A 56,584-nucleotide genomic window follows, 5' to 3' on the forward strand; every position below is an offset into this window, starting at 1 on the left:
GGGGAGCGGGCGGTGGCGACGCGTTGATGCGCCGCAGGCTGCCCGGAGGCAAATGACATTCGCTGTGCCGGACGCGCAATGCCCGGAGCAGGTCGGGTACGCCCGGCAACAGAGATATCGCCGATTGACTGCCCGCCGGTGAAGCTCGGCACCGGTTCGTTCCTTGCGGCGGTCGTCGGGTCGCCCTTCAGCAATACGGCGCGCGAAACGCCGGTCGCCGACGCCCGGCTTGATGCAAGCGGCGACGGAACGCGGGCGCCGGGCGGCATGACGAGCATCGTGCACTGACCGGGCGAGGCGGCGGACCGACGCAACGCGTGCCCGCGTACATCCCCGTTTCCCGATCTGCACGACCGCGCGATCGCGGCTCCACGTCGACCAAAGCGCGTTCTCCGGTTCTGTGCAAGAATCCGCGCGACCCGCGTCTCAACCAACAACGACACGCGCGGGCGTCCCTGTCAGGAAACGAGGAGCACACCTTGATTCAACGAATTTCCCGCTTTTTCACGCAGGTGGTCCACCGCGTGCTGCCCGACCCGTTGATTTTCGCAATCCTGCTGACGATCGTCACGTTTGCGCTCGCGTTCGGCCTCACGCCGAATACGCCGGTGCAACTCACGACGATGTGGGGTTCGGGCTTCTGGAACCTGCTCGCGTTCTCGATGCAGATGGTGATGATCCTCGTCACCGGCCACGCGCTCGCCAGCTCGCCGCCCGTCAAGCGCATGCTCGTCGCGCTGGCAAGCACCGCGCGCACGCCGGGCCAGGGCGTGATGCTCGTCGCGTTCGTCGGCGCGCTCGCGTGCGCGATCAACTGGGGCTTCGGCCTCGTGCTCGGTGCGATGCTCGCACGCGAGGTGGCGCGCCGCGTGGCCGGCAGCGACTACCGGCTGCTCGTCGCGTCCGCGTACATGGGCTTCCTGAGCTGGCACGGCGGGCTGTCGGGTTCGGTCCCGCTCGTCGCGGCCACGAAGGGCAACCCGATGGAGAAGACCATCGGGCTGATTCCCGTGTCGCACACGATCTTCACCGGCTACAACGCGTTCATCACGATCGGGCTGATCGTGATGCTGCCGTTTCTCGCGCGGATGATGATGCCGAAGCCCGGCGACGTCGTCAGCGTCGATCCGGCGCTGCTCGCCGAGCCGCCGAGCGTCGAGCGCACGCTCGGGCCCGACGCGACGTTCGCGGAGCGGCTCGAGGAGAGCCGCGCGCTGTCGGTCCTCGTGGCGGCGCTGTGCGCGGCGTTCCTCGTGCTGAAGTTCGTGCAGAAGGGTTTCGCGCTCGACATCGACACGGTGAACCTCGCGTTCCTCGCGGCCGGCATCCTGCTGCACCGCACGCCGATGGCGTATGCGCGCGCGGTGGCCGGCGCGGCGCGCGGCGCGTCGGGGATCATGATCCAGTTCCCGTTCTACGCGGGCATCCAGGCGCTGATGGATCACTCGGGGCTCGCGGGCGTGATCACGAAGTGGTTCGTCGATATCGCGAACGTACATACCTTCCCGCTGCTCGCGTTCCTGAGCTCGGCCGTGATCAATTTCGCGGTGCCGTCGGGCGGCGGTCACTGGGTCGTGCAGGGGCCGTTCGTGATGCCGGCCGCGCAGGCGCTCGGCGCCGATCTCGGCAAGGCCGCGATGGCGATCGCGTACGGCGAGGCGTGGACCAACATGGCGCAGCCGTTCTGGGCGCTGCCCGCGCTCGCGATCGCCGGGCTCGGCGTGCGCGACATCATGGGGTACTGCGTGACGACGCTGCTGTTCTCGGGCGTCGTGTTCGTCGCGGGGATGTATCTGTTCTGATGAAGCGGGGCGCGAATTACGCCGGTTGTGAATCGTGCGACCGCAGGCCGGCCTCCTCGTGCCCGTGACGCAATGCGAGACTCGCGAACGCCGCGATGACCAGCGCGGCCGCGAGCAGCGCCAACCCGTTCTTCGCGTTGCCGGTCGTCGGTCCGATCGCACCGACGACGGTCGGCCCGACGAAGCCGCCGAGCAACCCGCACGTATTCACGAGCCCGAGCCCGCCGGCCAGCGCGTTGCCGGCGAGCCGCGACGCGGGAAACGTGAACACGATCGATTGCACGACGAAGAACATCGACGCGGCCACGCATACACAGGCGAGGCCGGCGACCGGCGACGCATGCGCGGCGCCCGCCATCCCCGCCGCCATCACGATCAGCCCCGCGCACGGCATCCGGCGCGAATGATGCGACTCGCGCGCGAAGCGTGGCAGCGTCGCGACGCCGAGCGCGGCGGCGAGCCACGGCAGCGCGGTCAGCAAGCCGACCGCGAACGGAGACACGCGGCCCGACGCGCCGATGATGCCCGGCAGGAAGAAGATCACGGTGTAGATCGTCAGCTGGTGGCAGAAGTACACGAAGATCGCGAGCCAGATCTGCGGATCGCGCAGCGCGGCGCCGAATGCTCGGCCGCCGTGCGCGGTGACACCCTCATCCTGTTCGGCGCCGAGCAGCAGGCGCATCACGTAGAACGACGTCTCGCCGCTGACGAACGCCAGCTCGTGTCGCACCCGAACCGGACTTGTCGGAGCGAGACTTTGCGGAAGCCGCAGTAGCGATCGACCGCCGTTGCGCACGGTCTCCCGCCTCGCGAACACTACTCGAGCGTCCGGATCGGGCATGAAGGCCGTATCGGAGCGGCTCCATGCGGAGCTGCCAATGGCGCCTGCCTTCCAGTGCATCCGTGCGCGCCGCTGACCAACACGGCGCGCACCGCAACGATAGCCCGCCCCTCAGTGCGCCGGCTCGTCGTTCAGCGTGCCGAGAAACGCTTCGATATCCTTGATATCCTGCGCCGTCATCGCGGGCGTGTCGCCCTGCTTGCGATCGAACGGCGCATCGGTCACGTCGACGTTCGCGCGATACTTCGGCGGAATATCGTCGTACTCGTCAACCTTGCCGTCCGCGCCGCGCGAATAGAACTTCTGCGGCGAGATGCTGCGCTCGTTGTAGAACGCCATCACCTGGTCGAGCGTGTGGAACACGCCGTTGTGGAAGAACACGTGGCGCGTCGCCGAGTTGCGCAGCGTCGGCGTCAGGAACATCGCGCAATACTGCGTCTGGTCCTTCAGGTCGTCGCGGAACGGCCCGCACACGCCGAGATCGTAGAACGCCGGGTTGTGGTTCTGCGCCAGCGCCCGGTTGCGCGGCGCGCCGAGCGCCTCGTACTGGTAGTCGGTAAACATCGGCGGCAGCCCGTCCTTGCCGGGCTTCGACAGGTGGCAGCCCGCGCAATTCGCCTTGTCCGGATCGTTGAACAGGCGAAGCCCGCGCAGTTCGGCCCGCGACAGACGCGCACGGCCTTCGAGCCAGCGGTCGTACTTGCTGTTGTACGGGTGGAACGACGGGTCCTCGACCTGATACCGCGCGATCGCGAACATCGCCTCCGACACCGCGAGCTGCGGGCTGTCGAACACGCGCGCGCCGAACAGCTGCTCGAGCTGCGCGCGGTGCGACGACTGCGCGAGCTTGCGCGCGACGTCGTCGATGCTCGTGTTCGCCATCTCGACCGGATTCAGCAGCGGGCCGAACGCCTGCTGCTGCAGCGTGTCGGCGCGGCCGTCCCAGAACATCCCGCCCTGCGGCACGAGTTGCGGCGCGGCCGACGTGCCGGCCACCTTCTGCGCCTTGACGACGCCGGCCGCCGACGCGGCCTGCTGCGCAACGGTCGGCGCGGCATCGTTTTCCCCGGCGTCGGGGCCGATGCTGAAGTTCGGCTGGCGATACAGGTACATCAGCGACGGCGGCGGGCGATATCCCTGCTGCGTCATCGCGAGGCCGCCGGGCTGCACGTCGAGCCCGTTCGGCGGGCCGTACGCGTGATCGGGGCTGTGGCACGACGCGCACGACTGCTTGCCCGACGCGGACAGCGACGGATCGACGAACAGCGCGCGCCCGAGCTGCGCGACCGCCGACAGCGGCTGCGCGGCGGGCCGCTGCAGCACGACCGGATGCGGGTTCGCGCCCGTCCAGTCGGCGACGACGGTGCCGATCGCCGCGGGCACCTGCGCGGGGAACGCGATCGCGAACGCGCCGTAGCCGAGCACGGCGGCGCCGAGCACGCACGCCGCGCGGCGCAGCGGGCGGGAAGGGGCGCGCGGCGCGGGCGTGCCGGAGGTGTCGGGAGACGGAAACGCAGGGCGAGCTGTCATGCTGTCGGTCGGAAATCGGGGCCGCACGAAACGGCGCGTTAAACGGAAACGGCCGGCGCGTGATGCGCCGGCCATGCGGTCATGAAGTACCGGTCAGATCGACGGCGCGGCGCTCAATGCGGTGCCGAGCGTCGGGTCGAGATACAGCGGCGTCGTGTTCGGCTTCGACGTGAAGTCGAACAGCGCGCGCAGGTCGCCCGCCGTCGCATCGAACGAACCGCCGCCGATGCGCTGGCCGCCGAGCCAGTTGTCCTCGATGAAGCGCACCACGGACGACTGGTCGATCATCGTGTGGTCGACGTAGTTCTGCTTCGCATACGGCGAGATCACCATCAGCGGAATGCGCACGCCCGGGCCGCAGCGGCCGTTCACGGTCGAGCCGCTCACGCCGGTGGTGCCGCCCGTGCCGCACTTGCCGTTGCCGCTCACCTGGTCGACCGGATCGGACGAGCCGCGCGTCGGCGGCGTATACACGTGGTCGTACCAGCCGTCCGAGTCGTCATAGGTGACGATCACGGCCGTGTTCTGCCAGTCCGGCTGCTGCTGCAGGAAGTTCACGACCTTCGTCACGAACGCCTGCTCGTCGAGCGGATCCGAATAGCCCGCGTGCCCGTCCTGCGCGGCCGGGGCCTTCAGGTAGCTGACCGACGGGAAGTTGCCGGCCTTCACGGCGGCGAAGAAGTCGTCCGTGTCGTACTGGTGGTTCGCGGGCTCGGCGGTCTTGCCGTCGGTCTGCAGGCTCGAGCCGATCGCCGCGACCGAGCTCGGGCGCGTGTGCTGCGGGTTCGACGTCGACGCGTAGTACTGGAACCAGTTGTGGTGCGGGATGTAGTCGGACGTCGCCGCGTTCACGGCGGTGGCGACCGTGCTGCGGGAGCAGCCCGTCGTGCCGTTGCCGTTCGTCGTCGACAGGTTGAAGCCGCCCATGAAGCCGCCCCACGTGATCTTCGCGCCGTTCAGCAGGTCGCCGATGTTCTTGCCGGACATCATCGCCTGGTCGGTCGTGCTCGAGCACACGTCGTAGCCCGGGTCGACGTCGTTGATCATCGTGTAGCCGCTCTGGCCGTCATTGATGTAGTACGAGCTTTTCGCGAGCGTCGACGGCTGCGCGGACGTCTTGACGATCTGCATCCCGTTGGTCTGGCCCGACACGACGTTCAGCGCGCCCGGCGTCGACGGGCCGTACGACGTCGTGTACATGTTGTCGCTCATCGCGAAGCGCTGCGCGTAGTTCCACAGGGCGGTCACGGTGTTGCCGTCGAAGTAGCCCATCACCTGGCCCTTCGTGCCGAACGCGCCGGCGCCGCCGGACGAGCCCTTGCCGGTGTATTTCGGGAACAGGTCGGCGCCGCCGAGATCTTCTGCCTGCTGCTCGGCCGTGTACGCGTGGTTCTGGTCGGCGGTCGCGGCCTGCGTGCGGTCGAGGCGGAACGGGTTCGCCGCGTCGGTGCCGTTGGCCGTGTTCGTGAAGTTCGGGTTCGCGGTGAGCAGCGTGCCCGTCAGGCCGTTCGGCGTCGGCGTGCCGGCCTTCGCGGTGAAGGCCGGTTCGCCCGACGGGTTCGTCGCGTTCGGGTAGGTGCCGAAGTAGTGGTCGAACGAGATGTTTTCGCCATAGATCACGACGACGTGCTTGATCGGCGTGGTGGTCTGCAGCGCATCCTGCGACGACACGACGGGTGCCGCCGGCGTCGAGGTGGGATCGCTGCCGCCGCAGGCGAACAGTGCCAGCGCCGCGGCAGCGCAGGCGGTGACAAGCAAGGCTTGACGGAACATCGGGAAACTCCGGTTAAGGTCTTCGATGGTGGGGAGCGGCCCCGTCGCCGTGTGGGTTCGGCGCGGAGCTCGCGAGAGAGCAGGCGCATTGAAACAGTTCCATATGAAGATATGGGGACGGAGTGATTTCGCATCGATTGCGCTCCGGTATCGATTTCATTACGGGGTAATGCGGCGCGAAAGAGAACGGAAAGGGACGGACCGGATGCCCCGTCCGTGACACATTTCGCGGCCTGCCGGGGTAGCGGCGCGGATCCCGCGCGGGGCGGGCGAAGGCGCGCGGTCGCCCGGTTCGCGCGGGGTGTCGCGCGCCGCTGCTTTTTGACAATCGGATGACATATTCATACGATGAGCGCCTTCCGGCGACGAGGTCACGTTGCCGACCGTCAGGGAGCTTTCAGCGTGCCGATTCCCGTTTTGTTTGCCGTTCTGTGCGCGGCGTTCCTGCACGCGTCATGGAACGCGCTCGTACGCAGCAGCGGCGACCGGCTGCGATCGGCCACCGTGCTGCAGATCGCGATCGGCCTGTTCGCGCTGCTGTTCCTGCCGGCAGCCCCGCCGATCGCGCCCGCGAGCTGGCTCTGCGTGGTCGCGTCGGCCGTGCTCCACGTCGTCTATACGCTGCTGCTCGTGCGCGCGTACGAGCACGGCGACCTGACCGTCGCGTATCCGGTCGCGCGCGGCACCGCGCCGCTGCTCGTCACGCTCGGCGCGGCCGCGTTCGCGGGCGAGCACCTGAATACCGGCGCGCAATGCGGGCTCGTGCTGATTTGCGCGGGCATCCTGGCGATCGGCCTGGAACGCGGGCGCGGCGCGGGGCACCGGATGGCGCTGGTGCTGCCGACCGCGTTCGCGACCGGCGTGTCGATCGCGGCCTACAGCGTGGTCGACGGGATCGGCGTGCGGGAAAGCGGCAGCACGGTGGGCTATACCGCGTGGATGTTCGTGCTGACCGCCGCGATGATGGCCGCGTACTACCGGCTGCGCGCGGGGCCGCTGCGGCTGACGCGGGACGTCGGCGAAACGGCGAAGGCGGCATGTGGCGGCGTATTCGCGGCGCTCGCGTACGGCATCGTGATCTGGGCGATGGATCGCGCGCCGATGGGGCCGGTGTCGGCGCTGCGCGAGACGAGCGTGGTGTTCGCGGCGCTGATCGCGCGCGTGTATCTCGGCGAACGGCTGACGCCGCGCCGGGCGGCCGGTTGCGTGGTGATCGCCGCGGGGGCGCTGCTGATCAGCGCGTTCGAAGCGGTGCGGTGAACTTGCCTCGGGCCGGGCGGGCGGCCCGCCGCATCATCCTTCCACCGGCATCGCGCTCGTGCATTTGATTTCGTCGAGACAGACGCTCGAATGCACGCCGCTCACGCCCGGAATCCGCATCAGCGTCTCGAGCAGGAACCGCGACAACCCCTTCAGATCGTGCGCGACGACCTTCAGCACGTAGTCGATGTCGCCCGTCACCGAAAAACACTCCTGGATCTGCGCGAGATCGGACACCAGTTTCTGGAACTTCGACAGGTCGCGGATATGCCCGCGCTCCATCGTCACGTGCACGAACGCGGTGACGCCGAAGCCGAGCGTGTCGGGGCAGAGACGGGTTTCGTAGCGGCGGATCGCGCCGATTTCCTCGAGCCGCCGGTGGCGGCGCAGCGTCTGCGCGGGCGACAGGCCGACGGCCTTCGCCAGATCGAGGTTCGACGCACGGCCGTTCTCCTGCAGGATCGAAAGCAAGTGCCGGTCGATGCGGTCGAGAACCAGGTCAGGCATTTTTGTTTCCTCGTTTGTCTCCTGGATGCAATCTTATCTCATAATGTAGGGTTTGCATGAACGGGTTACGAAACCCGATTTCGCCGTCGCGACGCTAAACTGACGCCGGATTTTCGTGCGCGATCACAGCAATGCGGGCGCGGCGACGGTCGGCGGCCGGTCTGGCGGGCACGCCGACGCGAATCGGGCGCCGCCACACGAAGATTGCAGTCCCCAACCCGGCGGCTCCACGAACGGCCCCGGCACAGCAAAACAGCGCCCGGCACACCGAGGCGCGCCGCACCGCTTCAGGCGGAGGCGGACAAAGTGGAGAAGACATGGTTTCTGGAAACGAGAGCGACGGCCTGAAGCGCGGGCTGAAGAACCGGCACATCCAGCTGATTGCGCTCGGCGGCGCGCTCGGCACGGGGCTGTTCCTCGGCATCGCGCAGACGATCAAGATGGCGGGCCCGTCCGTGCTGCTCGGCTATGCGGTAGCCGGCATCGTTGCGTTCTTCATCATGCGCCAGCTCGGCGAGATGGTGGTCGACGAGCCCGTCGCGGGCTCGTTCAGCTACTTCGCCAACAAGTATTTCGGCCATTTCACGGGCTTCCTGTCCGGCTGGAACTACTGGGTGCTGTACATCCTCGTCAGCATGGCCGAGCTGTCGGCCGTCGGGATCTACGTGCAGTACTGGTGGCCGGGCGTGCCGACCTGGGTCTCGGCGCTGGTGTTCTTCGTCGTCATCAACCTGATCAACCTGACCAGCGTGAAGTCGTACGGCGAGACGGAATTCTGGTTCTCGATCATCAAGGTCGCGGCGATCGTCGGCATGATCGGCTTCGGCGGCTGGCTGCTCGCGAGCGGCCACGCGGGGCCGGAAGCCTCCGTGCGCAACCTGTGGCAGCACGGCGGGTTCTTCCCGAACGGCGTGTCGGGCCTCGTGATGTCGATGGCCGCGATCATGTTCTCGTTCGGCGGGCTCGAGCTCGTCGGCATCACGGCGGCCGAGGCGGACGATCCGAAGCGCAGCATCCCGCGCGCGACCAACCAGGTCATCTACCGCATCCTGATTTTCTACATCGGCGCGCTCGCCGTGCTGCTGTCGCTGTATCCGTGGGAAAAGGTCGTCAGCGGCGGCAGCCCGTTCGTGCTGATCTTCCATGCGCTGAGCAGCAACCTGGTCGCGAACGTGTTGAACGTGGTCGTGCTGACGGCCGCGCTGTCGGTCTACAACAGCGGCGTGTACTGCAACAGCCGGATGCTGTTCGGCCTCGCGCAGCAGGGCAACGCGCCGAAGGTGCTGTGCTCGGTGAACAAGCGCGGCATTCCGCTCGCCGCCCTCGGCGCATCGGCGCTCGCGACCGGCCTGTGCGTGCTGGTGAACTACTTCATGCCGGGCAAGGCGTTCGAGGTGCTCATGGGCCTCGTCGTGTCGGCGCTGATCATCAACTGGGCGATGATCAGCCTGATCCACCTGAAGTTCCGCGCGGCGAAGCGCGCGGCCGGGGAGGAGACTTCCTTCCGCAGTCTGGGCTATCCTTTCACGAATTACCTGTGCCTGGCATTCATGGCCGGCATTCTCGTCGTGATGTACCTGACGCCGGATCTGCGCCTGTCGGTGTACCTGATCCCGGTTTGGCTCGCGGTGCTCGCGATCGGGTATCGCTTCCGTCAGAAGAATGCAGGCTATGCGATGCACGACCGCGCGTCCGCACGCTGACCCAGGGCACGACCGATCATTCTTCCAAACGAGACCGACATAGCCATGTTCGAACACATCGACGCGTACCCGGGCGATCCGATCCTGACGCTCAACGAGAACTTCCAGAAGGATCCGCGCGACCAGAAGGTCAACCTGAGCATCGGCATCTACTTCGACGCCGAAGGCCGGATTCCGGTGATGGGCGCCGTACGCGAGGCCGAAACCGCGCTGCAGCGCGAGAGCGGCGCGAAGCCATACCTGCCGATGGTCGGCCTGGCCGCGTATCGCGACGCGGTGCAGGCGCTCGTGTTCGGCGCGGATCATCCGGCGCGCGCGGCCGGCCGCATCGCCACCCTGCAGACGCTCGGCGGCTCGGGCGCGCTGAAGGTCGGCGCCGATTTCCTGAAGCGCTACTTCCCGGACGCGCAGGTCTGGCTCAGCGATCCGAGCTGGGAAAACCACCGCTTCATCTTCGAGCGCGCCGGCTTCACGGTGAACACGTATCCGTACTACGACGCAGCGACGGGCGGCTTGAAATTCGACGCGATGCTCGCGGCGATCGACGCGCTGCCGGCGCGCAGCATCGTGCTGCTGCATGCGTGCTGCCATAACCCGACCGGCGTCGACCTCGACGAAGGCCAGTGGGAGAAGCTGATCGACGTGATCGAGGCGCGCGGGCTGCTGCCGTTCGTCGACATGGCGTACCAGGGCTTCGGCGCGGGCCTCGACGCGGACGCGTTCGCGGTGCGCGAGCTGGCCCGCCGCGGCGTGCCGGCGCTGGTCGCGAACTCGTTCTCGAAGAACTTCTCGCTGTACGGCGAGCGCGTGGGCGGCCTGAGCGTCGTCTGCGAGGATGCGGCCGCGGCCGACCGCGTGCTCGGCCAGCTGGCCGGCGCCGTGCGCTCGAACTACAGCAACCCGCAAACCTACGGCGCGAAGGTCGTGGCGGCCGTGCTCGGCACGCCCGCGCTGCGCAAGCAGTGGGAAGAGGAACTGTCGGCGATGTGCCGCCGCATTGCGCGGATGCGCCAGTCGATCCACGACGGCCTGCGCGACCACGTCAGCGGCGAAGCGCTCACGCGCTACGTGAAGCAGCGCGGGATGTTCACGTACACGGGCCTGACCGAATCCCAGGTCGACGCGCTGCGCGAAGTGCACGGGGTGTATATCCTGCGCTCGGGCCGGATGTGCGTGGCGGGCCTGAACGACTCGAACGTCGCCATCGTTGCGGACGCGATCGGCAAGGTGCTGAAGAGCGGCGTCTGAGCGTCGCACGCCCGGGCGCGCCACGTGGCGTGACGAACCGGCTGTCGCCCTTCGGGGTGGCAGCCGGTTTTTCATTGCGCGGCCGCTGTGTACGCCATCCGGCAGACACGGGGGCGGGCGCGGCGGTAGGATCACGGAATCGGACGACGGAAAGGAGCGGCATGGGTATCCGGATCATCCAGCTCGGCACGCCGCGCGCGGCCGGCGAGGGCCTGCGGATCGGGACGGTGCGGCGGCCGCCGCGCGGCGTGCCGAAGGCGGAATTCGCGTCGCGCAACTACTATGATGTATGGTTGCCGACGCTGTCTCCGAGCCCCGAGCTCGTCGCCCGGGCGCATGCCGCCGGGAGCGACGCCGAATGGCGCGCGTTCAAGCGCAGCTTCCGCGCGGAGATGGCGCACGGCGATGCGGCGAAGGTGCTGGACCTGCTGGCGGCGCTGTCGGCGACCACCGCGTTCTCGATCGGCTGCTACTGCGACGACGAGCGCCATTGCCACCGCAGCGTGCTGCGCGAGCTGCTCGCGGAGCGCGGCGCGGCGATCGAGCCCGGCGCGGACTGACGCAGGGCGACGCGCGTCGCCCGGCCGCGACGGCCCGTTGCCGCGCGGCCGTCATGCAGTGCAGCGAACCGGTTGACGTGGGTCAAGCGTGCGGGCGCGCGCGCCACTATGCTCTCGTCATGGAGGCATCACGATGATCACGGGCGGACAGATGCAGATCGCCTTCCCGCCGGATCCGGCCGAATATTGCGCACGCGATCTGGTCGTGGCGTTTTCGGCGCTGGTCGACGGGCGTTGCGTACAGTGCGCGGTCACGGCCGAGGCGCTGGAGGATCATTTCGGTGCGCGGTCGCTGCTCGAGCGCGATCTGCTGAGTGCGTTCGATGCGCACCGGCCGGCGATCGAGACGATGGCGCGCCGGATGCTCGAGGAAATCGGCGGCCGGCCGGTGCTGCTGCACAGCGGCCACTTCCGGCTCGAAGACTGATATCGCAGGAGGGGGCATGACACTGCAGGGCAACATTCACGAACGCGACTGGTCCGTCGAGGTGGAGACGCGCCCGTGCGAATCGGGCGAGTTCCGCTGCCGCGTGTCGGTCGAGCACGGCGCCGGCGCCGCGCGCTTTCATCACACGTTCGAGCACAGCCATGCGTATCCGACCGAGCGCGAAGCGATGATCGAAGGGCTGCGGGCGGGCATGACGTGGATCGAGATGAAGGCGTCGCAGACCTTCAACGTATGAACGGTTCCGCGCCTGCGAAGGCGCGGGTGAACGACCGGCCGGGCAGGGATCGAAGCATCCGCGCCGCGCCGGGGGAAACACGTGCCGCCGCATTCCGGTGCGGCGGGCGCAGGCAAGGCGGTCGACGAGCGGGCGGCCCCGTCAGGAGACACGACATGGGCGTGGGCATGCAGATCGCCTGCCTCGGATTCGCGGGTTCCGCCGCGGTCGAAGCCGAAGCCGGCGCGCAGCTGGTGCGGCTCGAACGGTTTCGCGCGCTGATCGGCGGTTGCCACCTCGCGATCGAATTGCGTGCCGCTGCCGATGGCGCACGGCTGTACGACGTGCGGCTCGACCTCGTGATGCACGATGCGGCGCTCGTGCCGCTGCCGCCGTGCGTCGGCGGCGAGGTGGATGATGCGCTGCACCGCGCGTTCGCGCAGGCCGAACGGGCGCTGATCGCGTGGCAGGCGGGCAGTGCAAGGGTGGCGTTGCGCGACGCGGCGGCCGGCGGCGCGGTGCGGTGATGCAACGCGGGCCGGGCCCCCGGGCGGTGGCGTGGCGCGCGTCAGACCCGCGCGAGTGCTTGCGAATCGATGATGCGCACGCGCTTGCCGCGCGTTTCGACCAGTGCGTCGCGATGGAACCGCGAGAACATCCGGCTGACGGTTTCGAGCTTCATCCCGAGATAGCAGCCGATCTCCTCGCGCGTCATCCGCAGGTTGAACTCCGTCGCCGAATAGCCGCGCGCCTCGAAGCGCGACGACAGGTTCAGCAGGAAATGCGCGACGCGCTGTTCGGCCGACATCGTGCCCAGCAACAGCATCTGGCTCGATTCGCGGACGATCTCGCTGCTCAGCATCTGGTAGAGGAAATGCTGCATCGGCTTGATCTCTCGGCAGGCCGCCTCGAGCGCGCCGAACGGGATGATGCACACGACGCTGTCCTCGAGCGCGATCGCATCGCAGCAGTGCTGGCCGCTGCCGATGCCGTCCATCCCGAGCGTCTCGCCGGCGATCTGGAAGCCCGTCACGTGCTCGCGTCCGTCGCGATGCATCATCACCGTCTTGAACGAACCCGCGCGCACCGCGTAGATGCTCTGGAACGGATCGTCGATGCGGAACAGCGCGTCGCCCTGGCGCACCTGCCGGGTCGAGCAGATGATCGCGTCGAGGCGGCTGTATTCGGCGGCCGTCAGGTGCGGCGGCAGGCACATCGAGCGCATTGCGCAGATCGAGCAGCGCGCGGCGGGGTGTTTGGCGGCGTCGGCGCGCGTGACCGCGCGAAGCGGAATCGTCGGCCGGGACACGGCAGGTACGGCGGGTACGGCAGGTACAGCGGGTACGGTGGCGGCGCAGGCGGTGGCTGTGGACATGAGTCACTCCGGCTCGTCAGGGTTGGTGCGCTTGAGCGTGCACCAGGGATTCGATGACATGGCATGCGGCGTCGAATTCGACGGTCTTGTCGAAGAAGTAGTCGGCTCCGGCCGTCGCGCATGCCTCCCTGAATGCCGGCGCCGAGTGGTTCGTCAGTACGATCGTGACGATGCGCGGCGCCGCCTTCGACAGCGTCCCGATCAGGTCGAGGCCGCTGCCGTCCGCGAGCCGCAGGTCGACGATCACCACGTCCGCGTGGCTGCTGCGGATATGTACCCACGCTTCCTGGCCGTCTTCCGCTTCGCCCACGACGACGACGCCGCGAATCGCGCCGACGAGCAGCGCGATCCGGCGCCGGACGGTGACGGCGTGATCGACGAGAAACACCCTGAGCGCGGCGGGTGACAGGCTGGCATTCATGGCGGCAGTATCGTGTTGCGTCGCCAAAAATGAAATCGGCCGAATTGGAACTTCGTGTAGGCCGCGGCGACGCGTTGTAGGGGAATTCCTACAACGCGTCCGGGAAACCGCCGGCGCGGCCCTGGCGGGCCGATGCCGCGTGCGTGGCCGGAGGGCGGCGGGGCCGGATCAGCCGGCCCGGCGCGCGGCCAGCGCGTCGCGCGCGGCGCGGCACGCGGCCAGATCCCATGCGGCGCAGCCGACGCTCTTGAACAGCAGCGGCCCGCCCGCGGCGAACGTGCCGTCCAGCACGTCGGCGAGCGACGCCACCTGCCGCCAGTCCACCTGCGCGACGATCAGGTCGCCGGCCTCGTGGCGCGCGCCGGCGAGATCGTCGACCACCAGCCGGCTGCCGCGCACCGTGTGCGCGTCGATTTCCGCCGCGTCCGCGGTGAACGCGCCGACGCCGACCACCAGCCGGCCCTCGCGCGCGGCTTCGCGATAGACGGGAGTGCGGCTCGTCGTCAGCGTGACGACCACGTCGATCGCGTCGGGAATCGCGTCCCCCTCGAGCGGCGCGAGCCGCGGCGCATGCGCGCGGTGCGCGGCGCAGAACGCGGCGGCGCTGTCGGCGCGGTTGCCGCGCACGTGAAGGCGTGCATCGGGAAAGATCGCGGCCAGCGCTTCCGCGTGATTGGCCGCCTGCTTGCCGGTGCCGATCAGCAGGATGTCGCGCGGCGCGGCGCCCTGCAGCGCCTGGATGCCGAGCGCGGTGACGGCCGCCGTGCGGCGGCCGGTGACGGTCGGGCCGTCGAGCGCGAAGCGCAGCTCGCCGGTGGTCGCGTCGTACGCGCTCACCTGGCCGACGATCGTCGGCAGCCCGCGCGCGCCGTTGCCCGGACACACGTTCACGAGCTTGTGGGTCGCGAGGTCGCGTGCGCTCGACGGCATCGACAGCATCACGCCGCCGCCCTGCAGCGGCACGACCAGGCGTTCGGGGCTGACGATCTCGCCGGCCGCATAGTCGGCGACGGCCTGCCTGAGCGCGGCGAGCAGCGCCGGGTAATCCAGCAGCGCGGCCGTGTCGGCCGCATCGAAAACGGGAATCGGGGAAGGAGCGGTCATCGTGTACGTCGCATGCATCGGTGAGCGTGGACGACGGGCGCATGCCGCGCCCGCCACGGGGCTGCCGGATACCGTGACACAGGGCAGTGTGGATCGAATCTATACCAGCTGCTGGTGCGCCTGCAAGCCGGAAAATAAAGCGCACCGCCGATTTTGGTTCTAATATCTGTCCAGAAGGGGCGCCGTAGCCTCGATGCCGGCCCGCTCCGGTATAGTGCGAACCCATTCCCGATTCACGCCCGCGACCGGGCAGGAGCCACACGATGATGTCCGCGCGTCCCGACTCACTCGAAGGCGGTTTCAGGCCGCTGCAGATCTACGAGCAGGTGGCCGAGAAGATCCGCGACGAGATTCGCGCCGGGCGCTACGCGGCCGAGTCGCGGCTGCCGTCCGAGCGCGAGCTCGCGGGGCTGTTCCAGGTCGGCCGGCCGGCCGTGCGCGAGGCGCTGGGCGCGTTGCAGAACGAAGGGCTCGTGTTCACGAAGCGCAATTCGGGGACTTACGTCGTGGCATCGCCGCTCGACGTGCTCGCGCAGCGCGGCGACACGCGCGCCGCGTCCGAAGCCGACTTCAGCCCGACGTCGACGCTCGACGTGCGGCTGATCCTCGAACCCGCGATCGCGCGCCTGGCGGCCGCGCATGGCCGCGCCGACCCCGGCGCCGAACGCTATCTGGCGCAGATGGAGACCATCACCGACGTCGACGATCCGCATCAGCGCGCGCTGTGGAACGAGAGCGACCGGCTGTTCCACCGGCAGCTCGCGCTGATGACCGGCGACGCGCTGATCGTGAAGATCGCGGACGAGGTCGCGAAGACGATGGACCAGCCGCTGTGGAAGCGCCTGAAGGACGACGGCATCTACGACGCGGGCCGGATCCGGCTGTACGTGTCGGAACACCGGCTGATCTACGAGGCGATCGTGTCCGGCGACGCCGATGCGGCGGCGTTCTACGTCGAGCAGCACATCCGCCGCGTGCGGCGCGACATCACGCCCCGGTGACGGCGTCGGCGTCGTTCTGGTCTGAAAAATGACCAGAACGGCAGAATTTATTTTGATATTGCTTGCGCGGTGACCACGCGTGTCCTACATTGGTTTCACACAAAACCAGTCAGGAGACATCATGCGACACCTCGTTACCGTGCTTTCGGTGGCCGTCGCCGCCGGCGCGCTGACTTCCGCGCATGCGCAGGAAGTCGTGATGATCGGTCATTCGGCGCCGCTCACCGGCCCGCAGGCCGCCAACGGCAAGGACAATGAAAACGGCGCGCGCCTCGCCGTGGACGAGCTCAACAAGGCCGGCGTGAAGGTCGCCGGCAAGACCGTCACGTTCAAACTGGTTTCCGAAGACGACCAGGCCGACCCGAAAGCCGGCGTGCAGGTCGCGCAGAACCTGGTCGACAAGGGCGTCGTCGCGGTGCTCGGGCCGTACAACTCGGGCGTCGCGATTCCCGCGTCGCGCGTGTATTCGAATGCCGGCGTGCCGATCCTGCCGGTCGCGTCGAACCCGGCGCTGACGAAACAGGGTTTCAGGAACATCTTCCGGATCGGCGCGAGCGACGAGCAGCTCGGCGGCACGATGGCCACCTTCGCCGCGAAAACGCTGAACGCGAAGACCGCCGCCGTGATCGACGATCGCACCGCATACGGGCAGGGTGTCGCCGAACAGTTCATGAACGTCGCGAAGGCGAACGGGATCAGGATCGTCGACCAGGAATACACGAATTCGTCGGCCACCGATTTCCTCGGCATTCTCACCAAGATCAAGGCCGGCAACCCCGACGTGATCTTCTTCGGCGGCTATGCGGCGCAGGGCGCGCCGATGGCCAAGCAGATGAAGCAGCGCGGGCTGCGCGCGAAGCTGCTCGGCGGCGACGGCATCTGTTCGGCCGACATGGGCAAGGTCGCGGGCGATGCGGCGTCGATCGTCTACTGCGCGCAGGGCGGCGTCGCGCTCGAAAAGACGGCGGCCGGCCGCGAATTCCTGAAGAAATACCACGACACGTATCACACCGATACGCAGGTCTACGGCGTCAACTACTACGACGGCATGAAGCTGCTCGCCGACGCGATGGTCAAGGCCGGCACGACCACCGACAAGGCGAAGCTGGCCGCCCAGCTCGCGAAGTCGGATTACGCGGGCGTCGCGGGCACCTATTCGTTCGACGCGAACGGCGACCTGAAGGGCGCACCGACGACCGTCTACGTGATCCGCAACGGCCTGCCCGAGCCGTACGCGAAGTAACGTCCCGCCGCCCGTCACCGGACGGCGGCCCGGCCGCCGTCCTTCGCTTCAACGCATCCGATTCGTCATGAAAATTTCCCGATCCCTTTCCACCGTCGAAGTCCATACGGGCGGCGAAGCGTTCCGCATCGTCACGAGCGGGCTGCCGCGCCTGCCCGGCGATACGATCGTCCAGCGCCGCGCGTGGCTCAAGGAGAACGCCGACGAGATTCGCCGCGCGCTGATGTTCGAACCGCGCGGCCACGCCGACATGTACGGCGGCTACCTGACCGAGCCCGTGTCGCCGACGGCCGATTTCGGCGTGATCTTCGTGCACAACGAAGGCTACAGCGACCATTGCGGGCACGGCGTGATCGCGCTGTCGACCGCGGCGGTCGAACTCGGCTGGGTGCAGCGCACGGTACCCGAGACGCGGGTCGGCATCGATGCGCCGTGCGGCTTCATCGAGGCCTTCGTCCGGTGGGACGGCGAGCACGCGGGGCCGGTGCGGTTCGTCAACGTGCCGTCGTTCATCTGGCGGCGCGACGTGTCGGTCGAGACGCCGTCGTTCGGCACCGTGACCGGCGATATCGCGTACGGCGGCGCGTTCTACTTCTATGTCGACGGCGCGCCGTTCGACCTGCCGGTGCGTGAGGCGGCGGTGGAAAGGCTGATCCGTTTCGGCGCGGAGGTGAAGGCCGCCGCGAACGCGAAGTATCCGGTCGTGCATCCGGAGATTCCGGAAATCAACCATATCTACGGCACGATCATCGCGAATGCGCCGCGCCATCCGGGCTCGACCCAGGCGAACTGCTGCGTGTTCGCCGATCGCGAGGTCGACCGCTCGCCGACGGGTTCCGGCACCGGCGGCCGCGTCGCGCAGCTCCATCAGCGCGGGTTGCTCGCGGCCGGCGATACGCTCGTCAACGAATCGATCGTCGGCACGGTCTTCAAGGGCCGCGTGCTGCGCGAGACGATGGTCGGCGACATCCCGGCCGTGATCCCGGAAGTGGAGGGCAGCGCGCATATCTGCGGGTTCGCGAACTGGATCGTCGACGAGCGCGATCCGCTGACCTACGGTTTTCTCGTGCGCTGAGCCCCGGCGCCGTCAGGCCGCCCTCGCGCGGCTTACCGTTGTCGTACCAGGTTTGGCGCGTCGTTCCCGTTGCGGGGCACGCGCCTTTTTTGCGTGCGAGCCGCCGCGCGGCCGCCCGGTGTCGCCGGCGCGGTGCCGCAGCGGGCCGGCAGGCCGCGCGAGTTTGGTACGATGCACCCTTTTCAGCCGAGCTCCACCCGCGTGAATCGCCGAAACGTGTCGTCAGTGCGTGACTTCTGTGCCAGATGGGTCGCGCGCGCCCAACCCGTCGCGGCCGCCGCCGTCGCGAGGGTCAAGCCTCTCGCCGCCGCCGCGTGGCGCCATCTCCGTCATCCGACGCGCCGCGGCGTGCTGCTCGCCGCCGCCGCCGTGCCGGCGCTGTTCGCGGTGTACGTCGTCGTGCTCATCCCGTTCACGCCGGGCATCGGCGACATCCGCAAGGCGCGCGTCGACCAGCCGGCGCAGGTGCTGTCCGCCGACGGCAAGCTGCTGGCCGAATTCAAGCCGTCGAATCGCGAGTGGGTGCCGCTCGGGCAGATTTCGCCGCACATGGTCGACGCGCTGATCGCCACCGAGGATCACCGTTTCTACGAACACCACGGCCTCGACTGGAAGCGCACGGCGTCGGCCGCGCTCCATACGTTTTCGGGCAGCCGCCAGGGCGGCTCGACGATCACCCAGCAGCTCGCGCGCAACCTGTATCCGGACGAGATCGGCCGCGCGCCGACGCTCACGCGCAAGGTCAAGGAGGCGATCACCGCGCTGAAGATCGAGGCCGTCTACAGCAAGGACCAGATCCTCGAGACCTACCTGAACACGGTGCCGTTCCTGTACAACGCGTACGGCGTCGAGATGGCCGCGCGCACCTATTTCGACAAGTCGGCCGACGAGCTCGACGTGCTCGACAGCGCGACGCTCGTCGGGATGCTGAAGGGCAACAGCTACTACAACCCGGTGCTGAATCCCGAGCGCGCGCTGCAGCGCCGCAACACGGTGCTCGGCCAGATGGTGAAGTACGGCAAGCTGTCGCCCGCCCAGTTCGCGCAATTGCAGCGCCGGCCGTTGCGGATCGATTTCGAGCGGCAGAAGGAGCCGCCGGGGCCGGCACCGCATTTCGCGCAGCAGTTGCGCAAGTGGCTGATCGCTTGGGCTGACCGCAACGACTACAACATCTATTCGGACGGGCTGATCGTGCGCACGACGATCGACTCGCGGCTGCAGCAGATGGCGACGCAGGCGCTCATGCTGCAGGGCAATCAGCTGCAGGGCATCGCGAACGGCGCATGGAGCGGCCGCGACGGTTGCGGCACCGACAACGAGGTATTCCGCGCCTTCATGCGCGAGTCGCCCGAATACAAGGCCGCGCAGGACGCAGGCAAGGACGATGCGGCGGCGATGAAGCTGCTCGCGGCCGACCGCGGCTTCATGCGCGCGCTGTGCCGGACGAAGACCGACGTGCAGGCCGGCTTCCTCGCGATCGATCCGCGCAACGGGCAGATTCGCGCGTGGGTCGGCAGCCGCGATTTCGCCAGCGAGCCGTTCGATCACGTCGCGCAGGCGCGGCGCCAGCCGGGGTCGACGTTCAAGCCGTTCGTCTATGGCGTTGCCTTCGCGAACGGGATGAAGCCGGACGACACGTTCATCGACCAGCCGGTCGAGATCCCGCTGAAGGGCGGCGAGATCTGGCGCCCGAACGACGACGTGCCGCCGAGCGGCAAACCGATGACGCTGCGCGACGCGCTCGCGCTGTCGCGCAACCGGATCACCGCGCAGGTGATGGACAAGGTCGGGCCGGCCGCCGTCGCACGGCTCGCGCGCGACATGGGCGTACGCGAAAGCCCGCTCGAGCGCGTGCCGTCGCTCGCGCTCGGCACGAGCCCGGTCACGCTGAAGGAAATGGTCGCGTCGTACGCGACGATCGCGAACGGCGGGCTGTACGTCGAGCCGCAGATGGTCACGCGCATCGAGAACCGTCAGGGCGAGGTGCTCGCCGAGTACGCGCCGGCGCCGCCCGAGCGCGCGCTCGACGCGGAAACCGACAAGACGCTGCTCGGCGTGATGCGCGATGTCGTGACGCGCGGCACGGGCGGCAGCATCCGCACGCGCTTCGGCATTCGCGGCGACGTGGCCGGCAAGACCGGCACGACGCAGGACAACGCGGACGGCTGGTTCATCCTGATGCAGCCGGGGCTCGTCGCCGGCGCGTGGGTCGGTTTCGACGACGGCCGCGTGACGCTGCGCAGCGATTACTGGGGGCAGGGCGCACACAGCGCGCTGCCGATCGTCGGCGATTTCTTTCAGCGCGCGCAGCGCGCGCGGATCGTCGATACGAAGGCGAAATTCGACACCGAGCCGTCGCCCGGCTGGTTCGCGTCGCTGCGCGAGCGCGTGACGGACCTGTTCGACACCTGGTTCCCGCCCGAGTCGAAGAAGGCGCCCGCGCCGGTCAGGACGCAGCGGGTGGAACGCCAGCCCGACGGCGGCCCGGACGCGGCGTCGGCCGCCTCTGCCGCCTCGGCACCCGAGGCGGCGTCCGACGGGTTCGTCGAGGAATGGGTGCCGGCGTCCGAGGTGGCCGCATCGGCCGCCGCGCTCGCCACAGGCGCATCGCAACCGCAGCCCGCGCCGCCGCCGGCCACGGGCGCGACGGCGACGGGCGGGGGCGGCGCAGGCGCCGGCACCGCGCCGGTCGCCCCGCCGTCCATGCCGGCGCAGCCGCCCGCGCAGGCTGCGCCGGACGCGACGGGCGGGTCGCAATAACCCAGCCGTTCAGAATTCGCGCGATGCTGCCGTAATCATGTTGTCATGACAGTTCGCGCGGTCGCTCCGCGCCTTACCGATGCGGCTTCCCACCGACTACGTCGCGCTCGCGCGCGACGACCTCTCCGCCGGCGTTCCGCTCGGCTTCGATCTCTACGATGCCGATGGCGCCGCGCTGCTGCCGGCCGGCACGACGCTGCGCGACGACGCGCAGCATGCTTTCCTGTTCGACCATTTCCGGCCGGTGCGCTTGCGCGACGACGCCGAAGCCGGGGCGCACGCATCCGGTGCGATGCCGCGTGTCACGCGCATGGGGCTGTCGGCCGGCGCGGCGATCGGGATTCGCCGCCGGGTCGGCACGGCGCGTGCGCTGCAGCGCTGCCGGCTGATCGGCGTCGCCGCGTCCGGCGCGCTGTTCGTCGAACCGCAGCCGGCGGCCGGACTCGACTTCGCGCGCGGCGACGACATCGAGGCCGTGGCGATCGGCCGTGCCGCCGTGTCGCGGTTCGGCGCGACGGTCGAATCGGTGCAGACGTCGGGTGCCGCGCCGTTCATGATCCTGTCGCCGCCGGGCTTCGTCGACCGGCTGCGCACGCGCGGGGAGCCGCGCGTGCCGGTGCGGATCGCGGCCTGCTACGCGGGCGGCGCGGGCGCGACGGAAGGGATCGGGATGGTGCACGACATCAGCCTGAGCGGGCTGTCGATCGCGGCCGACCGGACGATCGCCGCGACCGGCGAGCCGTTGCGTGTGCTGTTGCCGTACGTGGCGGACGGCCGCATCGAGTCGCTGGCGCTCGACGGCACGGTGCGCGCCACGCACGCGGATCCGGCGGCGCCCGCGCTGACGCTGCATCACGCGGCATTCGGCGAGACCGGCGCCGACGCCCTGGTGCGCCTCAAGGCGCTGCTGTTCGACAGGCTGATGGCGGCGGACAGCGCTCGCGGGCGCTGACGTGCGGCGGCGGGGCGCCGGGTGCCGGCTGGCGGCATTCGGTGCGCATGCGCCGATAATCATCTGACGATTCGATCGATTCGACGGCGATTGTATGTAATCCGTCAACAGTGAATTTGCGATTTAAGTATTTACCCTGATAGCCGTGCCTCCTAGACTTTCACTCATGCGCAACGACCTCGAGTCCGAAGCGCCTGACAAAACAATCCTGGAGGTAACGCATCATGAAATCGCTGATCAAGGCAGTTGCACTGGCCGCCCTGGTGGCCGCACCGGTCGTCTCGTTCGCCCAATCGAACCAGCAGCCGCTGACGCGCGCGCAAGTGCGTGCCGAACTCGTCCAGCTCGAAAAGGCCGGCTACAACCCGAACGACTGGATGAACTACCCGGACAACATCCAGGCCGCCCAGGCGAAGATCGCCGCTGCGCAGAACACCGGCGCGCAAGCCGACACGACGGGCTACGGCGCGAACGCCGCCGCGACGTCGCAGTCGGGCCAGCGCGTGGCCGTGCCGGCCGCCGCCGATCGTACGTCGGTGTACTTCGGCCACTAAGCCGGCCGGCGCCTGTGACGGCGCCCGGTTTGCCGACACCCCCGAAACCCGTGCACGGCAGTCGTGCGCGGGTTTTTCTTTTGTACCGGCAGCCATGAACGCGCGGCGGCGCGCCCGCCCGGCTCACCGTGCGGCACCCGCGTGCCGGGCGCGCGTCGCGAGCACGGCCGCGACGCCGCCGAGGATGGCGGCCGATGCAAGCGCGAGCCGCCAGGTCGGCTGTTCCGACAGGAACAGCGCCGCGCCGCACGCGGCGACCGGCGGCACGGACAACTGGACGGCCGCGGCGCGCATGGCCGTGAGGTGCGGCAGCGCGGCATACCAGACGACGTAGCCGAGCCCCGACGTCAGCGCGCCGGACAGCACGGCGAGCGCGGCGCCGGCAGGCGTCACGTGCAGGCGGGCGGCAAGCGCGACGCTCAGGGCGAGCGCCAGCGGCGCGGCACGCCGGAAGTTGCCGGCGGTCGCGGCCACCGGATCGGCGGGCTTGCGGCCGCGGATCGAATAGAGGCCCCACGCGACGCCGGCGGCCGTCATCAGCGCGGCGCCTTGCGGCGTCGGCGCCGCGAGCCCCGGCGACACGAGGTACAGCAGCCCGCCGGATGCGACGCCGAAGCCGGCCCAGCCCGCCGGCGCGAACCGTTCGCCGGCGCGCCATCCCGCCGCGAACATCGTCAGTTGCACCGCGCCGAACAGGATCAGCGCGCCGGTGGCGGCACTGACGGTGAGGTACGCGAACGAAAAGCACGCGACATAGGCAAACAGCATCGCCGCCGCCGGCCAGTCCGCGGGCGGGGCAGGCCGGCGCGCCCCCGCCCGCGCCACGATCGCGAGCATCAGCGCACCCGACACGAGGCGCAGGCTGCCGAAGCTGGCCGCGTCGATCCGCCCGGCCTGCAGCGCGAGCCGGCACAGCAGCGAATTCGACGCGAATGCGAGCATCGCGACCGACGTCAGCGCAGCGGCCCGCATGCCGGGCCGCACGTGCGGCGCGCGGGTGGGGACGGGCGGATGCATCGCGGGCCTCACGCGTGGTTCGCGACGATCAGCACGGCCACGCCGAACAGCGCGGTGCCGAGCGGCGCGGTGAGTTGCCGTCCCCACGTGACGTTCTTTTCGACGGCCATCAGCACGGCGAGCGACAGCATCCAGCCGAGACTGCCGGCGCCGACGACGAACATCAGCAGCATCAGCGCCCAGCAGCACCCGACGCAGAAGAGCCCGTGGCTTGCGCCCAGGGCGAACGCGTGCCGCGACGGCGCGCGGCCGCGCCAGCGGCTGATTACGAAACTGAAAGGGGTGCGGCAACGGTCCAGGCAGCGCTCCTTCAGCCCGCTGAACTGGAATGCGCCGGCGAGCGCGAACACGGCCGCGCCGATCAGCCAGCCGCGCCATGCGAGCGCCGGCACATGCGCGACGCCGGTCAGTACCAGCGCATGCAGGCCGTGCGCGACGAGCCCGAATCCGCTCCATACGACGACGTAGCCGGCGCCGACGAGTGCAAGCAGGCGCGTCTGGTCGGGGCGGCTCGCGACGACGCGCGCGAACGCGCCGAACAGCGACAGGGTCGTCGGCAGCATCATCGCGAGGATCATCAACGTCCACGCGGCCGCGTCGAGCACGGCCGGCAGCCATAGCGTCCCGCCCGGCAGCGCGCGGCAGAGCGTGCCGAACGGTTCGGCCCCGCCGCTGTGCTCGAGAAAACGCCCGTAAGGACTGCGCGTCCACGCCCACAGCGTGATCCACGCGAATGCAGCGAGGCTCGCGAGCACGAACGGAAACAGGCGCCGATGCAGCGACGCGGCCATGGCACGGCTCCGTGCGGCGGCGCGTCACGCGTCGAACTGGAACGTGCTCTGCAACGCGTTGTGATTCTTCAGATCGACGTCGATGCCGATCGCCGCGTTCTTCGACCGGTAGACCGGCGCCTTGCCGACGTACACCGGCGCGCCGGGCACCGTCGAGAACACGGTATCGGCCAGCGTCGTCTGCCCGCCGCTCGGGCCCAGGCACGGTTCGAGTTCCGCGTAATAGTCGGTGCCGATCGACAGCGTGCCGCGCGCGCCGACGACGTCGAACCGGATCGGTGCGCGCTCGACCGACACGACGGTGCCGATCAGTTTCGCGAGTTCGGCGATCGGGCCGCCGGCCTGTCCCGTGTACACCTTGAGCAGCGCCTTCTCCTGTTCGTCGGACGCCGTGTCGCTGACGTAGATCGCGGCCGTCCAGTGACCCTGCAGGATATTGCCCGGCACGCGGCACACCGCGGCGATGGTGTTGCCGCCGACGTCGACGCCGTCGACCGTGCCCTTGTCGACATGCCACGCGACGATGGTGTCGCACACGTCGAAATCCGGATCCTCGCCGATCCAGCACGGGCACAGCACGCGGCAATTGCAGACTTCGAGCAGGCGTCCTTCGAGGTGATAGCTCATGATTTCCTCCAGAGAGCGGCAGCGATGGCGCGTGCGCGGGGCTGGGGAAACCGGCTGACGAAAGGTCGGGCCCGCTCGGCGGCGCGAACGCGAAATGCGCTGATGATTGCGCGAAAGCGGAGACGGGATGGGGGCGATAGCGCGGGCCTGAAGCGGCGTATCAGTTTTTCAGTGTAGGTGCATGCGGACGATATGCAAGACCGCGCGCGGCGACGGTGCAGGCTGACAATTACACGGGTGTGCGCTAGCATCGCGGACGGTATTGCCGCGCGCCGAGGGGCGGCCGGGGCGTCAGGCTCCGCCCCGGCTTCCACGATTGCAACGAACGACAAGGAGCTTCCATGCGTGTCTTGACCGGTCTGCTGTGTGCGCTGGCGCTGACGGCGAACGTCGCCCATGCACAGGCGAATTGTGCGGATGCGACGGATCAGGCGACGATGACGGCATGCGCCGATCGCGCATACAGGAAATCCGACGCCGAACTGAACCGCACGTACCAGGCCGTCACCGCGCGCCTGCACGACGCCCGGCCGCTCGCCGACAAGCTCGTGAACGCGCAGCGCGCGTGGATTGCCTACCGCGACGCCGAATGCGGTTTCTCCAGCGCGAATGCCGAAGGCGGCAGCGTATTCCCGATGGTCATGTCGACCTGCCTCGACGATCTGACGAAAGCGCGCACCGAGACGCTGAAGGGCTACCTGTCCTGCGAGGAAGGCGATCTCGCGTGCCCGGTGCCCGCCCGGTAAAACCCGTGCGCCGGCGCGACCGGCGCGACATGCCGTCCGTTACACGTCGTCCGTTTCGTCGAGCAGCTTGTGCCGCATTGCGTAACGCACCAGCGCCGCTTCGTGCGGCATCTGCATCTTTTCCAGGATCCGCGTCTTGTACGTGCTGACCGTCTTCGCGCTCACGCACAGCGCGTTCGCGATCTCGGTCAGCGTCTGGCCGGCCGCGATCCGACGGAACACGTCGAATTCCCGGTCGGACAGCCGCTGGTGCGGCAGCGTCTCGGCCGGCTCGTTCAGGCTCTGCGCGAACTGTTCGGCCATCGCGAGGCTCACGTATACGCCGCCCGACGCCACCTTCGTGACCGCGCCGACGAGTTCGGCGCTCGCGCTTTCCTTCGTCAGATAGCCGGACGCGCCCGCGCGGAACGCGCGCACCGCGTACTGCTGCTCCGCGTGCATGGTCAGCACGAGGACGCGCAGCGCGGGCTTCTCGTCCTTGATCTGCTTGATCAGTTCGACGCCGTTGCGGCCCGGCATCGACAGGTCGAGCACGAGCACCTGCGCGGGCGTGGCCCGCACGAGCGCGATCGTCGACGGTCCGTCGCAGGCTTCGCCGGCCACCTCGAATCCGGTGGCGTTCTGGAGAATGTGCCGCAGACCGTCGCGCACGAGCGTATGGTCGTCGGCAATGAGCACCTTGATCATGTGATGAGCGTTTCCTGTTGAACGGTGGCGAGCGGGAGCGCGACGGTAATCGAGAAACCGCGCGCGAGCGCGGTGTCGATCGTCACGGTGCCGCCCAGCATGTGCGCGCGTTCGCGAATCCCGATCAGGCCGAACGATTTGTCCTCGTGGGCCGTGCCGCCGGGCATCGAGCCGCGGCCGTTGTCCGCGACCCGCAACACGCAGAAGCCATCCTCGACATCGAGCCGGAGCGCGACGCGCGTGGCGTCCGCATGGCGCGCCACGTTCGTCAGCGCTTCCTGGACGATGCGGAACAGCGTGGTCGCACCCGCGCTGGTGAAGGTGAGGCCGCCCGTTTCGATGTGACGCTCGACATCGATTCCGTAGCGGTTCGTGAAATCGTTCGCGAGCCATTCGATCGCGGGCACGAGGCCGAGATCGTCGAGCATCACGGGTCGCAGGTCGGCCGCGATGCGCCGCACCGACGCGACCGTCGCATCGATCAGCCGGCGCATGCCCCGCAGATGCCCGAGCACGCCCTCGTCGGGCGGAGCGTGGTCGGGCCCGCGCAGTTGCTGCTCGATGACCGACAGATCCATCTTCAGCGCGGTGAGCTGCTGGCCGAGGTCGTCGTGCAGTTCGCGCGCGATCCGGGTCTTTTCCTCTTCGCGCACGTTCTGCAGGTTCGCCGACAGTTCGCGCAATTCCTCGCGCGACTGCTTCAGCGCGTTCTCGGCGCGCAGCCGCTCGGTGATGTCGCGCAGCATCACCGTATAGAGCTTGCCCGATGCATCGCGGATCTGCGAGATCGATGCCTCGATCGGGAACTCGTCGCCGTTCGCGCGCAGCCCGAACAGCACCCGCTGGCGGCCCATCTGCCGCTCGGACACGCCCGTCACGCCAAACTGGTCGACGTGCTTCGCGTGCGCGGCGCGAAAGCGTTCGGGGATGAAGCGTGACAGCGGCGCACCGATCGCCTCCATCGCGGACACGCCGAACACCTGCTCGGCCATCGGATTGAAGATCACGACCGTCTGCTTTTCGTCGATCGTGATGATCGCCTCCATCGACGAACGGATGATGCCCATCATCCTCGCCTCGTTGAGGATGCCGCGGCTGCTCGCACCGGAATCGGCCGCGCCGGACCGGCCGCGCAGCAGCGCATGGACGAGCGCCGCGAACACGAACGACGCGAGCAGCCCCGCCGCGAGCACGGTGCCGGCCGCGCGTTGCGCGCCGGTCGCGCTCGGGCGGCCGTCCGCGGAATAGGCGAGCGTCAGCACGGTGCCGCCGAAATTCAGCTCGTCGGTGCGCCGCATCAGGTCGGGCGATGCGGACGCCTCGTCGGTCGTCGTCTCGACCCCGACGATCGTGCGCCGATCGCCGCCGGCGGTCAGCCACACGTCGATCCCGCGTTCCGCGTCGAGCGCGCGCTCGACCAGGCGCCGCGGGCTCAGCGCCGCGAACAGCATCCCGTCGGCGCCGGCTTCGCGCGTGCCGGACGGTGTGGCGGCCGCGTGCGGCGAGGCGGTCACGGGCAGGAACAGCGTGAGGGTGCGGGCGTCGCGGGACGCGTCGTCGTCGGCCGGATGCACGCCGAGCGCGATGTCGCCGGTCTGCAGCGCGCGCGCCAGCGGCGCCGCATCGGACACGCCGAAGCGGACCACGGGCGAACTCGACGCCGGTGCGCTGCGCGTCGCGGACGCGAGCGTGCCGGCCGGCATCGGCTTCGTGCCGGCGAGGGCGCCGCGCGTCGCGGGCGGCAGCGGCGCGTAGCCGATCTGGCGAACCGGCGAGCGGCCGCTGTCGAGGTCGAGCGACTCCGCATAGCGGCGCCACTGCTCGGGCGTCATGTCCGGGACGAGGCCGAACGCGCCGCGCGCGCCTTCGAGCACGGCGACGCCGGACTGCAGCTCATGGCGAAGCATCGCCGTCACGTGCGTCGTGCGGCGTTCGAAGCGCGTATGGACGGCGCCTTGCCACTGCTCGCGCACCAGCAGCGCGACGCCGAGCGACAGCGTCGCGCCGGCGCACAGCGCAACGACGCCGGCCGCGAGCGGCTGGCGTAACATGGTCTGGAGGTGCGTGGGCCCTCGGGCGTCACGCGTCGGGGTTCCACTTGCGGTCATTCAATGGCCATTCGGGTGTCGGGGGCCGCCCCACGGCACCGGGGGCGGCGCGGCAAAACCGGGCAAAACTCGCACCGGCTGCACGCAACGTCTATTTTCAAGATGAAATTGTGCGCGTTTTACACGTTTTTTGTAATGGGGTCACCTGAAAATGCGCGAAACGGCGCGCGCAGCGGGCACGCCGGCCGCGCTTGACGCGCATCAACCGGCGCGCCGGCGCGTGGGGCAGACTGTTCGACAGGCTGGCCGGCGCGGTGCCGGACGGCGATCACGGGCCACCGTCGCGCAAGGCGCGACGTGTGCCCGGTCGGAGGAACGGACCATGTACAAGCGGATTTTCGTGGGGCTCGACGGCAGCCCGAGTGCGCGTCTCGCGCTGAACGAGGCGATCCGGATCGCGGCGGCGTCGGGCGGCGAAGTCACCTGCGCATACGTCGTCGAGCATCGGCCGCAGCTCGTCGACGTCGACGCCGGTTTCGCGGGCGAGCGCGACGCCGACGCGGCCGCGACCGATGCCGCGACGCCGGTGCTCGACGATGCAAAGGCGGCGCTCGCGCGGGAGCACGTGCAGGGCACCGTACGCGCGCTCGACGCGTACGGCGAGGAGGTCGCCGCGGTGCTGATGCGCACGGCGGCCGAAGCCGATGCCGACCTGATCGTGATGGGCACGAGCGGGCGGCACGGGCTGCGCCGGCTGCTGCTCGGCAGCGTCGCCGAATCGCTGCTGCGCGCGGCCGACCGGCCCGTGCTGCTGGTGCGGCACGGCGAGCCGGGGGCGCCGGCGGCCGCGTGAAGCGTGCGGCGCGGTGCTGACGCGTGTGCGGCAGAGGGCTGGCGATTGCCGCGCGCATGTGCCGGGTAACGGTCCGACGAAACGGCGGCGCTCATTGCGCATGAGCACATGACCGACGCTTGCGCTGCCGTCGTGTCGGCCGGGTGACAGCCACGCCGGATACGCGCCAAGGGTGCGATGGCAGGCCTGCCGTTGCATCCTGTCACGCAGGTCTGGCAGCATCGGACGGTGTCCGCTTTGTCGCCGTGCGCATGGCCGCGGCGATCGGCGTGTCGGCATCCGGCGGTACGCAGTCGCCTCCGCGAGGGACGGCGCTGCATGCCGGACGCCCGGTTTCTCCCTTGCCGAAGCTACCCGCCATGCCGATATCCGCCGCCGACCTGATTCACCGGTTCGACCTGCAGCCGCATCCCGAAGGCGGCTATTTCCGCGAAACCTACCGCTCGACCGATTCGGTCGTGCGTTCGGCCGATGGCGCCCCTCGCGCCGCGTCGACGGCGATCTACTACCTGTTGTGCGACGGCGCGTGTTCGTCGTGGCACCGGAGCCGCTCGGACGAGGTGTGGCATTTCTATGCCGGCGATCCGCTCGAAGTCTGGGTGTTGGACGAGCGCGACGGGCTGACGATCCATCGGCTCGGCAACCCGCTCACGCATCCGGGCAGCGTGTTCCAGGCGACCGTGCGGGCCGGGGGCTGGCTCGGCGCGCGTTGCGCGTCGCCGGAGCACGTCGCGTTCGTCGGCTGCACGGTTGCGCCGGGGTTCGAGTTTGCCGAATTCGATCTGGCGGACGCCGCCGCGCTGGCGGCCGCGTTTCCCGACTACGCGGACCACGTCGCGCAACTCGCGCGACGTCGCCGCGCTTGAGCGCGCAGGCGCTGCGGGGCAGGGCTCGCGACGTGCGCCGACGGCATGTGTTCCGCGCGAGCGCGGCCAAACCCGTTTAGAATGCGCGTGATGCACTCGTCGGCTGCGGGACGTGCCGCGGCGGTCGTTGCACAGCCGTACCGACGGCCCCCGTCGCCCGGCCCGCATGTCTTCCAGGAGCGCCGCCGTGTGGCACTTTCCCATCGCTATTCCCTCGTCGCTCGGCCCATGGGCCGTGTTCGCGAGCGTGTTGATCACGCAGCTCGGCGTGCCGGTGCCGGCCGTGCCGATGCTGATCCTCGGCGGCACGATGGCGGCCATGGGGCAGGCGTCATGGGTCAGCATGTTCGCGGCGGCGATCGGCGCGACGATGCTTGCCGATTCGCTGTGGTTCTTCATGGGCCGCACGCGCGGCCGGCGGCTGCTGAACGGCCTCGTGCGCTTCTCGCTGTCGCTCGACACGACGCTGCGTTTCGCGCGTAACGTATTCGAAAGATACGGCGCGCCGCTGCTCGTGCTGTCCAAATTCCTTCCCGGCCTCGGGCTCGTGTCGGCGCCGCTGCTCGGCACGACTGCGATTGGCGTCGGCGTGTTCCTGTTCTGGGATCTGGCCGGCGCGTCGCTGTGGGCCGCGTTCTGGCTGATCGGCGGGGCGGCCATTCACGACCAGATCGTCCAGTTCGTGCTGTGGGTGCGGGCGAGCGGCGGCACGATCCTCGATGCGTTCCTCGCGATCTTCATCACGTTCCTGCTGTACCGCTGGGTACGCCGCGTGCAGTTCCGCCGCTATCTCGCCCAGGTGCGCATCTCGCCGCCCCAGCTCGTCGAGATGATGACGTCGGACGAGCCGCCGCTGATCTTCGACGCGCGGCCGAAAGCGATTCGCGAGCGCGAGCCGTACCGGATCGCCGGCGCGGTGCCGGTCGATCTCGATTCGCCGGACCTGCTCGACCCGGAAATGCTGAAACGGCCGATCGTCGTCTATTGCGTGTGCCCGAACGAGGCTACCGCGAAGCGTCTGATCGCGAAGATGCAGCGCAAGAAGATGATCCACAACATCCGCGCGCTGAAGGGCGGGCTCGATGCATGGGAAAAGCATGGCTTCCCGGTCGAACCGCTGCCAAGCGATCTCGATTCGTCGCGGTATTTCGTGCGGCCGGAACATGGCGCGCTCGCGGGTGAATATACGGTGCGGGCGACGTTGTCGAAGTGAGGTTTGGAGGGGCGGTGCTGGCGGGAAGGGGCTGGATAGCGTACCAAATTTGGGGTGCGCGGTAGTCTGCAAGATCGTGACAGCATCGGATCTTGTCACGCTTTGACGGAAGTCGGGCATTGGCGTCGATGCAGATGCTCGGAACTCATCTCACGGTGCGTTGCCGACGCAGCAGCCAAACGGGCTGTAGGGGCTCCGGCGACAGGATCACATTCCGGGCCACCGACACAAATTCCGCCACTTTCTGATGCTGTCCCAGTGCGGCCCGGGTGCTTGCAAATCGGAGCGCCACAACGCTGGCAAACAGTGGTTGCGATGTCGTTCAAAATCCAAGTGTCTCCGAGTCAAAGAATCCTGATCATCTGGTGAATGGTTGAGCTTGTGAAAAGGATGCGCCATCTACCGGATGGCAAGGGACGATCAGGATAGTGGCATTGTCGTGAGCTTGATTGATGGTTCGACCACACCCTCTGCATTTTGAAATGTAAATTAATGCTTATCCGATTTCCTGCCTTGGGTATGCGATGGTGGTCGAAAAGTCTGGAAAGGCGATTCATTTTCCGATAAAGGGATGGTAAGTGACTATCGATGTGTTTTGTTATCTTTGAATTGATTCAGAGGATTGTAACGTTGCGCGGCTGGAGTTGATTGATGATCATCCGGATTGTTTGGAGGGGATTTTATGATCTCCTTTGCAATGAATGCAGGCCCGGTGCATGTGGAAATCGCTGCGGAGCATGATTTTTTTGCCGAAGGTATTTTCCTGGAGCGCTGAATTCAAAATATTTGTCGGACCAGATGGGTCTGGTTTCCGAAGTTTTGAAAAAAATTTATCCGGAAAAGTCTGATCATTCGTGAAGATGGGCGCGGGATATGAATATTTTCATGAGATTGATAATGTTCATCTCTGGGTATGAATTGTCGGTTGGTTATTTTTGTGCCATATTTTATTTGACGCGATGATTTTGATTTGTTCAGAAAATCAGTATTGAAGATCGATCGGCAAAAAGACAACGTTTAAATTAGAGAATGCGCCGCCGCCGAAAGATGGCCAGCATGGAGATGTTGAGTTCTCGGGGGATGGAACTGTGCCCTTCGACTCTGGAAATATGATTGCAGGCAGCGGCTCGAAGCCGATCACGTTCCGCATGACGGGCTTCGACCATCAAATGTCATACAATAATGAGCCGGTGCGTGAGTGTGTATTATGGTGTATCGGGAAGATCGTGCAACTAGCGCCGCCGGTCCAGCAATCAGGTGCGTCTGTAGAAGGGGATGTATGAACGTGAGGCGATTGCTAGTATTAATATTAATTTTATTTTCCGTAACTTGCTTGGCTGGTGAGCCGAATACGAGTGATTCAAAGACATATTGCGTCGGCCGATATCTTGTCGATGTGCCGGCACGTGCCGAACTATACGCCCAATTGGGCGAATATATTTTCGGTCCGGTTCAAACGAACACTCGCTACGCAAGCCTCTCTGCTTTCAAAAAGCGAATGCAAGAAAGGGAGGCTGGCCTGAAGAAACCCAAGGGGAAAAGTGATCTCGTTCTGGATCGCACAATTGATTTACGAGGTAGTGAGACGGTTTTTCTTAAATCTACTGTCCTCTATGGTCGGAAAATAGAGGGATTTGAGGCGTACAAGTGGATCAATGGGCGTACGTTTTTTATCGATATCGACGGATTTGATTCGGATAAATATGCGGCTATGACAAAGAAGCTGCAGAGCAAGTTTTTGCCGAGCCTTCGCGCCCGAACTCCGGATGAAATTCCTTCGCAAGCAGGGTTTTGCTTAAAAGACGGATTCATTGCAGATGACGGGCAATCGGCGCAACACGAAATCGCTTCTGTCACGTTTAAGCTTCCGAATACGCCGGGGCTGCTCATACACGTAACAACGATGACAGCAAAACCGGACGAAAAAACATTGCTACAACGTGTGGACAGCGGTGCTGTGCCGGGACAGCTGCAATCGATTGCATCAGGTATTCGCACTTTGCGCCGTGGCGAACATGACGTGAATGGGCGCAAGGGGGAAGAAGGGCTATGGTCATTGCCGACCGACGCTGGGTTTCGTGCATATCAGTTCCATTGGGAAGCGCAAGGGGAGCATCTGCAACCTCTGAATTCGACGCTTTCGGTCGAATTGACGACTCGAGACGATCAACGTCCGAACTTGACCGAAGAACAAGCAACGAAGATTTTCGAGTCGATTGTGAACTCTGTACGGCTGCGCCCGACATCAGGCGCGGCAAATGTAAGCGATGCGAATGTGCCCCCGGTTCCGCTCAATACGATTGTTCGAACGGGGGCTCTTTGTCCGCGTGCCGGATGGTGGACATGCCCGGAAGCGAACGGACTGCCAGTGGTCGGTGGTAGCCGACAATACTTCGAACTTGGGGTGGTAATGCCGTCGGTTGACGTGTTGGGCCAACCTGGAGTGCTGGATCGCGTGTTAGGGCGGGAATTGAAACATAGTGTGCCGACTACGTGGACACTTGTAGCAGTCGACGAAGTTGCATCACCGGAAGCGGACGATGAAACGCCGAAGGTATGATGGAGAATGACGACCAATGCGTAACGTTATTCGAGTAGGTGACGCAACTGACCATGGCGGGCAAGTTGTCGGCGGCGCTTCGAAATTTGAGGTGGACGGGCGAGCGGTCGCCCGCAAAGGAGATTCGTGTATCTGCCCGATTGAAGGGCATCAAGCCTGCCTGATCGCGGAAGGCGACCCGAACTTTGTGGTTGAGGGTCGCCCGGTTGCGTTTGACGGCCACAAGACGACGTGTGGCGCGACGCTGTGTTCGAGTGTGCGGGGATTCGGTATCGGCTAGCCGAAAAACTGATCACGCGACCAAAATACGATGCCGCTCGCGCTCGACGTCAGGCACATCACGCATGACGATGTGCTCTGCCCGGTGTGCAAGACGATTGACAAGGTTCAATGTGTCGGCCCGGGAATTGCGATGGCCGGGCCTGATGATGCGCGGTGTAGCGCCGATTGACGACCTGTGCGTTTGCAAGTGTCCGGTACCGTAGCCACGCCTCTGCTTCATAAATCGACCGTCGTCTCGTCAATGTGGCCAATTTATGCTGCGCCGTCTTGTGATAACCTCATCTTTCCCTCATTGCGGCTATATCACTAGTCGGTCGAATCCAGCAATCCAATGAATGTCCCGACACCTCGCGACGAAAACCCCAGTTCTCCGGAGGAACTGTATCTCCAAGGTAAATTCGAGGCTGCGATCCAGGTCGGGGAGTGGCTCATGGAGCGCAATGGAGCGAGTTCCGAGCTGTTGAATTTGCTTGGCGCTTGTCATTTGAATCTGGGTGACACGCATAAAGCGGAATCTCGCTTAAGGCAAGCCGCCATGCTGGGGCCGCTGACGGCGGACAATTGCAACAATCTGGGTGTTCTGTATCAATCGACCGGTCGACTGGATGAAGCCGAACATTGGTTTCGGCTTGCCGTTTCGATTGCTCCCGAACATTACCGCGCACTGTTGAATCTCGGCCTGCTATTGCGGTCGAGACTGCGCTTGAAAGATGCCGAATCGACGGTACGGCGGGCAATCGACATCGCGCGTGACAGCCACGAAGCGCTCAACGTGCTTGGGCTGGTTTTAAGGGATTTGCGCCGTCATGGTGAAGCCGAAGCGGCTTATCGGCAGGCACTTTCACTCAACCCGCATAGTGCCCTCTACAAAGTTAATCTCGGCATATTGCTGTTGTCGCAGAATATGTGGGGCGAGGGCTTGCCGCTCTTCGAGGCACGGCACGATTCGGGGCTAGGGGCCGTCTTCTCAAGTGCGGCGCCAGTCCCATTCCCCAGGTGGTCGGGGGAATCGCTGGAGGGTGCGTCGTTGCTGATCTGGCCGGAGCAAGGTCATGGCGACCAGATTCAACTTGTACGCTACGTAAATAAAATAAAAGAGCTTGGGGCAAGCTACGTTACGTTGGTTTGCTCCGACGCGACGCACTCGTTGTTTTCAACTTTGCGTGAAGTCGATTTGGTCATCGCTCAAAGTCAATTCGACTCGTCGATGTGCCCGCCACACGATTATTGGACGCATATATGGAGTATTCCGCTCAATTTGAATGAGGACGTGGACGCAATTCCGTCCCGTGTACCGTACCTGTACGCGCCGAGGAATTCGATATCGAGCTGGGAGCGGCTCATACCCAAAGGGCGTTTTCGAATCGGGTTGGTGTGGAAGGGAAACCCGGGAAATCCGAACGATGTTGTCCGATCCCTCCCCGATCTGAAAACGCTCGAATCGCTGTGGCAGACAAGTGGCGTTACTTTCGTCAGCCTGCAAAGGGAGGCGAGCGCCGCCAGTCTCCAGGCAGAACTGGGCGATCGATTCATTGTGAACCTGGGAAGCCGTGCCGCCGACTTCTCGGATGTCGCAGCAATTATTTCGCGACTCGATCTGGTGATCGGCGTGGATACAGCAGTAACGCATCTGGCAGCCGCACTCGGCAAGCCCACATGGATCATGCTGTCCAGCGTGGCGACTGACTGGCGCTGGAAGTGCTCGGGCTCGACCTCGGAGTGGTATCCCGATACCGTGACGCTCTTTCGGCAGGAAGTCGATGAGCTTGACTGGACAGGCGTCGTCAGGCGAGTGGCCGATGCATTGTCGATGAAGGCGCTTCGAGCGTAACTTGAAAAAAGGGGCGATATCGCCCCTCTTTCCATAGACGCTCCGGTTCAGACCGGCCCGCCGCTGCTGGGAGTGGTGCAGTCGATTGTTATCGTTGCAGAGCCTTCGGCCGTCGCGGGATTAAACTGAACGCCCGATACAGGTGCGCTATAGGCGGTTAACGTTCCTGATTGATTTGTTAAACATTGAACCGAGACGGTTGTTCCGGTCAGATTGGATAGGGAAATATTTTGCCCTCGCCAAATAAAACTGAAAACTCTCGTCGAAGTATTGAGCGGAAGCGTGTCCCCTGTCGCGGTGCATGTCCCGCCTGAAGGGCTCGAACACTGAAGTACGATCGTGGAGCCGTCGGCATAGGCACCTCCTGCCGATGCCATTAACGAAAGCGCGAAAACAATCGAGCCAATTTTTCTCATAATGCCTCTCCAATGAACATCAATCGATTTTAATTGGCGACACCTTTCGGTACTGCGATGTGAGTGTATCAAAATACTAAATATCGGAATCGAATTTGGACGGCCGGCGTTAAAAAAATCAGCAGCCGATTCCGTATTTTCCGGGCGTTGTCGTGGCCGGTCGGTCTGATTTCATCGAACGGGCGAAAACAGTTCACAGCATGACTTCCGCTAGTCTTGCCCCCTCGTTAAGGGGGCGAGTCACGTCCGGGCTTGATCGCAAAACGACGAACGGATAACTCGCCAAGCAGTCGCACGGCAGGTTGCGCCCGGTGTTGCATCACTCCTCTGACAACCATCCTCTCGCGCGAACGGGGTTCGGCGGCCGGTTGCGACAGGATTGCGGTGCGTGGCGAACCGATCGGCATGCGAGTTTGCGCAGAAGGGTATGCAAACAGTTCGTTGCCTGGTTGCTCGTGCATGCGACGTTGTCCAGATAAATCGCGCTCGAGCGCCACGCCCTCGATTTCGCTGCCGATTTCCCAGTCGACCTTCACGAAAATCGTCTGGCGCGATGCGTCCGATTATCTCTATAATCCCGCCTGCATATTGCGTGCGCATGATCCCGCACATTCGACGCGTGTTCGTTCACGCCGAAAACGATTGATCCCGCAGTTGCCCGCCTCGCGCACAGCCGCGCCACACGGGCCGCTCGGGCGTATTCCGTGAAAGGCCCGATCCGTTTTCCGGATTGTTCCGGAAAATACGGATAATTCGCGGCGATTCCCATCGAATTGACGCAGTATCCGTGTCGTTTTCCATTCGGAAAACGACGGCGTGGATTATTTCGTTTTCGGCTGCCGGAATCGGCATGAACGGGCGCGCATTGACTTCGACAATGACGGCGGCCCGCTCGCGGCCGCCAGGAGACAGACTTGAAACAACCAGAAGACCAGTTGCACCGCGGGCTGGAAGAGCGACACATCAACCTGATGGCGCTCGGCGCGACGATCGGCGTCGGCCTGTTCCTCGGCTCGGCCAGCGCGATCCGCGTGGCCGGCCCGGCCATCCTGCTGACCTACCTGCTGGGCGGCATCGCGATTTTCCTGATCATGCGCGCACTCGGCGAGATGGCGATCGCCAACCCGGTCGCCGGCGCATTCAGCCGCTACGCACGCGACTATCTCGGGCCGCTCGCCGGCTACCTGACCGGCTGGACCTACTGGTTCGTGTGGATCGTCACCTGCATGGCGGAAATCACGGCGGTCGGCGTCTACATGCATATGTGGTTTCCCGGCGTGCCGAACTGGATCTGGGCGCTCGCGGCACTGATGGCGATGGGCTCGGTGAACTTCGTCGCGGTCAAGCTGTACGGCGAATTCGAGTTCTGGTTCGCGCTGATCAAGATCGTCACGATCGTGCTGATGATCATCGGCGGCGGGCTGATGATCGCGTTCGGCATCGGCAACGGCGGGGTCGCGATCGGCCTGTCCAACCTGTGGGCGCACGGCGGCTTCATGCCGAACGGGATCGACGGCGTGATCGGCGCACTGCCGATCGTGATGTTCGCGTACCTCGGCGTCGAGATGCTCGGCCTCACGGCCGGCGAGGCGCGCAACCCGGAGAAGTCGCTGACGAAGGCGGTGAACTCGGTGTTCTGGCGCGTGCTGATTTTCTATATCGGCGCGCTGTTCGTGATCATGTCGCTCTATCCGTGGGACCAGATCGGCACGCAGGGCAGCCCGTTCGTGATGACGTTCTCGCGGCTCGGCATCCCGGCGGCCGCGGGCATCATCAACTTCGTCGTGCTCACGGCGGCGCTGTCGTCGTGCAACAGCGGCCTGTTCAGTACCGCGCGGATGCTCTACAACCTCGCGCAGCAGGGCCAGGCGCCGCGCAAGCTCGGCCGGCTCAACCGCAACGGCGTGCCGGTGTACGGCGTGATCGTGTCGGTCGCGCTGCTGCTGATCGGCGTGCTGCTCAACTATCTCGCGCCGCAGCACGTGTTCACGTGGCTCACGTCGGTGTCGACGTTCGGCGCGATCTGGACGTGGTGCGTGATCCTGATCGCGCAGATGCGTTTTCGCCGCACGCTGTCGGCCGACCGGATCGCGCGCTTGCCGATCCGCGTGCCGTTCTATCCGCTCGGTTCGTTCGTTGCGCTCGGGTTTCTCGTGCTGGTCGTCGTGCTGATGGCGTTCACGCCCGACACGCGCGTCGCGCTCGTGATCGGGCCGGTATGGATCGTGCTGCTCGGCATCGCGTACGCGGTGTTCTACGCGAACCGTCCGGCCGCCTCGGTGCCGACGAAATCGTAACCGGCACGGGCAGGGGGCCGCGCGACCGTTGATCGCGATCATGCACGTACGGGCCGGACGTCCTATGCTGAACGCATCGATTGTCCGCGTTTCGCGCGTCACCCCGCCGATCCCCGCGACCGCGGCGGCCATCCGGCCGCTGCGCGTCGCCTGCGCGCGAAGCGCCCGTCGTCTTTCGCACGGAGGCCTTCGCCATGCAGCCTGCCCAGTCCATCCCGACGCTCGAGCGAATCGCGCTGGCCGTCGATTCGACGCCCGAATCGCTGTCCGCCGCGCGCTACGCACGCACGCTGCTGCGTCCCGGCATGCGGTTGCGCATCGTCTGCGCAATCGACAACCCGCGCCTCGCGCTCCCCGACATCCCGCGCATCGACGCGCTGCTGACGTCCGCGCGCGACGACATGCTGCGCGAAGCGCACGCCACCTGCGCGCGGATCGCGGCGCTGTTCGACGGTGCGGGCATCGAGGTCGAGCAGGTCATCGTCGATACGTCGACGACAGGCGGCACGGTTGCCGATGCACTGGTGGGCGACACGTCGGCGTGGCGCGCGGATGTGCTGGTGGTCGGCGCGAATCCGCATCACGGGCTGCTGCGGCTCGTCGAAGGCGCGACGTCCGACTCGCTGACGACGCGCGCACGCTGCGCGCTGCTGATCGTGCCGGCCGCCTATGCACGGCCGTCGGACGGCGATCTGCAACGGCTGATGTTCGCGGTGGACGGCAGCGAGCCGTCGCTGCACGCGGCGCATGTCGGGCTCGGCTTCGCGGCGCCGACGACGTTGCTGTACGCGGCGTACGTGATCGATCGCGCGGTTCGTCTGACGGATATCGTCCCCGTGCGCGCACTCGAGGATGCGTACCGCGCGGAGGGCGAGGAAGCGCTCGCGAAGATCGGGCCGCTGTTCCACGCAACCGGGAATCCGACCAAGCGCGGCATCGTCGAGACCCGTCCGACCAGCGACGACGTGGCCCATGCGCTGATGCGCGACGCCGTGCACTGGCGCGCGGAATTGCTGGTGGTCGGCACGCATGGCCGGCGCGGCATTGCCGCGTGGCTGGTCGGCAGCGTCGCGCGCCGCGTGGCGCACCTTGCACAGGTCCCGGTGCTGCTCGTGCGCGCTACCGAATGAGGCGCGCGTTGTCACGATCAAAGCGGGTTTGGATTGACCTGCATCAGAAACGGCGCACATATCGCGTGAGACATTGACGGAACATCCGGTCATGCATGCGGTCTGTCATGCGTGCCCGGACGGGTCGAAGCCGCTCGTCCAGGGCGACGCCCGACGGTGCACTCCCCGCCGTCGCATCATTTCAGGATCGTCACCGCTGCACGGCACGGTGCGCGATCCGGTCAGAAACTCTCTGGCACGAGGGTAGGCAGCCACGGCTGCCTTGGAGGACGGGCGGGGTGCATGTCACCCCGTCCGCTTTCCGCTTGTGTGTCGTTGGCCCCGTCTGGATTTCCATCCCCGCAGGAAGCATTGTCGATGCCGCCGTTCGTGCGCGACATGCGCTGCCGCGGTTGTGTGTGGCGTGCAGCCTTGGCGCGGCCCCGTACCGCGCCGGCTGCCCGCGCGCTCAAGGCGTGCGAGGCATCGAGCGCGACTCATGCCGGCGCACCGCGCCGCGGCGTACCTGCGGGCGCTGCCGCGCGACATGCAACGGCGCGCAGATGCTGCACGTGCGGTTGCGCAGACGGTTCGCGTGCGGCCAGCCCGGGCGTGCCTTGCGGCGAGGCTCCGACGTGGCCGGCGCGTCGGGCGCGGTACGGGCGCAGAGCGCCGCGGCGAACCGTTGCAGCGCGAGCACCGAGCCCGCGACGCTCTGGTATTTCTCGCGGCCGATCTGCCCGTCGAGCGTCACCAGCAGCCCGGCCTCCCGTGCAAGGGCGAGCAAGGCGTCGAGGTTGTCCGACGGGCCGTTGCCGGCCGTTACGACCCGGACGGGCAGGGCGCGCGCGTTGTCCGCCGCGCGCCGCTGGCCGTCCCGGGCCGGGAAGTTGCGATGTGCCATGATGGTCTCCTGCGCCAGACCCCGCATGCCGGCTCGGCGGCCGGCTGGGCGATGGCCTGTATGAACGTTACGTCCATGGCACCAGTATCGTGTGGCGATCGCGCGCCGCCAAGCAGCGCGCGCTGAAGTCGCTGTCAGGTATTGCGCGGTGCGTATCGGAATTCGCTGACACGCGCCGCGGCCGATCGGCCGGTTCGGCGACGGTTGCGCCCGTTCGTTCGGACGAATGCGCCGCGCGCGGCAAGCGTCCCTTGACGCATGATTTCGGCCGGTCTAAGTTGCCGACTGCATCGACGTCGCGCGGCGTTCCATCGTCTGCCCGGCGGCCGGTGCCGCGCCCCCGGGGTGGCGTGGCAGGGTTTCCAGGCCCGTTCGCGGGCTTTGCGCGGCCGGTTCGGCGACGAACCGGAAAGCGGCATGCAATGTGCCGTTGATCGCGCGCAAACACGCGCCGGCGCATCGCACGCCGCGCGTCCGTCCAGTCTTTAAGCTTCCGGTAACGTCTTCTTTTCGTTCCTCGACCGTCAGGAGTCTGTCGATGTCCAAGGACAGTTTGCTCGATTCACTCAAGGAAGCCGCCGCGCAGCGCGCGATCGGTTCGGATCAGTTGCGTGCGATGCTCGACGACGAAGTGCGCGTGCTGTCGTCCGGTGCGCGCGTGCACGACTACATCCACGTGTTCGCGATTCGCCACCTGCGCGAGCGGATGCGGCAGCAGGACGATCTCGGCGGCGATACGCGGGCCGGTACGCCGCCTTCGGAATCCGATCCGCGCCCGAGCCATCGCCTGTAACGCTCGCGCGCTGCGGCTGACGCCGCGAGTCACGTAATCCCTCGCAGCGCTCCGGCCGGCTCCCGGTCGCGCGGCACGCATCCTCCCGGGGCGACCGGCCGGCGTGGCTCGGCCCTTGATTCCCGTGCGCGAGACCGCCACCGTGGTCGCCGCGCGCGGCGGCCTGCGCAGACGGCGCCGGGCGGGTACGGCCATCCCGTCAATCCTGCGATCCGCGACCATGCGTTTCGTCATACCTTTCACATAAATGTCACAGCGGCCTCAAGTAAGCGACGCGATTGCCGTTTACCCGTGGAATTCGTCCACCGGGCGTTCGCGCTCCCTTACCGAGTCGTTGCCATGCTCTCGTCCATCCGCGCTCGCATTCTTGCCGCCAGCGTTGCCATCGTTGTATTCGCGCTTGTCGCCACCACGCTGATCAACTACTTCATCGCGCGCTCGTACAACGACGACGCGATCGACCGCAACCTGACCTCAGTCGCAAGCGGCCATGTGGTCGGGATCGCCGACTGGGTCGCCACCCGGAGCCGGATGATCGCGTCGCTGCAGGATGCGGCGCTGACGCCCGATCCGCTGCCGGTGTTCAAGCAGATGGCCGCGGCCGGCGGTTTCACGAACGTCTACGCGGGTTATGCCGACAAGACGTTCCACTTCTCCGACCCGACCGGGATTCCGCCCGATTACGACCCGACCGGCCGGCCGTGGTACAAGCAGGCCGCGCAGGCCGGCAAGCCGGTCGTCACGCCGCCGTACGTCGATGCCGGCACGGGCAACCTCGTTGTCACCTTCGCCGTGCCGATCCTGCGTGACGGCGGGCTGAAGGGCGTGGTCGCCGCCGACGTCGCGATGGACACCGTGATCGCGAACGTGAAATCGATCCACCCGACGCCCGCGAGCTTCGGGATGTTGATCGACAGCAACGGCCACGTGGTCGCGCATCCGGACCCGAAACTCACGCTGAAGGCAGTCGCCGACGTGTCGCCCGAACTCGGTGCGACGAACGGTGCGACGATCGCGGCCGCCACCGCGCCCGTCGAGGTGAGCGTGGGCGGCGACGCGAAGCTGGTCCGCGCGCGGCCGGTGCCGGGCACCGACTGGTACGCGCTGGTCCTGCTCGACAAGTCCGACGCGACGGCGGGGATGCACTCGCTGCTGACCGCGTCGCTGATCACGCTGGTCGTGATCGTCGGCGTCGCGTCGCTGATCATCGGCGCGATTACCGCGACCGCGTTCCGCCGCCTGTCGCAGGTGCGCCAGGCGATGTCCGCGATCGGCTCGGGCGCCGGCGACCTGACGCAGCGCCTGCCGGCCGACGGCAGCGACGAAGTCTCGGACATCGCGCGTTCGTTCAACAGTTTCGTCGACAAGCTGAACGATGTGATGCGCCAGATCCGCGATGCAAGCGAATCGGTGCGCACGGCCGCGAACGAAATCGCGGCGGGCAACCAGGATCTGTCGTCGCGCACCGAATCGGCGGCGGCGAGCCTCGAGGAAACGGCCGCATCGATGGAAGAAATCACCGCGACCGTCGGCCAGTCGGCCGCGGCGGCCGGCCAGGCCGACGAACGGGCGGCGGCCGCATCGCGGATCGCTTCGCACGGCGGCGTGGTCGTGTCGGACGTGGTCGCGACGATGGAGAAGATCGAGGAAGCATCGGGCCGGATCGGCGACATCATCGGCGTGATCGACGGGATCGCGTTCCAGACCAACATCCTCGCGCTGAACGCGGCTGTCGAGGCGGCGCGCGCGGGCGAGCAGGGCCGCGGCTTCGCGGTCGTCGCACAGGAAGTGCGCAGCCTCGCGCAACGCAGCGCGCAGGCCGCGCGCGAAGTGAAGGTGCTGGTCGAATCGACGGTCGCGAGCGTGTCGGCCGGCTCCGGGCAGGTGCGTCAGGCCGGCGACACGATGCGCGAGATCGTCTCCAACGTGTCGAACGTGACGACGATCATCTCCGAGATCACGCACGCGGCAAACGAGCAGACCCGCGGCATCCAGGAAGTGAATCGCGCGGTCACGCAGCTCGACGAGATGGTGCAGCAGAACGCGGCGCTGGTCGAACAGTCGACCGCCGCCGCGACCGCGCTGCAGTCGCAGGCGAATGCGCTGGCGACGACGGTCGGGCGGTTCAAGGTCGCGTAACGCGTCACCCGGCGGTCGCCCCCGGTAACGGCCGCGTCGCGCGGCGCGACACCGGGGGCCGCCGTCAGCCGCGCTCGGGGGGCGGCGAGGGCGTGTGCGGCGCCCGATGCCCGGTCTCGCCGGTCGGCTTCGCCGGGTCGATACGGGTCGCGCCGCCGACGGCCGGCGGGTCGCTGGCCGGAAACGTCTCTTCGAGCCCCTCGTCGATGCGCTCCTCCGTCCTGTCGTCGGACGGCGGGCGTGACGTGCCGAACCGGAACGGTCCGGCAGCCGGCGGTACGGCGTCGTGGCGGCCGGTGGCGTGAACGGTCATGGTCGAACCTCCTGGGTCGTGGGTCCGGGCGCACGCGACATGGCTGCGTACCCGGCGGCTGCGCGGGGCGGCGGCGGTACGCCGTCGTCGTGCAGGCCGCCCGGACAGGATACGTGACGACGCGCGTGTCTGCTGCGACGGCGATTGGCGTCGCAGCCCGCACCTCGCCGGCTCGTCGACGCATGCGGCAAGGTGCCCGCGCGCAGCAGGCGCTTTGCGTCCGCGTGCACGTCGCGTAGGATGTCCGTTAATTCAGCGCACACTACGTTCGCGTCGCAGGCCCGCCGAGGCGGCCGATGCGATGCGCTTTTCTTCGGGTTCGTTACTCGCAACCGACAGGGGCCGCCTTGATGATTGATGCTCGTCCGTTGCTCTCTCCCGGCGCACGCCGGTTCTTCTCCGGCCTGTCGGCATGCGCGGCGCTCGCCGCGGCCGGCGCCCGCGACGCGGCGGCCCAGACGCCTTCGCCGCTCGGCGAATGGCAATATTCGGCGGGCGTGCCGCTCGAGAAACTGTACGATCCGAACGTCCCCGTCTGGGATGTCAGCCTGGGCGCCGCGATGACCCTGCAGCCGCGCTATCCCGGCTCCGATCGCTACCGCGTGATGGGCGGCCCGAATGTCGACATCCGCTACCGCGACCTGTTCTTCCTGTCGACCGGCGAGGGGCTCGGCGCGAACGTGCTGCGCGGGCCGAACTGGCGCGTGAGCCTGTCCGTCGGCTACGACCTCGGGCGCCGCTCGGCCGACGATGCCGAGCACCTGAACGGGCTCGACAACATCAATGCGGCGCCGGTGATGAAACTGTCGGCCGACTACGTGATCTCGAAGGAGTTTCCGCTGGTGCTGCGCGCGGATGTCCGGCGCAGCGTCGGCGGCTCGAACGGCTGGGTCGGCGATTTCTCCGCCTACATGCCGCTGCCGGGCAGCAACGAGCACTTCTTCTGGTTCGCGGGGCCGACCGTGTCGTTCGCCGACTCGCGCTACATGAACAGCTGGTTCGGCGTGAACGCGGACGCCGCCGCGCGCTCCGGGCTGCCGGCCTATTCGTCCGGCGCGGGGCTCAAGTCGGTCGGTGCGGGCGTGACGATGGCGTGGTTCGTGAACAAGCACTGGTTCGTCACGATCGACGGCGCGCTCGAACAGCTCGTCGGCCGCGCCGCGCGCAGCCCGATCACGCAGCAATCGACCAACGGCGTGTTCGACATGTCGGTGAACTACGAGTTCTGACGGCGGCCGGGCAGGCGGGAGGCCGCACGGCGTGCGGCATGTCGCGTCATATTTGCTATGATTCCGACCTGTACAAACGTACAGTGATCAAATCCCGTGACGCCTGCTTCGCCGACACCCCCGGCGTTTTACTACCTGACCAATTTCGAACGCGCGCTGGCCTGGCTCGGCGAGCGTTACGACGACCTGTTCGACGCGCACGAGCGCGCGTTCGTCCGGCAGTTCGCCACGTTGCCGCAGGCGTCGCGCGCGCTGCTCGTGCGGATGCTGATGCGCAACGGGTCCGACTTCCGCGCCAGCAAGCTCGTGTACGACGAAATTGGCTGCGCGCTCGACGCGGCCGCGCCGCTCGTCGATCTCGGCTGGGTCGACCCGGCGCCCGCGCTGACGCTCGACGACCTGTTCACGCTGTCGACCAAGGCCGATCTGCTGCGCATCTTCCCGTCGCTCGCCGCGCATGCCGGCGAGCGCAAGCCCGAATGGCTCGAACGGCTGCGGCCCGCGCACGACGCCGCGAAGCCGCTCGACGCGTGGTGCGCGCAGGCCGTCGACCGCGTGTTGCGCGTGACGATCGGCCCGCTGTGCGAGCGGCTGCGCCTGATGTTCTTCGGCAATCTCCATCAGGACTGGAGCGAGTTCGTGCTCGCCGATCTCGGCGTGTTCCAGTACGAGAGCGTGCCGATCGCGCCGTCGTCACGGGCGTTCCAGCAGCGCGGCGACGTCGACGCGTATCTCGCGCTGCAGGTGTGCCGCGATGCACTCGACGCGTGGCCCGACGACCTGCCGTTCGACGACCTGCTGCGAGCGGTCGACGCGGTCGGCTGCGCGCAGCCGTGGCTCGCGACGCGCCGCGCGAAGCTGCTGTTCGCGCTGGGGCAGGCGGCCGAACGCCGCGCCGACTGGGCCGCCGCGCTCGACGCATATGCGCGCAGCGCGTGGCCCGGCAGCCGGCACCGGCGCATCCGCGTGCTCGAACGCTGCGGGCGCGACGACGATGCACTCGCGCTGGCGCTCGATGCGCGCGGCGGCTTCGAGAGCGACGAGGAGCGGCAGCGCGTCGAGCGCATGCTGCCGCGCCTGCAGCGCCGCCTCGGCCGGCGCGTCGAACGGGCGGCGGCCGCGGCCGACGTGCCGCGCGAGACGCTGGTGCTCGCGCGTCCCGATGCGTTCGTCAGCGTCGAATTCGCGGTGCGCGACCATCTCGCGCAGCCGGCCTCGCCGGTGCATTACGTCGAGAACACGCTGATCAACTCGCTGTTCGGGCTGCTGTGCTGGGAGCCCGTGTTCACGGCCGTGCCGGGGGCGTTCTTTCACCCGTTCCAGCGCGGCCCGGCCGACCTGCACGCGCCGGATTTCGTCGCGCGCCGTGCGGACGCGTTCGCCGCATGCTTCGCGCAGCTCGATTCGGGCGCGTATCGCGACACGATCCGCCGGCATTTCGCGACGAAGGCGGGGTTGCAGTCGCCGTTCGTGTTCTGGGGCGTGCTGACCGACGCCTTGCTCGACGAGGCGCTCGCGTGCCTGCCGCCCGAGCACTTGCGGCTGTGGTTCACGCGCCTGCTCGCGGATATCCGCGCCAACCGCTCGGGGCTGCCCGACCTGGTTCGCTTCTGGCCCGGCGAACGCCGCTACGAGCTGATCGAGGTGAAAGGCCCCGGCGACCGGCTGCAGGACAACCAGACGCGCTGGCTCGCGTACTGCGTCGCGCACGGCATCCCGGTGCGCGTGGTCGATGTCGAGTGGGCCGGCGAGGGCGTCGCGCACGCCGAAGCGGCGGGGCTGTCCGCATGAGCTACGTCGTCGCGGTGCGGGCGATGTGCGAATTCACCGCGCGACGCGGCGATCTCGACCTGCGCTTCACGCCCGCGCCGACCGCGCTCGAAGGCATTGCCGGCCACGGCGCGGTCACGTCGAAGCGCGGCGTGCGCTACGAGACCGAAATCGCGCTCGCCGGCACCTGGGGCACGCTTGCCGTGCGGGGCCGCGCAGACGGCTACGATCCCGTCGCGAATCGCATCGAGGAAATCAAGACCTATCGCGGCAGCCTCGATGCGATGCCGGCCAACCATCGCGCGCTGCACTGGGCGCAGGCGAAGGTCTATGCGCACCTGATGTGCGAGGCGCGCGGCCTCGCGGAAATCGACGTCGCGCTCGTGTATTTCGACATCGTGTCGGAGCGCGAGACCGTATTGACCGAAACGCTGGACGCGGGCGCGCTCGCGGCGTTCTTCGCGGAACAATGCGCGTGCTTCGTCGGCTGGGCCGAGCGCGAGACGGCCCATCGCGCGGCGCGCGACGCGGCGCTGCGCGCCCTCGCGTTTCCGCACGGACAGTTCCGCAGCGGCCAGCGCGAGCTGGCGGTGGCGGTCTATCGCGCGGCGCGCGACGAACGCTGCCTGATGGCGCAGGCGCCGACCGGCATCGGCAAGACGGTCGGCACCGTGTTCCCGCTGCTGAAGGCGTGCGGCGCGGGCGAGCTCGACCACGTGTTCTTCCTCACCGCGAAAACGCCCGGCCGCGCGCTCGCGCTCGAGGCGGCCGCGACGCTCGGCGCCGGCACGCCCGCGCTGCCGCTGCGCGTGCTGGAACTCGTCGCGCGCGACAAGGCGTGCGAGCATCCCGACAGCGCGTGCCACGGCGAATCGTGCCCGCTCGCGAAGGGCTTCTACGACCGGCTGCCGGCCGCGCGCGATGCGGCGATCGAGGCCGGCCTGCTCGATCGCGATACCGTGCGCGCGGCCGCGCTCGCGCACGAGGTCTGCCCGTATTACCTGGCCCAGGAGCTGGCGCGCTGGTCGGACATGATGATCGGCGACTACAACTATTACTACGACGGCAGCGCGATGCTGCACACGCTCGCGCAGCAGAACCAGTGGCGCGTCGGGGTGCTCGTCGACGAAGCGCACAACCTGCTCGACCGCGCGCGCAAGATGTACAGCGCCTCGCTCGACCCGCACGCGTTCGCGGCCGCGCGCGAAGCCGCGCCCGCGCCGCTGCGCAAGGCGTTCGACCGGCTCGCGCGCGCCTGGGGCACGCTCGGTCGCGCGCAGGCCGAGCGCTACGCCGCCTATCCCGACGTGCCGGGCCCGATCGTGTCGGCCGTGCAGAACCTCGTCGCGACGATCGGCGAACACCTGACCGACGCGCCGCGTGCGAACGGCGACGCGCTGCTGCGTTTTCATTTCGAGGCGATCCAGTTCGGCGTGCTCGCGGAAGCGTTCGACAGCGCGTCGATCTTCGATGCGACGCTGCACGGCGAACCGGCGCCGCGCCAGCCGGCGCTCGACGGCGTCGGGCCGGCCGGCCGCCGGCGCCGCGTCCAGTCGACGCTGTGCGTGCGCAACGTGATCCCGGCCGGCTTTCTCGCGCAGCGCCATGAAGCCGCGCATGCGACCGTGCTGTTCTCGGGCACGCTGAGCCCGTTCCACTTCTACCGCGACACGCTCGGCTTGCCTGCCGATACCGGCTGGCTCGACGTCGACGGGCCGTTCCGCGCCGAGCAACTGACGGTGCGCGTCGCGAGCCACGTGTCGACGCGCTGGCGCGACCGCGACCGGTCGCTCGAACCGATCGCCGACCTGATCGCCGCGCAATACGCGACGCGGCCCGGCAACTACCTCGGGTTCCTGAGCAGCTTCGACTACCTGGGGCGTGTGGTCGCGCTGATGCAGACGCGCCATCCGGACGTGCCCGTGTGGGCGCAGGCGCCCGGCATGGCCGAAAGCGAGCGCGATGCGTTTCTCGCGCGCTTCGACGCAGGCGGGCGCGGCGTCGGCTTCGCGGTGCTGGGCGGCGCGTTCTCGGAGGGCGTGGATCTGGTCGGCGAACGGCTGATCGGGGCGTTCATCGCGACGCTCGGGCTGCCGCAGGTCAATGACGTCAACGAGCAGATGCGGCGCGCGATGGAGGCCCGCTTCGGCAACGGCTACGACTACATGTACCTGTATCCGGGGCTGCAGAAGGTCGTGCAGGCGGCCGGGCGCGTGATCCGTACCGAACACGACGAAGGCGTCGTGCATCTGATCGACGACCGTTACCGGCGGCGCGAAGTGCGCGAGCTGCTGCCGCGATGGTGGCGGATCGGGTGAGACGGGCGGCGGGCCGCCGGTTCCCGCAAGGGGGGGCGAGACTGCGAGGGGCTGGACGGCACGGTCGCGGTTAGGGCCGCCGCTGTCGCTTTCGCTACAGCACGTTCAGCATCGCGAGCGCGGCTTCCTGCAGGTGCGGCAGCACGCGCCGTAGCGCGGCGTCGGTCGTCTCCGCGCCGATCGGCATGTTCGTGCTCAACGCGGCGACCACTTCGCCGTGACGGTTCTTCAACGGCACCGCGATTCCGCGCACGCCAACCTGCAATTGCTGCTCGATCGCCGCGAAACCGGCGTCGCGTGCCCGGTCGACCTGTTCGAGCAGACGCGCCTTGTTGGTGATCGTGTGCGGCGTGAACGGCGGCAGTTCGGTGTCGTCGAGCCACGCGCGCACGGCTTCGCGATCGGGATGATGGGCGAGCAGCACGACGCCCGGCGACGTCAGCGGGGCCGGCACGCGCGCGCCGAGCACGAAGCCGGTCGTCATCACGCGCGACACGCCATTGCGCGCGATGAACACGAGTTCCCAGCCGTCGAGCACGCTCACATATGCCGACTCGTTCAGCGACGCGCTCAGTTGCTGCAGATAGGGCTGCACCGTGCGCGGCAGCCGCGCCGAATCGAAGTACGACCAGCCGACCCGCAGCACCCGCGGCGTCAGGCCGTACAGCTTGCCGTCGGTGTAGACGTAGCCGAGCGATTCGAGCGTCAGCAGGTAGCGCCGCGCGGCCGTGCGCGTGAGGCCGGTGCGCGCGGCGGCCTGCGTGGGCGTCATGCGTGCGTGCTGGCTGTCGAAGGCCTCGAGGATCGTCAGGCCTTTTTCGAGGCCGGCAATCCAGTCGCGTCGGTCGAGTTCGGGCTTTTTCATCGTCGGAATCGGCGCTTGGGTGCGCGGTGATCGCGCGGGTGCGGGCGATTATCGCGCGAATCGGCCGCGCAGGCGCAGCCGCGCTAGAATCGCCGGCCAGACTGGAACAGAAAACGATGAAACTCCGAGAATCCGCATTGGCCGTGCTCGTCGCGGCCGCGTCGCTGCTTGCCGCGGCGAATCCCGCGACCGCCGCGACGCTCCAGAAGCCGACCGTCGACATCCGCGCGTGGCCGCGCATGACGTCGCCCGAATTCGGCTGCTATTTCGAAACGTCGTTCGGCTATCGCGACAAGCGCTTCAATTGCTCGCTGAAGAAGTACCGGAACACCGGCGACGCGTGCAGGAATACGAAGGCGTACTACGAGGGCCCCGCGTTCCCCGACCGGCTCGCGGCCGGCGTGCACCCGCTCGCGACGAAGGTCGAACTGGACTGGGAGCATGGCGCGCTGCAGATGGTCACGGTCACGCTGAAGGGCACGTGGAACGAGGCGGAGGTGCGCCGTGCCTTCGGGTTGCCGCGCGCGGAGGGAACCAGGCTGACCGAAGCGGAACTGCGGTCGCAGCCGGACAACCTGATGAACACGAGCATCCAGTATCCGTCGGACGCGCTCGACGAGCGCGTTGCGAAACGCCCGAGCGACCCCGCGCGCGGCACGACGGCCGTGATGCTTTACGGGTTCGACCACATGGGCGCCGGCGACGCCGGGTGCGGGGAAGGCGAGTAACGCGGAAGCAGCCGGCGGCCCGTCGAAGCCGATGGCGGAATGCGGCGCCCGCGTCGCGCGCCGCACCCGTCAGGGCATTACTCGCTGCTCGTCCACTCGACGTTTGCGCCGACCGAGCGCAGGTTCTCGACGAAATGCGGGTGCGCGCGGCGGATCGGCAGCGCGTTCATGATTTCCGAGCGGCCTTCGATGCTCGCGGCCACCATCAGCAGCGCGATCGCGACACGGATGATGTACGGGCTCTCGACGCGTGCCGGCGTCAGCTGCAGCCCGCCGAACGTGATCAGCCGGTGCGGATCGGAGAGCAGCACGTGCGCGCCGAACTTCGACAGTTCGCCGGACCAGCCGAGCGCGCCGTCGTACACCTTGTTCCAGAACATCGCGCTGCCTTCCGCGCGCACGCCGAGTGCGATGAAGATCGGCAGCAGGTCGACCGGCAGGTACGGCCACGGCGCGGCTTCCACCTTGGTCAGGATGTTTTGCGTGAACGGCCGGCGCACGCGCAGCGGGCCGTCGCGTTCCGCGCGCGACCACCCGTCGCGGTGCGTGACGTTGACGCCGAACTTCGCGAACGTGCGGTCGATCAGCGGGAAATGCTCGGGCGACGAGTTGCGCACCGTGATGTCGCCGCCCGTGATCGCGCCGAGTGCGAGGAACGTCGCGATTTCGTGGAAATCCTCGGCGAAGCGGAACTCGCCGCCGCCCAGCTTGCCGCCGCCCGTCACGCAGAGCCGCGACGTGCCGATGCCCTCGATCGCGACGCCGATCATCGCGAGGAACTGGCAGAACTCCTGCACGTGCGGTTCGGAGGCGGCGTTCATCAGGGTCGACGTGCCGCTCGCGGCCGTCGCGCACAGCGCGAAGTTCTCGGTGGTCGTCACCGACGCGTAGTCGAGCCAGTGATCGTTGGCCGTCAGCGGGCCGTCGGTGCGCACGATCAGCGAATCGGGCGTGCGCTCGATATGCGCGCCGAAACGCTCGAACACCTCGACGTGCGGATCGATCTCGCGCACGCCGAGCGTGCAGCCCTTCACGTCGTTCTCGAGGCGCGCGACGCCGAAGCGCGCGAGCAACGGCGGAATCAGCATGATCGACGAGCGCATCGCCTCCGGCAGCCGGTGGACGGCCGGATCGAACTTCGTGTCGCGATGGTGGAGGTCGAGCAGGCCGGTCGTGAAGTCGACCGACACGTCGCTGCCCAGCGTGCGGAAGATGTCGAGGATCTTGCGGACGTCGGTGATGTCCGGCACGCCGACGAGGCGCAGCGGTTGATCGGTCAACAGGGTGGCGCACAGAATCGGCAGGACGGCGTTCTTGTTCGCGGACGGCTTGATGTCCCCGCGCAGCGGAGTGCCGCCGTGGACGATGAGATTCGACATGATATGGGGGCGTATCGGTGACTGACGTAGGCCCATATGATGCCATTGGTCGGCCGGCGGCGTGGGATGTTCGGAGGGGAAATGGGGGGATTGCTGCGTGCAACTGACAGTGTTTGACGTCACTCTCGCGATGCGGCCGGGAAGCAGCCTGCACGCGTCACGTCGCGGCCGGTCCTGTCTGCATCGTCACTGCGCGGCCCGCATCCGCGCGGCGACCACCAGCGAGATCAGGCAGCCCACCGCGAGATAGCCGGCCACGAGATGCCACGAACCGCCGGCGAGGCTGACAAGGCCGACGGCGATGAAGGGCGTGAACCCGCCGCCGACCACGCTCGCGAACTGGTAGCCGACGCCCGCGCCGCTATAGCGGTATTCGGCGCCGAACAGCTCGGTGAACAGCGGTTGCTGGACGCTCACGACCATGTCGTGCGCGGCGTTCGCCAGCAGGATCGCAAAAATCACGATCCACGCGATCGACCGCGCCTCCAGCGCAACGAAGAACGGCACCGCGGACGCCACGCCGATCAGCGCGCCGATCAGATAGATGCGGCGCAGGCCGTAACGGTCGGCCAGCCACGCGAAACACGGGATCGTGATGCAGCTCACCGCGCCGACCAGCAGGCCGATATTGAGGAACAGGTCGCGCGACATGCCGAGGTTCGTCGTCGAATAGCTGAGTGCGAACGCGGTGACGATGTACATCGTGAAGAGTTCGGCGAGCCGCAGCGCGACGATCAGCAGGAACGCCTTCGGATGGCGCGTCAGCGCTTCCAGCACCGGCAGGCGCAGCTTGCGGTTGCCGTGTTCGACCTGTTCGACGAACTCCTGCGATTCGTCCATGTTCTTGCGCACCCACAGCCCGATCAGCACGAGCACGATGCTGAACACGAACGGCAGGCGCCAGGCCCACGACTTGAACGCGGCTTCGCCGAGCAGGTGGCTCAGCAGCGACACGATGCCGGTGGCCAGCACGAGGCCGACGCCATAGCCGACCTGCACGCCGCTGCTGTAGAACGCCTTCCTTTGCTTCGGCGCGCTCTCGACGGCCATCAGCGCCGCGCCGCCCCATTCGCCGCCGACCGCGAAGCCCTGGATCGCACGCATCAGCACCAGCAGCACGGGCGCCCACCAGCCGATCGTCGCGAAGGTCGGCAGCAGGCCGATCGCGACCGTCGACAGCCCCATCAGCATCACGGTCAGCACCAGCATCCGCTTGCGGCCGAGCCGGTCGCCATAGTGGCCGAACACGACGCCACCGAGCGGCCGGAACAGGAAACCGACGCCGAAGGTCGCGAACGCCGCGAGCGTGCCCATCGTCGGGCTGACCTTCGGGAAGAACGCGGAGTTGAAGACCAGCGCGGCGACGATCCCGTACAGCAGGAAGTCGTACCAGTCGACGACGGCGCCGACGAAGCTGCCGATCGCCGCCTTGCGGGCCTGGCTGCGCACGCGGGCACCCGCGGCAGGGTCGAGGGTGTCGAAGGTAGGGGTCATGGCGGTGTCTCCTGGCTTGGCGCATCGTGGAATCGTGGCGGCGCCGCGTCCGATGCTGCATTGAAGTCGATGGGTGAACGGAGAATAGGGCCCGCGCCGCACGGCGGCAATCGGCCACCCGGACAACGTGCGCGATTATCGTTCAAGACCGTGCGATTATCGAACGCTTTCCGGGTTTGCACTAGGCGGCGCGATGATATCCCGTTCGGCCGGGGTGTGCCGCCGTGAACGATCTGGTTAAAATCTGCAGCATCGAATACTCGCCCGTCCGGCGGGGATGCCCGGCCGCCGCCCCGGCCGCGCATGCCGCACGCGACAGGCCCGATCCCCATCGACCGCATGCCCCCGGAGACTGGAATGCCCGGCAATTCCCACACGCTGTCCGGCGATACGCCGCCCGTCACCGATCCGGCCGCCAATCCGCTCGGGATGGCCGGCCTCGAATTCGTCGAATTCGCGGCGCCCGTGCCGGATGCGCTTGCCCGGCGCTTCGGGCAGCTCGGGTTCAAGGCGATCGCGCGGCATGTCAGCAAGAACGTCACGCTGTACCGGCAAGGGCAGATGCATTTCCTGATCAACGCCGAGCCCGAGTCGTTCGCCGCGCGCTATGCGGAGGAGTACGGGATGGGCGTTTGCGCGATCGGGTTGCGCGTGGCCAGCGCCCGGCGCGCGTTCGAGCGGGCGATCGCGCTTGGCGCGTGGGCGTTCGAGGGCGAGCGGGTCGGTGTCGGCGAGCTGAAGATCCCGGCGATCCAGGGCATCGGCGATTCGCACCTCTATTTCGTCGACCGCTGGCGCGGGCGCGACGGCCAGCGCGGCGGCGTCGGCGACATCTCGATCTTCGACATCGATTTCCGGCCGATCGACATCGCGACCGCGCATACCGATCTCGACTGCGCGGGCGTCGGCCTGCAGCAGGTCGATCATTTCACGCAGACCGTCGGCGCGGGGCGCATGCGGGAGTGGCTGGATTTCTACCACGACCTGTTGCATTTTCGCGAGATCCACGAAATCGACGCGCACTGGCATGTGTCGGAGGAGTCGCGCGTGATGGTGTCGCCGTGCGGCGCGGTGCGGATTCCGGTCTACGAGGAAGGCACGCGGCGCACGGAGCTGATGCACGCGTATCTGCCCGACCATCCGGGCGAGGGCGTGCAGCACGTCGCGCTGGCCACCGACGACATCCTTGCCAGCGTCGACGCGCTGCGTGCGAACGGCGTCGAGTTCGTCGAGCCGCCCGCCCGCTACTACGACGACGTCGATGCGCGGTTGCCGGGGCACGGCGTCGATCTCGACGCGCTGCGCCGCCGCGCGGTGCTGGTCGACGGCGAGATCGGCCGCGACGGCGTGCCGCGCCTGTTCTTCCAGACCTTCGTCAAGCGCCGGCCAGGCGAGATATTCTTCGAGATCGTGCAGCGCAAGGGGCACCACGGGTTCGGGGAAGGGAATCTCGCGGCGCTTGCCCGCGCCCGCGACGCGGGCTGAACGGGCACGGCGGCCGAGGCGCGCGGCCCGGACGGTTCATGCGCGCACGCGCGGCCGGCACGCGGTTCGGCGCGTGCACAGGGGCGTCCGGCTCGCACGGAGCGCATGCGGTGCCGCCCGGCGTGCATCGGTCAAACTGTTTGAAGGAACATGTCGATGAACGGCGTCGTGCCGAAGCGGCAGGCCGCCCACCACGCGTCCATCAGGAGAACCGCATGGCCAGCCAGTCGCCGCCGAAGCACAAACGTCTTCCGAAACCCGCCGAGCGCCAGGCGATCCTGACCGGGGAGCGCCGCCGGAAGATGGCGCGCTCGCCGCACGCGTACGTGCGCGGCAACACGGCGCGCTTCTACGAATGGCTCGTCGAAACCAACGGCAGCGCGCTGCCGCACGGGCCGTCGATCTGGATCTGCGGCGATTGTCATACCGGCAATCTCGGCCCGGTCGCGAACAGCGAAGGGAAGGTCGACGTGCAGATCCGCGATCTCGACCAGACGGTCGTCGGCAATCCCGTTCACGACCTGATCCGCCTCGGGCTTTCGCTCGCGACGGCCGCGCGCGGGTCCGCGCTGGCGGGCCTGACGATCGTGCACATGATGGAGTCGATGACGGCCGGCTACGCGTCCGCTTTTGGCAGCCGCAAGGCAAAGCGGCCCGAGCGCCCCGATCCGGTCCACGTCGTGATGAAGCGCGCCGTGCGCCGTTCGTGGCGGCAGCTTGCCGCCGAACGCATCGACGGGCCGGCACCGACGATCCCGCTCGGCCGCCGCTTCTGGCCGCTGAGTGCGCCGGAATCGCGCGCGATCGGCGCGCTGTTCGGCGACGAGGCGATCGCGGCGCTCGCCACCGGCCTCAAGGGCCGCAACGACGCGGGCAAGGTCGACGTGCTCGACGCGGCGTACTGGGTGAAAGGCTGTAGCTCGCTCGGCCGGCTGCGGTACGCGGTGCTGCTCGACATCGACGGCGAGGTGAGCGACGGCGACGACCTGTGCCTGATGGACATCAAGGAAGGCGTGACGGCCGCCGCGCCGCGCGATGAAACGGCCGCGATGCCGCGCGACAACGCGGAGCGGGTCGTGGAAGGGGCGCGGCACCTGTCGCCGGCCCTCGGCGAGCGGATGCGCGCCGCGCGCCTGCTCGATCGCGCGGTCGTGATCCGCGAACTGCTGCCGCAGGATCTGAAGCTCGACATCGATCGGCTCGCCGAGGGCGACGCATGCGACGTCGCCCGCTATCTCGGCATGGTGGTCGGCGTCGCTCACGCACGGCAGATGGACAAGCCGACGCGCGAGGCATGGCGTGCAGAACTCGGGCGCAACCGCGCGAAGACGATCGATGCGCCGATGTGGCTGTGGAACAGCATCGTGCAGCTCGTGAGCAGCCACGAAGCGGGGTACCTGGAGCATTGCCGGCGCTTTGCCGCCGGCGAGTAGCGGGGCGCCGCGAGCGGCGT

General features: G+C 67.5%; 50 protein-coding genes and 1 pseudogene. 32 read left to right on the forward strand and 19 right to left on the reverse strand.

Annotation, left to right across the window (positions count from 1 at the left end; all coding sequences use genetic code 11):
- The first annotated feature begins 138 nt into the window (after positions 1 to 138).
- Both GQ56_RS45500 and GQ56_RS0103920 read left to right on the forward strand, forming a co-directional pair.
- Positions 139 to 288 (forward strand): hypothetical protein, encoded by a 150-nt coding sequence (locus GQ56_RS45500; protein ID WP_161788542.1) that lies wholly within the window; start codon positions 139 to 141, stop codon positions 286 to 288.
- 191 nt (positions 289 to 479) lie between these two features.
- Positions 480 to 1,802 (forward strand): TIGR00366 family protein, encoded by a 1,323-nt coding sequence (locus GQ56_RS0103920; protein ID WP_031397405.1) that lies wholly within the window; start codon positions 480 to 482, stop codon positions 1,800 to 1,802.
- Between the two features lie 16 nt (positions 1,803 to 1,818).
- Here GQ56_RS0103920 and GQ56_RS0103925 read toward each other — a convergent pair.
- From GQ56_RS0103925 to GQ56_RS0103935, 3 genes and pseudogenes are all read right to left on the reverse strand, one after another.
- Positions 1,819 to 2,445, reverse strand: a pseudogene (locus GQ56_RS0103925) (MFS transporter); the annotation flags it as partial.
- Between the two features lie 309 nt (positions 2,446 to 2,754).
- Positions 2,755 to 4,173: a cytochrome-c peroxidase gene (locus tag GQ56_RS0103930; RefSeq protein WP_031397407.1), complete on the reverse strand. Its 1,419-nt coding sequence runs from the start codon at positions 4,171 to 4,173 to the stop codon at positions 2,755 to 2,757.
- Between the two features lie 93 nt (positions 4,174 to 4,266).
- Positions 4,267 to 5,946 (reverse strand): phospholipase C, encoded by a 1,680-nt coding sequence (locus GQ56_RS0103935; RefSeq protein WP_031397408.1) that lies wholly within the window; start codon positions 5,944 to 5,946, stop codon positions 4,267 to 4,269.
- Between the two features lie 348 nt (positions 5,947 to 6,294).
- On the opposite strand from GQ56_RS0103935, the gene GQ56_RS0103940 reads away from it, so the two are divergent.
- Positions 6,295 to 7,206, forward strand: coding sequence for an EamA family transporter (locus GQ56_RS0103940; RefSeq protein ID WP_075122852.1), 912 nt, complete (start codon positions 6,295 to 6,297; stop codon positions 7,204 to 7,206).
- Positions 7,207 to 7,239: 33 nt separating this feature from the next.
- Here GQ56_RS0103940 and GQ56_RS0103945 read toward each other — a convergent pair whose 3' ends face one another.
- Positions 7,240 to 7,713, reverse strand: a complete 474-nt coding sequence (locus GQ56_RS0103945; RefSeq protein WP_031397410.1) for an Lrp/AsnC family transcriptional regulator — start codon at positions 7,711 to 7,713, stop codon at positions 7,240 to 7,242.
- Positions 7,714 to 8,030: 317 nt separating this feature from the next.
- Here GQ56_RS0103945 and GQ56_RS0103950 point away from each other — a divergent pair, with 317 nt between their 5' ends.
- The 6 genes from GQ56_RS0103950 to GQ56_RS0103975 all read left to right on the forward strand — a co-directional run bounded on the left by GQ56_RS0103950 (position 8,031) and on the right by GQ56_RS0103975 (position 12,413).
- Positions 8,031 to 9,416 carry an amino acid permease gene (locus GQ56_RS0103950; protein WP_031397411.1) on the forward strand — a complete coding sequence of 462 codons (1,386 nt, stop codon included), beginning with the start codon at positions 8,031 to 8,033 and terminating at the stop codon, positions 9,414 to 9,416.
- 45 nt (positions 9,417 to 9,461) lie between these two features.
- Positions 9,462 to 10,664: an amino acid aminotransferase gene (locus tag GQ56_RS0103955; protein WP_031397412.1), complete on the forward strand. Its 1,203-nt coding sequence runs from the start codon at positions 9,462 to 9,464 to the stop codon at positions 10,662 to 10,664.
- Positions 10,665 to 10,825: 161 nt separating this feature from the next.
- Positions 10,826 to 11,224 (forward strand): DUF488 domain-containing protein, encoded by a 399-nt coding sequence (locus GQ56_RS0103960; protein ID WP_031397413.1) that lies wholly within the window; start codon positions 10,826 to 10,828, stop codon positions 11,222 to 11,224.
- 136 nt (positions 11,225 to 11,360) lie between these two features.
- Entirely contained in the window at positions 11,361 to 11,651 is a 291-nt protein-coding gene (locus GQ56_RS0103965) for a DUF1488 family protein (protein ID WP_031397414.1), read from the forward strand.
- A 16-nt stretch (positions 11,652 to 11,667) separates the two neighbouring features.
- A complete protein-coding gene (locus GQ56_RS0103970; protein WP_006479066.1) occupies positions 11,668 to 11,907 on the forward strand; it encodes a hypothetical protein in 240 nt (79 codons plus the stop codon).
- Between the two features lie 155 nt (positions 11,908 to 12,062).
- Entirely contained in the window at positions 12,063 to 12,413 is a 351-nt protein-coding gene (locus GQ56_RS0103975; RefSeq protein ID WP_031397415.1) for a hypothetical protein, read from the forward strand.
- A 41-nt stretch (positions 12,414 to 12,454) separates the two neighbouring features.
- On the opposite strand, the gene GQ56_RS0103980 is transcribed toward GQ56_RS0103975, so the two are convergent.
- The 3 genes from GQ56_RS0103980 to lhpI form a co-directional block, all read right to left on the reverse strand.
- The gene (locus tag GQ56_RS0103980; RefSeq protein ID WP_031397416.1) at positions 12,455 to 13,261 is read right to left on the reverse strand and encodes a helix-turn-helix domain-containing protein; all 807 of its coding nucleotides are present in this window, start codon (positions 13,259 to 13,261) and stop codon (positions 12,455 to 12,457) included.
- Positions 13,262 to 13,277: 16 nt separating this feature from the next.
- Positions 13,278 to 13,682: a response regulator transcription factor gene (locus tag GQ56_RS0103985; RefSeq protein WP_031397417.1), complete on the reverse strand. Its 405-nt coding sequence runs from the start codon at positions 13,680 to 13,682 to the stop codon at positions 13,278 to 13,280.
- A gap of 168 nt (positions 13,683 to 13,850) precedes the next feature.
- Positions 13,851 to 14,786 (reverse strand): bifunctional Delta(1)-pyrroline-2-carboxylate/Delta(1)-piperideine-2-carboxylate reductase, encoded by a 936-nt coding sequence (lhpI, locus tag GQ56_RS0103990; protein ID WP_031397418.1) that lies wholly within the window; start codon positions 14,784 to 14,786, stop codon positions 13,851 to 13,853.
- A gap of 263 nt (positions 14,787 to 15,049) precedes the next feature.
- On the opposite strand from lhpI, the gene GQ56_RS0103995 reads away from it, so the two are divergent.
- The 6 genes from GQ56_RS0103995 (at position 15,050) to GQ56_RS0104020 (ending at position 22,371) form a co-directional block, all read left to right on the forward strand.
- Positions 15,050 to 15,787, forward strand: coding sequence for a FadR/GntR family transcriptional regulator (locus GQ56_RS0103995; RefSeq protein ID WP_031397419.1), 738 nt, complete (start codon positions 15,050 to 15,052; stop codon positions 15,785 to 15,787).
- Between the two features lie 121 nt (positions 15,788 to 15,908).
- Positions 15,909 to 17,030 carry a branched-chain amino acid ABC transporter substrate-binding protein gene (locus GQ56_RS0104000; RefSeq protein WP_031397420.1) on the forward strand — a complete coding sequence of 374 codons (1,122 nt, stop codon included), beginning with the start codon at positions 15,909 to 15,911 and terminating at the stop codon, positions 17,028 to 17,030.
- Positions 17,031 to 17,097: 67 nt separating this feature from the next.
- Positions 17,098 to 18,105: a trans-3-hydroxy-L-proline dehydratase gene (lhpH, locus tag GQ56_RS0104005; protein WP_031397421.1), complete on the forward strand. Its 1,008-nt coding sequence runs from the start codon at positions 17,098 to 17,100 to the stop codon at positions 18,103 to 18,105.
- 171 nt (positions 18,106 to 18,276) lie between these two features.
- Positions 18,277 to 20,865, forward strand: a complete 2,589-nt coding sequence (locus tag GQ56_RS0104010; RefSeq protein ID WP_031397422.1) for a penicillin-binding protein 1A — start codon at positions 18,277 to 18,279, stop codon at positions 20,863 to 20,865.
- A gap of 79 nt (positions 20,866 to 20,944) precedes the next feature.
- The gene (locus tag GQ56_RS0104015; RefSeq protein ID WP_031397423.1) at positions 20,945 to 21,817 is read left to right on the forward strand and encodes a PilZ domain-containing protein; all 873 of its coding nucleotides are present in this window, start codon (positions 20,945 to 20,947) and stop codon (positions 21,815 to 21,817) included.
- 224 nt (positions 21,818 to 22,041) lie between these two features.
- Complete coding sequence (locus tag GQ56_RS0104020) at positions 22,042 to 22,371, forward strand: DUF4148 domain-containing protein (RefSeq protein WP_031397424.1); 330 nt, start codon at positions 22,042 to 22,044, stop codon at positions 22,369 to 22,371.
- Between the two features lie 123 nt (positions 22,372 to 22,494).
- Here GQ56_RS0104020 and GQ56_RS0104025 read toward each other — a convergent pair whose 3' ends face one another.
- The 3 genes from GQ56_RS0104025 to GQ56_RS0104035 are packed head-to-tail and all read right to left on the reverse strand — an operon-like array spanning position 22,495 to position 24,806.
- Positions 22,495 to 23,388: a DMT family transporter gene (locus GQ56_RS0104025; protein WP_052007148.1), complete on the reverse strand. Its 894-nt coding sequence runs from the start codon at positions 23,386 to 23,388 to the stop codon at positions 22,495 to 22,497.
- A gap of 8 nt (positions 23,389 to 23,396) precedes the next feature.
- A complete protein-coding gene (locus tag GQ56_RS0104030; protein ID WP_031397426.1) occupies positions 23,397 to 24,179 on the reverse strand; it encodes a DUF2182 domain-containing protein in 783 nt (260 codons plus the stop codon).
- Between the two features lie 24 nt (positions 24,180 to 24,203).
- Positions 24,204 to 24,806: a DUF1326 domain-containing protein gene (locus GQ56_RS0104035; protein ID WP_031397427.1), complete on the reverse strand. Its 603-nt coding sequence runs from the start codon at positions 24,804 to 24,806 to the stop codon at positions 24,204 to 24,206.
- A 341-nt stretch (positions 24,807 to 25,147) separates the two neighbouring features.
- On the opposite strand from GQ56_RS0104035, the gene GQ56_RS0104040 reads away from it, so the two are divergent.
- Complete coding sequence (locus GQ56_RS0104040) at positions 25,148 to 25,552, forward strand: lysozyme inhibitor LprI family protein (RefSeq protein ID WP_031397428.1); 405 nt, start codon at positions 25,148 to 25,150, stop codon at positions 25,550 to 25,552.
- A 39-nt stretch (positions 25,553 to 25,591) separates the two neighbouring features.
- Here GQ56_RS0104040 and GQ56_RS0104045 read toward each other — a convergent pair whose 3' ends face one another.
- Both GQ56_RS0104045 and GQ56_RS0104050 read right to left on the reverse strand, forming a co-directional pair.
- Positions 25,592 to 26,239: a response regulator gene (locus GQ56_RS0104045; RefSeq protein ID WP_006483707.1), complete on the reverse strand. Its 648-nt coding sequence runs from the start codon at positions 26,237 to 26,239 to the stop codon at positions 25,592 to 25,594.
- Complete coding sequence (locus tag GQ56_RS0104050; RefSeq protein WP_031397429.1) at positions 26,236 to 28,347, reverse strand: PAS domain S-box protein; 2,112 nt, start codon at positions 28,345 to 28,347, stop codon at positions 26,236 to 26,238. Before GQ56_RS0104050 ends, GQ56_RS0104045 begins: the two co-directional genes overlap by 4 nt.
- 322 nt (positions 28,348 to 28,669) lie before the next feature.
- On the opposite strand from GQ56_RS0104050, the gene GQ56_RS0104055 reads away from it, so the two are divergent.
- From GQ56_RS0104055 to GQ56_RS0104070, 6 genes are all read left to right on the forward strand, one after another.
- On the forward strand, positions 28,670 to 29,140 hold the full coding sequence (locus GQ56_RS0104055) for a universal stress protein (protein WP_031397430.1): 471 nt from the start codon (positions 28,670 to 28,672) through the stop codon (positions 29,138 to 29,140).
- A gap of 359 nt (positions 29,141 to 29,499) precedes the next feature.
- Entirely contained in the window at positions 29,500 to 30,006 is a 507-nt protein-coding gene (locus tag GQ56_RS0104060) for a cupin domain-containing protein (RefSeq protein ID WP_031397431.1), read from the forward strand.
- Between the two features lie 187 nt (positions 30,007 to 30,193).
- A complete protein-coding gene (locus GQ56_RS0104065; RefSeq protein WP_031397432.1) occupies positions 30,194 to 31,219 on the forward strand; it encodes a DedA family protein/thiosulfate sulfurtransferase GlpE in 1,026 nt (341 codons plus the stop codon).
- Positions 31,220 to 32,498: 1,279 nt separating this feature from the next.
- Positions 32,499 to 33,779: a T6SS immunity protein Tli4 family protein gene (locus GQ56_RS43840; RefSeq protein ID WP_075122853.1), complete on the forward strand. Its 1,281-nt coding sequence runs from the start codon at positions 32,499 to 32,501 to the stop codon at positions 33,777 to 33,779.
- 16 nt (positions 33,780 to 33,795) lie between these two features.
- A complete protein-coding gene (locus tag GQ56_RS40585) occupies positions 33,796 to 34,059 on the forward strand; it encodes a PAAR domain-containing protein (RefSeq protein WP_075122854.1) in 264 nt (87 codons plus the stop codon).
- A gap of 333 nt (positions 34,060 to 34,392) precedes the next feature.
- Complete coding sequence (locus GQ56_RS0104070; RefSeq protein WP_031397433.1) at positions 34,393 to 35,892, forward strand: tetratricopeptide repeat protein; 1,500 nt, start codon at positions 34,393 to 34,395, stop codon at positions 35,890 to 35,892.
- Between the two features lie 643 nt (positions 35,893 to 36,535).
- Here the strand turns inward: GQ56_RS0104070 and GQ56_RS43845 are convergent.
- Positions 36,536 to 36,844 (reverse strand): hypothetical protein, encoded by a 309-nt coding sequence (locus tag GQ56_RS43845; RefSeq protein WP_152601625.1) that lies wholly within the window; start codon positions 36,842 to 36,844, stop codon positions 36,536 to 36,538.
- A gap of 378 nt (positions 36,845 to 37,222) precedes the next feature.
- On the opposite strand from GQ56_RS43845, the gene GQ56_RS0104075 reads away from it, so the two are divergent.
- Together GQ56_RS0104075 and GQ56_RS0104080 are read left to right on the forward strand one after the other, a co-directional pair.
- Complete coding sequence (locus GQ56_RS0104075) at positions 37,223 to 38,605, forward strand: amino acid permease (protein ID WP_031397434.1); 1,383 nt, start codon at positions 37,223 to 37,225, stop codon at positions 38,603 to 38,605.
- Positions 38,606 to 38,799: 194 nt separating this feature from the next.
- A complete protein-coding gene (locus tag GQ56_RS0104080; protein ID WP_031397435.1) occupies positions 38,800 to 39,735 on the forward strand; it encodes a universal stress protein in 936 nt (311 codons plus the stop codon).
- Between the two features lie 448 nt (positions 39,736 to 40,183).
- Here GQ56_RS0104080 and GQ56_RS0104085 read toward each other — a convergent pair whose 3' ends face one another.
- Positions 40,184 to 40,618, reverse strand: coding sequence for a hypothetical protein (locus GQ56_RS0104085; RefSeq protein WP_031397436.1), 435 nt, complete (start codon positions 40,616 to 40,618; stop codon positions 40,184 to 40,186).
- Positions 40,619 to 40,891: 273 nt separating this feature from the next.
- The gene (locus GQ56_RS43850; protein WP_152601626.1) at positions 40,892 to 41,164 is read right to left on the reverse strand and encodes a hypothetical protein; all 273 of its coding nucleotides are present in this window, start codon (positions 41,162 to 41,164) and stop codon (positions 40,892 to 40,894) included.
- Between GQ56_RS43850 and GQ56_RS0104090 the strand changes: the two genes are divergently transcribed.
- Entirely contained in the window at positions 41,157 to 41,411 is a 255-nt protein-coding gene (locus tag GQ56_RS0104090; RefSeq protein ID WP_031397437.1) for a DUF3562 domain-containing protein, read from the forward strand. The genes GQ56_RS43850 and GQ56_RS0104090 overlap by 8 nt on opposite strands.
- A 339-nt stretch (positions 41,412 to 41,750) precedes the next feature.
- A complete protein-coding gene (locus GQ56_RS0104095; protein WP_031397438.1) occupies positions 41,751 to 43,550 on the forward strand; it encodes a methyl-accepting chemotaxis protein in 1,800 nt (599 codons plus the stop codon).
- Positions 43,551 to 43,614: 64 nt separating this feature from the next.
- Here GQ56_RS0104095 and GQ56_RS0104100 read toward each other — a convergent pair whose 3' ends face one another.
- On the reverse strand, positions 43,615 to 43,863 hold the full coding sequence (locus GQ56_RS0104100) for a hypothetical protein (RefSeq protein ID WP_031397439.1): 249 nt from the start codon (positions 43,861 to 43,863) through the stop codon (positions 43,615 to 43,617).
- 350 nt (positions 43,864 to 44,213) lie between these two features.
- On the opposite strand from GQ56_RS0104100, the gene GQ56_RS0104105 reads away from it, so the two are divergent.
- From GQ56_RS0104105 to GQ56_RS0104115, 3 genes are all read left to right on the forward strand, one after another.
- Positions 44,214 to 45,092: a MipA/OmpV family protein gene (locus tag GQ56_RS0104105; RefSeq protein WP_031397440.1), complete on the forward strand. Its 879-nt coding sequence runs from the start codon at positions 44,214 to 44,216 to the stop codon at positions 45,090 to 45,092.
- A 96-nt stretch (positions 45,093 to 45,188) separates the two neighbouring features.
- Positions 45,189 to 46,883 carry a VRR-NUC domain-containing protein gene (locus GQ56_RS0104110; RefSeq protein WP_031397441.1) on the forward strand — a complete coding sequence of 565 codons (1,695 nt, stop codon included), beginning with the start codon at positions 45,189 to 45,191 and terminating at the stop codon, positions 46,881 to 46,883.
- Entirely contained in the window at positions 46,880 to 49,180 is a 2,301-nt protein-coding gene (locus GQ56_RS0104115; RefSeq protein ID WP_031397442.1) for a helicase C-terminal domain-containing protein, read from the forward strand. Before GQ56_RS0104110 ends, GQ56_RS0104115 begins: the two co-directional genes overlap by 4 nt.
- Positions 49,181 to 49,274: 94 nt before the next feature.
- On the opposite strand, the gene GQ56_RS0104120 is transcribed toward GQ56_RS0104115, so the two are convergent.
- Complete coding sequence (locus tag GQ56_RS0104120) at positions 49,275 to 50,045, reverse strand: IclR family transcriptional regulator domain-containing protein (protein ID WP_031397443.1); 771 nt, start codon at positions 50,043 to 50,045, stop codon at positions 49,275 to 49,277.
- Positions 50,046 to 50,161: 116 nt separating this feature from the next.
- Here GQ56_RS0104120 and GQ56_RS0104125 point away from each other — a divergent pair, with 116 nt between their 5' ends.
- Positions 50,162 to 50,773 (forward strand): hypothetical protein, encoded by a 612-nt coding sequence (locus GQ56_RS0104125; RefSeq protein WP_031397444.1) that lies wholly within the window; start codon positions 50,162 to 50,164, stop codon positions 50,771 to 50,773.
- A gap of 77 nt (positions 50,774 to 50,850) precedes the next feature.
- Here the strand turns inward: GQ56_RS0104125 and GQ56_RS43855 are convergent, their stop codons facing one another.
- Entirely contained in the window at positions 50,851 to 52,152 is a 1,302-nt protein-coding gene (locus tag GQ56_RS43855) for a UDP-N-acetylglucosamine 1-carboxyvinyltransferase (RefSeq protein WP_031397445.1), read from the reverse strand.
- A 186-nt stretch (positions 52,153 to 52,338) separates the two neighbouring features.
- The gene (shiA, locus tag GQ56_RS43860; protein WP_031397446.1) at positions 52,339 to 53,646 is read right to left on the reverse strand and encodes a shikimate transporter; all 1,308 of its coding nucleotides are present in this window, start codon (positions 53,644 to 53,646) and stop codon (positions 52,339 to 52,341) included.
- 357 nt (positions 53,647 to 54,003) lie between these two features.
- Between shiA and GQ56_RS0104140 the strand changes: the two genes are divergently transcribed.
- Together GQ56_RS0104140 and GQ56_RS0104145 are read left to right on the forward strand one after the other, a co-directional pair.
- Positions 54,004 to 55,131, forward strand: coding sequence for a 4-hydroxyphenylpyruvate dioxygenase family protein (locus GQ56_RS0104140; protein ID WP_031397447.1), 1,128 nt, complete (start codon positions 54,004 to 54,006; stop codon positions 55,129 to 55,131).
- 215 nt (positions 55,132 to 55,346) lie between these two features.
- On the forward strand, positions 55,347 to 56,564 hold the full coding sequence (locus GQ56_RS0104145; protein WP_031397448.1) for a DUF2252 family protein: 1,218 nt from the start codon (positions 55,347 to 55,349) through the stop codon (positions 56,562 to 56,564).
- The last annotated feature ends 20 nt before the right edge of the window (positions 56,565 to 56,584 follow it).

Origin of the sequence: Burkholderia paludis, assembly GCF_000732615.1 — a bacterium.
Taxonomy (GTDB): Bacteria; Pseudomonadota; Gammaproteobacteria; order Burkholderiales; family Burkholderiaceae; genus Burkholderia; species Burkholderia paludis.

Coding starts and splice junctions, on each gene's coding strand:
- GQ56_RS0103930 (WP_031397407.1), bottom strand. CDS start 4,173: ATGACAGCTCGCCCTGCGTTTCCGTCTCCCGACACCTCCGGCACGCCC.
- GQ56_RS0103935 (WP_031397408.1), bottom strand. CDS start 5,946: ATGTTCCGTCAAGCCTTGCTTGTCACCGCCTGCGCTGCCGCGGCGCTG.
- GQ56_RS0103940 (WP_075122852.1), top strand. CDS start 6,295: ATGAGCGCCTTCCGGCGACGAGGTCACGTTGCCGACCGTCAGGGAGCT.
- GQ56_RS0103945 (WP_031397410.1), bottom strand. CDS start 7,713: ATGCCTGACCTGGTTCTCGACCGCATCGACCGGCACTTGCTTTCGATC.
- GQ56_RS0103950 (WP_031397411.1), top strand. CDS start 8,031: ATGGTTTCTGGAAACGAGAGCGACGGCCTGAAGCGCGGGCTGAAGAAC.
- GQ56_RS0103955 (WP_031397412.1), top strand. CDS start 9,462: ATGTTCGAACACATCGACGCGTACCCGGGCGATCCGATCCTGACGCTC.
- GQ56_RS0103960 (WP_031397413.1), top strand. CDS start 10,826: ATGGGTATCCGGATCATCCAGCTCGGCACGCCGCGCGCGGCCGGCGAG.
- GQ56_RS0103970 (WP_006479066.1), top strand. CDS start 11,668: ATGACACTGCAGGGCAACATTCACGAACGCGACTGGTCCGTCGAGGTG.
- GQ56_RS0103975 (WP_031397415.1), top strand. CDS start 12,063: ATGGGCGTGGGCATGCAGATCGCCTGCCTCGGATTCGCGGGTTCCGCC.
- GQ56_RS0103980 (WP_031397416.1), bottom strand. CDS start 13,261: ATGTCCACAGCCACCGCCTGCGCCGCCACCGTACCCGCTGTACCTGCC.
- GQ56_RS0103985 (WP_031397417.1), bottom strand. CDS start 13,682: ATGAATGCCAGCCTGTCACCCGCCGCGCTCAGGGTGTTTCTCGTCGAT.
- lhpI (WP_031397418.1), bottom strand. CDS start 14,786: ATGACCGCTCCTTCCCCGATTCCCGTTTTCGATGCGGCCGACACGGCC.
- GQ56_RS0103995 (WP_031397419.1), top strand. CDS start 15,050: ATGATGTCCGCGCGTCCCGACTCACTCGAAGGCGGTTTCAGGCCGCTG.
- GQ56_RS0104000 (WP_031397420.1), top strand. CDS start 15,909: ATGCGACACCTCGTTACCGTGCTTTCGGTGGCCGTCGCCGCCGGCGCG.
- lhpH (WP_031397421.1), top strand. CDS start 17,098: ATGAAAATTTCCCGATCCCTTTCCACCGTCGAAGTCCATACGGGCGGC.
- GQ56_RS0104010 (WP_031397422.1), top strand. CDS start 18,277: ATGCACCCTTTTCAGCCGAGCTCCACCCGCGTGAATCGCCGAAACGTG.
- GQ56_RS0104015 (WP_031397423.1), top strand. CDS start 20,945: ATGCGGCTTCCCACCGACTACGTCGCGCTCGCGCGCGACGACCTCTCC.
- GQ56_RS0104020 (WP_031397424.1), top strand. CDS start 22,042: ATGAAATCGCTGATCAAGGCAGTTGCACTGGCCGCCCTGGTGGCCGCA.
- GQ56_RS0104025 (WP_052007148.1), bottom strand. CDS start 23,388: ATGCATCCGCCCGTCCCCACCCGCGCGCCGCACGTGCGGCCCGGCATG.
- GQ56_RS0104030 (WP_031397426.1), bottom strand. CDS start 24,179: ATGGCCGCGTCGCTGCATCGGCGCCTGTTTCCGTTCGTGCTCGCGAGC.
- GQ56_RS0104035 (WP_031397427.1), bottom strand. CDS start 24,806: ATGAGCTATCACCTCGAAGGACGCCTGCTCGAAGTCTGCAATTGCCGC.
- GQ56_RS0104040 (WP_031397428.1), top strand. CDS start 25,148: ATGCGTGTCTTGACCGGTCTGCTGTGTGCGCTGGCGCTGACGGCGAAC.
- GQ56_RS0104045 (WP_006483707.1), bottom strand. CDS start 26,239: ATGATCAAGGTGCTCATTGCCGACGACCATACGCTCGTGCGCGACGGT.
- GQ56_RS0104050 (WP_031397429.1), bottom strand. CDS start 28,347: ATGACCGCAAGTGGAACCCCGACGCGTGACGCCCGAGGGCCCACGCAC.
- GQ56_RS0104055 (WP_031397430.1), top strand. CDS start 28,670: ATGTACAAGCGGATTTTCGTGGGGCTCGACGGCAGCCCGAGTGCGCGT.
- GQ56_RS0104060 (WP_031397431.1), top strand. CDS start 29,500: ATGCCGATATCCGCCGCCGACCTGATTCACCGGTTCGACCTGCAGCCG.
- GQ56_RS43840 (WP_075122853.1), top strand. CDS start 32,499: ATGAACGTGAGGCGATTGCTAGTATTAATATTAATTTTATTTTCCGTA.
- GQ56_RS40585 (WP_075122854.1), top strand. CDS start 33,796: ATGCGTAACGTTATTCGAGTAGGTGACGCAACTGACCATGGCGGGCAA.
- GQ56_RS0104070 (WP_031397433.1), top strand. CDS start 34,393: ATGAATGTCCCGACACCTCGCGACGAAAACCCCAGTTCTCCGGAGGAA.
- GQ56_RS0104080 (WP_031397435.1), top strand. CDS start 38,800: ATGCAGCCTGCCCAGTCCATCCCGACGCTCGAGCGAATCGCGCTGGCC.
- GQ56_RS0104085 (WP_031397436.1), bottom strand. CDS start 40,618: ATGGCACATCGCAACTTCCCGGCCCGGGACGGCCAGCGGCGCGCGGCG.
- GQ56_RS0104090 (WP_031397437.1), top strand. CDS start 41,157: ATGTCCAAGGACAGTTTGCTCGATTCACTCAAGGAAGCCGCCGCGCAG.
- GQ56_RS0104095 (WP_031397438.1), top strand. CDS start 41,751: ATGCTCTCGTCCATCCGCGCTCGCATTCTTGCCGCCAGCGTTGCCATC.
- GQ56_RS0104100 (WP_031397439.1), bottom strand. CDS start 43,863: ATGACCGTTCACGCCACCGGCCGCCACGACGCCGTACCGCCGGCTGCC.
- GQ56_RS0104105 (WP_031397440.1), top strand. CDS start 44,214: ATGATTGATGCTCGTCCGTTGCTCTCTCCCGGCGCACGCCGGTTCTTC.
- GQ56_RS0104115 (WP_031397442.1), top strand. CDS start 46,880: ATGAGCTACGTCGTCGCGGTGCGGGCGATGTGCGAATTCACCGCGCGA.
- GQ56_RS0104120 (WP_031397443.1), bottom strand. CDS start 50,045: ATGAAAAAGCCCGAACTCGACCGACGCGACTGGATTGCCGGCCTCGAA.
- GQ56_RS0104125 (WP_031397444.1), top strand. CDS start 50,162: ATGAAACTCCGAGAATCCGCATTGGCCGTGCTCGTCGCGGCCGCGTCG.
- GQ56_RS43855 (WP_031397445.1), bottom strand. CDS start 52,152: ATGTCGAATCTCATCGTCCACGGCGGCACTCCGCTGCGCGGGGACATC.
- shiA (WP_031397446.1), bottom strand. CDS start 53,646: ATGACCCCTACCTTCGACACCCTCGACCCTGCCGCGGGTGCCCGCGTG.
- GQ56_RS0104140 (WP_031397447.1), top strand. CDS start 54,004: ATGCCCGGCAATTCCCACACGCTGTCCGGCGATACGCCGCCCGTCACC.
- GQ56_RS0104145 (WP_031397448.1), top strand. CDS start 55,347: ATGGCCAGCCAGTCGCCGCCGAAGCACAAACGTCTTCCGAAACCCGCC.